Source organism: Crossiella sp. SN42 (genome assembly GCF_023897065.1).
GTDB lineage: Bacteria > Actinomycetota > Actinomycetes > Mycobacteriales > Pseudonocardiaceae > Crossiella.
Window position 1 is genome coordinate 1 of sequence record NZ_JAMHIV010000016.1, and the last position, 57,362, is coordinate 57,362.

Here is a 57,362-nt window from a genome sequence, read left to right on the forward strand (position 1 = left end):
CCACCCGGGGGTCTTTGTCTGTCCACCGGCGATGCGTAATACACTGCGTAAGACACCTGTCTTGCGCGATGTAATACACTGGTCGGGTGGGCATAGATCCTGACGTCATCAACTTCCGCCCGGATGCGGAGACCCGAGAAGCGCTGCGCGTGCTGATGCGGGCCTGCAAGGCCGACCGCAGCACAGTGATCCGCCGGGCGATCGTGCAAGCCGCCCACGAGGTGGAGGCCACACAGGCTGCCGAGGACCTGCGCGCCGAGGCCGCACGGGTCGCGGCCAGCGAGAGCGACCGGGCCGAGGTGGCCGCGGTGCAGGAGGAGTTGGCAGACCTGCGTGCGTGGTGACATCTACCGGCTACGCGCTCCCCGGGACGCTCGTGGCCACGAACAAGCCGGCGGCCGCTTCGGTGTGGTCGTGCAGGCCACCGAACTGGAAGTCCTGTCCACCTGGTTGATCGCCCCGACCTCGACATCGGCCCAGCCCGCGCGCTGGCGGCCGGAGATCGAGGTGCTCGGCCGGGCGACGTTGCTGCTGTGCGAGCAGACAACGGCGTGCGCGCCGGAGCGACTCGGCGAGCGGGTCGGCCGGTGCTCTCTTGAAGAGATGCAGCGAGTCGACTCGGCCCTGAAGCTGGCGCTCGGCCTCACCTGAGCTCAGTGCACGGTGACCACCGCGGCCAGTGGCAGGTCGCGGCTGCTGCGGCCGATCTCGGCCAGGTAGCTGCCGTGTTCGGGCAGCCAGTCCCGGCGCTGCTCGTCGTAGACGCAGAACGCCCTGGGCGCCAACGGGATCTCCACCGCCACCGTCTCCCCCGGTGCCGCGTCCACCACCGCGAAACCGGCCAGCACCCGGGGTGGGCGCGGGTAGCGGCTGGCGTGGCGGCCCAGGTAGACCTGCACGACCTCGCGGCCGGGGCGGGTGCCGGTGTTGGTCAGGGTGACGCGGACCGGGATGGGCTGGCCGGCGTGCAGGGTGGCGGCCGAGACGCCGGTCGGGCACTCCGCGCTCCGGTACTCCCAGGTGGTGTAGCCCAGACCGTGGCCGAAGCAGAAGGCCGGGTCGAGGCGGTGCTGGTCGTAGGCGCGGTAGCCGATCAGGATGCCCTCCTCGTAGCGGAGCACGCCGTCGGCGGGGGTGGTGTCCAGCACCGGGGCCTGCTCGGCGGTGCGCGGGAAGGTGGTGGGCAGGCGGCCGCCGGGTTCGGCGCGGCCGTAGAGCACGTCGGCGAGCGCGTGGCCCGCTTCCTGGCCGGGGAACCAGGCGTAGAGCACCGCGGCCACCTCCTCGGCCCAGGGCATCAGCACGGGTGAACCGGCGTTGACCACGACCACGGTGCGCGGGTTGGCCGCGGCCACCCGGTGGATGAGCTCGTCCTGGCCGGGTGGCAGGGCCAGGGTGGTGCGGTCGTGGGACTCGCTCTCCAGGTCGGCGTTGGTGCCGACCACGACCACCGCGACCTCGGCCGCCTCGGCCTGCCGGACCGCCTCGGCCAGCTCCTCCTCGGCGTCCCGGCCGGGCGCGCGATGGGTGATGCCGCAACGCAGGTAGCCGTGTTTCGCGGCGATCGGGCGGTGCTCCACCACCAGCTCCACCGGAGTGTCCACATCGGACAGAACCACCGCGCCGAGCTGTTCGGTGATGTTGTCGAAGCTGTCCACCAGGCTGTGCCAGCCCGAGGTGACCGGTTCGATGATCCGCTGCCCGTTCACGGTCAGGCTGGTGGGTCCGAGCCCGGTGACGCCGAAGGTGTGCGTGCCCGCGACCCTGGGCCGGTAGCTGGTGCGCATGATCACCCGCAGGTCGTCCCGGCGCCACTGCTCCTCCGGCAGGCCGAGCCAGGCCAGCCGGGCGGTCGCCCGGTGCTCACTGCCCAGCAGGTCGCCGTCGGCGTCGCGGTACTCGACCTGGAAGCCCGACTCGCCGGTCACCGGGTCCACGCAGTCGGCCAGGTCGATCAGCGGCTGCCGTCCGCCCGGCCGGACGCCCTCGGTCGCGGGCAGGCCGAGACCGGCGGCGAAGCTGACCTCGCGGCGCGGGGACAGGTCGGCGCTGCCACCGCCCCTGGTGGCGGTGTTGGCGGCGTTCGGGCCGATCAGCGCGATCCGGGTGTCCGGGGCCAGCGGGAGCAGGTTCTCGTTGCGCAGCAACACCATGCCCCGGGCCGCCGCCTCGCGCAGCAGCTCGGTCTGGGCGGCCGAGCCGACCGGGTACGCGGCTTCCGGTTCGGGCGCCGGGAAGCCGTCCAGCACGCCGGTGGCCGCGGCCAGCCGGAGCAGGCGCAGCACCTTGTCGTCGATCTCCGCCTCGGGCACCTCGCCCGCGCGCACCGCCGCCTCGAGCTTCTCGCCCCACGGGCCGTCCGGGCCCGGCATGACCAGGTCGAGCCCGCCGTTGGCGGTGGGCGCGGTGCTGCGCGCGGCGGTCCAGTCGGACACGATCGGCCCGGTGAAGCCCCATTCCTCCTTGAGCACGCCGACCTGGAGTGCCCGGTGCTCGGTCATGGTGCTGCCGCGCACCGCGTTGTAGGCGGCCATCACCACCTTGACCCCGCCCGCGCGCACCAGCGTCTCGAACGGGGCCAGGTACAGCTCGCGCAGCGCGCGTTCGGCGACCTCCACGCTGAGGGTGAAGCGCTGGTCCTCCGAGTCGTTGGCCACGAAGTGCTTGGCGCAGGCCGCCACCCCGCCCTCCTGCACCCCGCGCACGTAGGCCAGGCCGATCTCGGCGGTGAGCAGCGGGTCCTCGGAGAAGCACTCGAAGTGGCGGCCGCCGAGCGGGCTGCGGTGCAGGTTGATGGTGGGCGCGAGCAGCACCTGCGCGCCCTTGGCCCCGGTCTCCCCGGCCAGCAGCAGGCCGATCCGGCGCACCAGCTCGCGGTCCCAGCTGGCGGCCAGCGCGGTCGGGTTCGGCGTGTGCGCGGAGGGGTCGCGCTCGTCGAAGTGGCTGCCGCGGGCCCCGGCCGGTCCGTCGGTCATCACCAGGCGGCGCAGGCCGATCGCGGGTTCGGCGGGCAGCGCCCAGGCGTCGGCCCCGGTGAGCAGGCGGATCTTGGCCGGTAGGTCGAGGTGGCCGAGCAGGTCCCGCAACCGTGCCTCGAACTCCTCGGCGCTGCTCATCCAGGCTCCTCCAGACATCGGTGTACTGGCTGCGACACCACCGTATCGCCGGAGGACAAGCTTGTCGGCGGCGCGCGGTAGCGTTGCCCGCGTGCCCGAAGCCCTCACCCTCCAGCAAAACCTGACGCAGGTCCCGGACGTCCGCACGCTGCTGGCCGCGGCGGTGGGCGGGGTGGGCGGCACTGAGCGCCCAGGTCAGGTGGACATGGCCGAGGCGGTGGCCAAGGCGATCCGCACCGGCGAGCACCTGGCCGTGCAGGCAGGCACCGGCACCGGCAAGTCGCTGGCCTACCTGGTGCCCTCGGTGCACCACGCGGTCACCGAGTCGGCCACCGTGGTGATCTCCACCGCGACCATCGCGTTGCAGCGGCAGCTGGTGGACCGGGATCTGCCGCGGCTGGCCAAGACGCTGAAGCCGTTGCTGGGCCGCACACCCACCTTCGCCATCCTCAAGGGCCGCCGGAACTACCTGTGCATGCAGCGGGTGCACACCGGCGCGCCGGAGGAGCCGGAGGAGCAGGCGCTGTTCGACCCGTTCCAGGTCTCGGCCATGGGCAGGCACGTCAAACGGCTGCACGAGTGGTCATCGGAGACCGAGACTGGCGACCGGGACGAGCTGGTGCCCGGGGTGCCGGACCAGGCCTGGCGGCAGGTCTCGGTGACCGCGAAGGAGTGCGTCGGCGCGGCCAAGTGCCCGATCGGCCAGGACTGCTTCGCCGAGCGCGCGCGGGCCGAGGCCGGGCGGGCGGACGTGGTGGTGACCAACCACGCGCTGCTGGCCATCGACGCGCTGGAGGGCTACAAGGTCCTGCCCGAGCACGACGTGGTGGTGGTGGACGAGGCGCACGACCTGGTGGACCGGGTCACCTCGGTGGCCACCCAGGAGCTGACCAGCACCGCGATCGCGGTGGCCGCGCGGCGCTGCGGCAGGCTGGTGGAGCAGGACATCGCGGACCGGCTGCTGGAGGCCGCGGACAACCTGGCGCTGACCTTGCAGGAGCTGGAGCCGGGCAGGCTGGACCAGCTGCCGCAGGTGCTGGCCGGGGCGCTGGCCGCGGTGCGCAACGCCGCGCACGCCTGCATCAGCGCGCTCGGGCCTGAGCGCAAGGAGGACATCGAGGGCACCGCGGCGCGCAAGCTGGCGCTGTCCATGCTGGATGAGGTGCACGACACCGCGGTCCGGCTGCTGGCCGCCTTCGAGGCCGAGCCGGAGAAGCGGCACGACGTGGTCTGGCTGGCCGGGGACTTCGGCGACTTCAACCGCACCCCCTCGCTGCGGGTGGCCCCGCTGGGCGTGGGCGGCCTGCTGCGCGAGCGCCTGTTCGCCCAGAAGACGGTGATCCTGACCTCGGCCACGCTGGCCCTCGGCGGCAGCTTCGACACCCTGGCCCGCCAGTGGGGCCTGGCAGGCGCGGGCAAGGCGGCGGGCGATCCGGACGCCGCGGCCGACCGCAAGTCCGGCGGCACCGCCACCGACAAGGCTCCACCGTCCACTTCGGACAGTCCTGAGTGGACCGGCATGGACGTCGGCTCGCCCTTCGAACACCGGTCCAGCGGCATCCTCTACGTGGCGGGCCATCTGCCCTCCCCCGGCCGCGACGGCCTGGCCGAGGCCTACCTGGACGAGCTGACCGGCCTGGTGCAGGCCGCCGGTGGCCGCACCCTCGGCCTGTTCTCCTCGATGCGCGCGGCCAAGCAGGCCACCGAGGCCCTGCGCGAGCGGGTGGAGTTCCCGATCCTGTGCCAGGGCGAGGACGCCACCAGCCAGCTGGTCACCAAGTTCGCCGAGGACGTGCGCACCTGCCTGTTCGGCACCCTGTCGCTGTGGCAGGGCGTGGACGTGCCGGGCCCCTCGCTGCAACTGGTGGTGATGGACCGGATCCCGTTCCCGCGCCCGGACGACCCGCTGGCCTCGGCCCGGCAGCGCGCGGTGCAGGCCCGCGGCGGCAACGGTTTCCTCACCGTGGCGGGCACCCACGCGGCACTGCTGCTGGCGCAGGGCGCGGGCAGGCTGTTGCGCGCCAACGACGACAAGGGCGTGATCGCGGTGCTGGACTCCCGGCTGGTGACCGCGCGCTACGGCGGGTTCCTGCGCGCCTCGCTGCCGCCGTTCTGGATGACCACCGACCCGGACGTGGTGAAGGCCGCCCTCAAGCGCATCGACACCTGAGAGCGGCCCACGGGGACGAAGGTCAGACCTTGACCTTGAGCGAGACGCTGGCGCCACGGCTCAGGTCGTCGAAGGCGCGCTTGCGGTCCACGCCGATGTACCAGGTCTGCTGACCCTCGAAGGTGCCGCCGTGCACGATCTCCTTGACCGCGCCCTCGCCCGGGATGCGCTTGGGGCCGCGGTAGGTGTCCTGGGTCCAGTTGTAGCAGGAGACGACCAGGCGGATGAAGGCGTTGCCCTTGACCGCGATCGGGTCGCCGCTGCCGTCCTGGGCGGGCTTCTCACCGGCGGGCAGGTACTTGGCGCTCTTCTCCGAGACGGTGCCGGAGTAGGTGAACACGACGCCGATGCCGTCACTGTCGGCCGAGGTGAGGACCTTCTTGAGCACCACCGGCGTGCAGGCAGCCGCGGAGGTCGCCGCGGACGCCATCGGCGCGGTCACTCCACCCAGCGCGACCAGGACCGCACCGGCCACGGCGATCCGACGGAAACCGTTGCGGGAGAACACCTTCGACATCGAGTTCCTCTCATACCAGCGGGCGGCCATCCGGACCGCCCGTCACCTGGCAACTAAATCAGAAGATCGACCGAAAATTCTCCACCTGACAGAGATAGTGAGCGAGAACTCTTCGGGTTATCGTCATCACATGGGGGATACACCGCATCGAATAAGGGTCAGCGCACGCATCCTGCTGCTGGACGAAGATGACCGGATCCTGTTGTTCCACAACCGATATGGCCCCGCCAACGAGCGGAACTGCTGGTCCACGCCGGGCGGCGGGGTCAACGAGGGCGAGCCGCTGGCGGTGGCCGCGGCCAGGGAGCTCCGCGAGGAGACCGGGCTGGTGGTCAGTCCGGAGCAGGTCGGGCCGGTGGTGGCGACCACCTCCGGGATGTGGACCTTCAGCCGGACACCGACCTTCGCCACCGAGTACTACTTCCAGCTGCGGGTGCCCGCCTTCACCGTGGACATCACCGCCCAGGAGGAGGGCGAGCTCTCGCACCTGCTCGGGCACCGCTGGTGGCCGGTCGGCGAACTGGAGTCGATCACCGAACAGGTGGCCCCGATCGGGCTGGCTGACCTGTTGCGCACGCTCAAGGCGGGGCCGCCCGCGGAACCGATCACGTTGGCCTGGTTCGGTTAGCCCGTGCCAATCCTGGTCGAACCCGCCCTGCCCGCCGGTCACCTGCGCGAGCGCACCCAGCCCCGCCTCACCGCCGACCAGGAGCTGACCCTGCGCCCCTGGCGGCCCGGGGACGCCGAGGTGGTGCGGGAAGCCTTCAGCTGTCCGGACATCCAGCGCTGGCACGTGCGCAGGCTGGACAGCGCCGAGGAGGCCCTGGACTGGATCGCCGGCTGGGCGACGCGCTGGCGGGAGGAACGGGATGCCAGCTGGGCCGTGGCCGGGGTGGATGACCGGGCGGTGGGGCAGACCGGGTTGCGGACCGTGGACCTGGTGGAGGGCACGGCCGAGGTGTCCTACTGGGTGCTGCCGTCGGCGCGGGGGCGCGGGGTGGCGGCGCGGGTGGCTCGGCGGGTGGTGCGGTGGAGCTTCGAGGAGCTGGGGCTGCACCGGCTGTACCTGCGGCACTCAACGCGGAACCTGGCCTCCTGCCGGGTGGCGGAGCGGGCCGGGTTCGTTGAGGAGGGGGTGCTGCGCAGCTCGGTGCGGCATGCCGACGGGTGGCATGACATGCACCTGCACGCGCTGGTCAGTGCGGCCAGCTGAACAGCACCGTGACCGTGCCGGGGGCGACCTCGGTGAAACCCGCGTCGCGGACCGCGGCCACCCGGCGTTCCCGCCAGGCCAGCGCCGGGTCGGGGCCGGGCAGCAGCTTGGCCCAGTCGGCGGGGGTGGCGGTGCGCACGGCGCAGGCGTAGTCCTGCTCGGCCCAGCGGGTCAGGTCCTCGGCGGGCAGCAGGGCGGCGCCGATCATGGTGGCGTGGCCGACCTGGGCGGCGGCCTTGCCGACGGTCATCTCGATCTTGGGGTTGAGCCACAGCACGGGGCGGTCGCCGGGCGGCGGGCCGGGGTTGTCCTCGGGGAGCTCGCTGCCGGAGATCTGCAGGCGGGACAGCACCCGGGGCGACTCGGCGACCAGGCCGGGGACCAGGGCGCGGACCTCGGCGCCGTCGTGGGACACCGTGATGCCGGGGAGGTCCTGGATGGCGTCCCAGTGCGCGCCGCGGGCCCGGCGGGAGACCTTGCGGATGCGGCCGTCGATCCAGGCGCGGACTTCTTCGTGCCACTCGCCCTCGGGCTGGGCCTCGGGGGCCAAACAGACGGCCAGGGACGCGGTGGCGGCGGCTTCCAGCAGGGCCGTGCGCGGGGCAGGTTCCTGGCGTTCGATGCGCAGGACTATCGGCATGGCGCGGACCGTGGCCGGGTCCTCATCGGTTGTGTCCACTGTGGACTGGGCGGGGAGGCCGAGCCAGGTGGCGTAGCGGGCGGCCAGGGGTTCGAGCACGTCAGCCGACCTCGATGCGTTCTTCGACCAGGCCGTCGGCGGCGTCGGCGGCCTCCACCTCGGCCCTGGTCACGCCCAGCACGAACAGCACCGCGTCCAGGAAGGGCTGGGACAGCGCGGTGTCGGCCACCTCGCGCAGCGCGGGCTTGGCGTTGAAGGCCACGCCGAGGCCCGCGGTGCTGAGCATGTCGATGTCGTTGGCGCCGTCGCCGACCGCCACGCACTGGGCCAGCGGGATGCCGTACTCGGTGGCGAAGCGGCGCAGCGCGACCGCCTTGCCCGCCCGGTCCACCACCTCGCCGGTGACCCGGCCGGTCAGCTTGCCGTCCTCGATCTCCAGCTCGTTCGCGGCCGCGAAGTCCAGCCGCAGCTCCTCGGCCAGGCCCTGGATGACCTGGGTGAAGCCGCCGCTGACCACGCCGCAGCGGAAGCCGAGCCTGCGCAGGGTGCGGATGGTGGTGCGGGCGCCGGGGGTCAGCTCCAGGGTGCGGCCGACCTCGGCCAGGATGCTCGCCGGCAGTCCGGCCAGCAGGGCGACCCGGCGTTCCAGGGACTGGGTGAAGTCCAGCTCGCCGCGCATGGCGGCCTCGGTGATCTCCCTCACCTGCTCCTCGCACCCGGCGTGCGCGGCCAGCATCTCGATCACCTCGCCCTGGATCAGGGTGGAGTCCACGTCGAAGACCACCAGCCGCTTGGCCCGCCGGGTCAGCCCGGCCTGCTCCACCGCGACGTCCACCTGGGCGCGCACCGAGACCTCGGCCATGGCCGCGCGCAGCTCGGCGTCGGCCTCCGGGGTGTGCTCGCTGGCCGAGACCGCCAGTTCGAGGCCGGTGACCGGGTAGTCGGCCACCCGGCGGATCGAGTCGATGTTCGCGCCCAGCGCGGCCAGCCTGCGGGCGACCTCGGTGAAGCCGCGGGCGGTGACCGGGCGGCCCAGCACCACCAGCACGTGGCTGGAGCCGTGCCGGGCCGAGGAGCGCTCGCTGGCGCCGATCTCCACGTCCACGTGCATGCCCACGCTGGCCATGGCCTGCTCGGTCAGCTCCTGCAAGCCCTCCGGGTCGTGCGTGGTGGAGACCAGCACGCCCAGCACCAAGCGGCTGCGGATCACCACCTGCTCGACGTCGAGCACCTCGACCCCGTGCCTGGTCAGCGCGGCGAAGAGCACCGAGGTCACGCCGGGCTTGTCCGGGCCGGTGACGGTGATCAGCACGGTGGTGGCTTTGCGGGTACTCACGGTTGCCGAGTCTCCTCAGTCGAGGGCTAGGGCTCGATGCCGGGCCCGGAAAAGAGACGAGCCCCACAGCCACCCTCGCGGGCGGTTGTGGGGCTCGTCGTCGAGCCGGTGCGCCGCGTCCGGGGGTTACCCCGTTCGGCGCTCAGCTCACTTGGACTTGGGATCCTCGTCGTGCTGTTCCGGCGGCTGGGTGGAGTTGGCGGCCACCTCCGACGGCGCGGCTGGCGCGTCCAGCACGGCGGTCTTGTGCTTGCCGCCCACGTGCGCCTCGGCCCGCATCCGCTCCACCATGTGCGGGTAGTGCAGCTCGAAGGCCGGCCGCTCGGACCGGATCCGCGGCAGCTCGGTGAAGTTGTGCCGCGGCGGCGGGCAGGAGGTCGCCCACTCCAGCGAGTTGCCGTAGCCCCACGGGTCGTCGACCTTGACGACCTCGCCGTAGCGGTAGCTCTTGAACACGTTCCAGATGAACGGCAGCGTGGACGCGCCGAGCAGGTACGCGCCGATCGTGGAGATCGAGTTGAGCGTGGTGAAGCCGTCGCTGGGCAGGTAGTCGGCGTAGCGGCGCGGCATGCCCTCGTTGCCCAGCCAGTGCTGGACCAGGAAGGTCAGGTGGAAACCGATGAAGGTCGTCCAGAAGTGCAGCTTGCCGAGCTTCTCGTCCAGCAGGCGCCCGGTCATCTTCGGGAACCAGAAGTAGATCCCGGCGAAGGTGGCGAAGGCGATGGTGCCGTAGAGCACGTAGTGGAAGTGCGCCACCACGAAGTAGGTGTCCGACACGTGGAAGTCGATCGCCGGGGCGGCGAGCAGCACACCGGTGAGGCCACCGAAGAGGAAGGTGATGATGAACCCGACCGAGAACAGCATCGGCGTCTCGAAGGTCAGCTGACCCCGCCACATGGTGCCGATCCAGTTGAAGAACTTGATGCCGGTCGGGACCGCGATCAGGAACGTGGTGAAGGCGAAGAACGGCAGCAGCACCGCGCCGGTGGCGTACATGTGGTGCGCCCACACCGTCACCGACAGCGCGGCGATGGTGATCGTCGCCCAGATCAGCGCCTTGTAGCCGAAGATCGGCTTGCGGCTGAACACCGGGAAGATCTCCGAGACGATGCCGAAGAACGGCAGCGCGACGATGTAGACCTCCGGGTGCCCGAAGAACCAGAACAGGTGCTGCCAGAGGATCACGCCGCCGTTGGCCGGGTCGAACACGTGCGCGCCGAGGTGCCGGTCGGCCATCAGGCCGAGCAGCGCGGCGGTCAGGATCGGGAAGGCCATCAGCACGAGCAGGCTCGTGATCAGGATGTTCCAGGTGAACACCGGCATCCGCCACATGGTCATGCCGGGCGCGCGCAGGCACAGCACCGTGGTGATCATGTTCACGCCGCCGAGGATGGTGCCCAGACCGGAGACCACCAGGCCGGAGATCCACAGGTCGGCGCCGATGCCGGGCGAGTGGATGGCGTTGGACAGCGGGGTGTAGGCGAACCAGCCGAAGTCGGCCGCGCCGCCAGGGGTGATGAAGCCCGCCATCACGGTGAGGCCGCCGAAGAGGTACAGCCAGTACGAGAAGGCGTTCAGCCTCGGGAACGCCACGTCCGGCGAGCCGATCTGCAGCGGCAGGATGTAGTTCGCGAAGCCGAAGACGATCGGCGTCGCGTACAGCAGCAGCATGATCGTGCCGTGCATGGTGAACATCTGGTTGTACTGCTCTTGGGAGAGCAACTGCATGCCCGGCAGGGCGAGTTCGGTGCGGATCAGCAGTGCCATCACGCCGCCCACCATGAAGAAGGCGATCGAGGTGACGAGGTACAGAATGCCGATCTGCTTGTGGTCCGTGGTGCGGAGCATCCGCAGCAGGAACGAACCCTTGACCGTCTGACGCGTCGGGAACGGACGCGTGGCGATCGGCTGAGGGGCTACGGCCGTCACGGTGCCTCCTGCACTGGCCTGTTGACCTGGTAATCACCTGCACTTGCTGGTTGCGGGCATGCGTAGGCAGACCGCGCATGGGAATCGTAGACCGCGTGCCGGGAGCGGGCACGGTTGGGCTGGCAGGTCGGGGTGTGACGTTAGGCTGGGCTGGTGACCACAGCGCTCCGACCACGCCCGATGCGGGTACTGGGGCTCGCGCTGCTGGTGTTCACGATCAGTTTCAGCGTGCTGGCCATGCACCAGGTCACCCATCCGGGCGAGGGGCGGCAGGCCGCGCCCGGGACGGCCGCGGTGGCCGCCGCCGGACACCACGGCGAGCAGCACGCCGGCTCCCACGGCGACCACGGCTCCGCGCCCGGCGGGCACGACTCCACGCTGCTGCACCTGTGCCTCGGCCTGATCGTCACCGCGATCGGCCTGCTCGCCCTGCACCTGCTCGGCTGGCTGCGCCGGGATCCGGCGGCCGCGCTGACCGGGCTGCGCGCCCACCTGGTGCGGACCGTCCCGCGCGGGCCGCCGGTCAAGCTCTTCGACCTCGACACCCTCTGCGTGCTGCGGCGCTGACGAGACCGGGTTTCCCCGTCTCCGTCATATTCGTCAGTACTTGAGGAGCTTTGTCATGCGCAAGAACAAGCTGGTCCTGGCCGGTCTCGGCGTGCTCGCCGCGATCACGCTGACCGCCTGCGGGGGCGGCGAGCCCGCCGGGCACGGCCACACCTCGGCCCCCACCTCCGCCGCGCACAACGCAGCCGACGTCACCTTCGCCCAGGGCATGATCCCGCACCACGAGCAGGCGCTGGAGATGAGCAAGCTGGCCCCCGGCCGCACCGAGAACGCCAAGGTGCTGGAGCTGGCCAAGTGGATCCAGGACGGGCAGCAGCCGGAGATCGACAAGATGACCGGCTGGCTGAAGTCGTGGAACGCCCCGGCCAAGAGCGAGCACGAGGGCCACGGCGCGCACGGGATGATGTCCGCCGAGCAGATGAACGAGCTGCTCGGGGCGCGCAAGGACGAGTTCGACCGGCGCTGGCTGACCATGATGGTCGAGCACCACCGGGGCGCGGTGGAGATGGCCAGGACCGAGCTGGCGCAGGGTCAGTCGGCCGAGGCCAAGCAGCTGGCGCAGGAGGTCATCGCCGCGCAGGAGAAGGAGATCGCGGAGATGACCGGCCTGCTCAAGGGCTGAGCGAACGCTGCCGTCGTCGGCGCCGCCAGGCCAGCGCGCCGACGACGGTCAGCCACAGCAGCGCGGCCACCGCCAGGGCCACCCCGGAAACGATGGCCCAGAACGCGTACCGGTAGCCGTGGTCGGTCTCGGCCGCCCCGGCCAGCCCGGCGTCGGTGAACGCGCTGCTCGGCGAGACCTGCCGGACGCCGTTGCGGAAGACCGCGACCACCACCGCCTTGATCGCATCGCGCGGCACGGTGCCCTTGAACTCGGTGTCCAGGAAGGCCCGCGAGTCGCGGGAGTTGCCGCGGTAGTCGCCGAGCACCAGCATCCGGTCCTGCGGCACCCGCACGGAGAACCGCGGCGGCTGGTACGGGCCGCCGGTGGCCGGGTCGTCGGTGCGCAGGTAGGGCTCGGTGATGGCGCGGCCGTTGACCTCCAGCCTGCCCTGGGCGTCGCAGCAGGTCACCGTGTCACCGCCGATGCCGACCACCCGCTTGACCAGCTGCTCGCCGCGTTCGGCCCCCGGCCAGCCCGCGCGGCCGGCGTCGAAGAGCACCACGTCGCCGCGCTGCACGGACGCGCCGCCGTCGGTGACCGGCCTGGTGATCGACTTGGTGCCCTGGGCCAGGGTGTTCTCCATCGCGGAGGTCTCCACCCGGAACGGCTCGTAGCGGTTGGCCAGCACGCCGACGCCGACGAAGGCCACCACCAGTCCCAGCGCCACCGTCACCACCGGCACCAGCCAGGCGATCCGGCGGGTGCGGGCCGGCGCCGCCTTGTCCTCGGTGAGCGTCATCCTGGTCCCCTTCCCGGCCTCAGCCGCGGCGACGGAGCAGGCGCGGCACGATCAGCGCCGCCGCGCCGAGCAGGATCAGCCCGGCCGCCAGCGGGATCAGCCAGCCGCCGTCGAAGCCGGTGGTGGCCAGGCCGGGGCCGGTGCTGCTGGTGACCGCGGGCGGCGGTGTCGTGCTGGTGACCGGGGCCTGGCTCGTGGTCGACGAGGTGGTGGCGCCGGTCGGACGCGTGGTCGGCGTGGTGGTGCTCGTGGTCGTCTTCGTGGTCGTCGTGGTGGTCGTCGTCTTCGTGGTGGTGGTCGTGGTCGTTGCCTTGCTCCCGCAGGCGAACCAGTTGGTGGTCAGCGCGGGCTTGTGCGGCTGCGACGGCGACTCCAGTGGCGCGTGCAGCCGTTCCCACGGCAGTCCGGTGAACGCGGACGCCGGATAGATGTTGTATCCGGGCCTGCCCTGGACCACGACCCCCGTGAGGGTGACACCTGGGTCCGCCGCGGTGACGGTGAGGTACCGGGGGTCCTTCGTCACGGTGACCTCGACCAGCTCGCCCGCCAGCCCGGCCGCCGCACAGCCCGCGGCCACCCCGGCGACCGGGGTGGCCCGCTCGTCGCCGGACCAGGGGAGCTGCGGGTCGGCCCCCGCGCTGCCGGCCGCCCCGAGCCAGGTGGTGAGGACCACCGCGGCCAGGGCGAGGGCACGGCGGAAGACGGGTACGAGGGCGTGCATCAGCGGGGGCTCCTGCTCAAGGTGGGGAGGCTTGCATCCAACAGTCACATCGCCGCTGGCACAGCCCCCGCCACTGGCTCGTTAGCCGTTCGTTGTGTGCACGCCGTCGCGCCCCTGCCCGATTCAGCGACCGGTCCGCGGCCGCCGCCTGGCCAGCGCCAGCGCCCCGCCACCGGCCAGCAGGAGCACCGCGCCGAGCCCGAACAGCCAGCCGTTGCCAAAACCGGTGCTGGCCAGCTCGTCGTCGTGGGCCACCGGCATCGGGACCGGGGTGCTGGTGGGCGCGGTGGTGCGCGGGGTGGTGGCGAGGGTGGTGGTCGTGGTGGTGCCGCGGCTGGTGGTGGAGGTGGTGGCACCGCCGGTGGTGGTCGTGGTCGCGGTGGTGCTCTTGGCGTTGCTCTTGGTGGTCGTGGCCTTGGTGGTGGTCTTGGTCGTGGTCTGACCGGTGCCGCAGGCGAACCAGTGGCTGATGTCGGGGATGTTGCCCTTCTTGCCGACCAGCGGGGAGTGCAGGCCGGGCCAGGGCAGCAGGCCGAGCGCGCCCGGCAGGTAGACGTTGTGGTTGTCGCCGCCCTTGAGCACGATGCCGGTCACCGTCACGCCGAGCGGGACCGAGGTGACGGTGAGGTGGCTGCCGCCGCTGATGTTCACCGTCAGCCGGTCGGTGATCAGCTGGCCGGGCAGGCCGGCCTGGGCGCAGGTGGTCGCGTTGCCGGGGTGCGCGGTGGCCCTCGGGTCACCGGCGGAGGTGGCGGTCGGCTGGGCGGCGGCGGTGCCCGCCAGGCCGAGGCAGAGCAGCAGCGTCAGTGCGAGCAGACGCGAGGGGGAGGGAAGACGCATGGCCACTGCTCCAGGTGCGGTTGGATCGGGGGGCCTGATCCTGCGCCCCGCACCAGGCGGTTTGACCCGGTTGACCACCAGCTCTTGGCCAGGTCGTGGCCGTTTCGTGGCAAATCCGGTCAGCGGACCTCTGTCATCGACCGGACCGCGCCCGCGCCCAGGTACAGCGTGTAGTCGGCGATGGCGACCGGGAACTTCTGCCGCTCGGTGTCCTTGGGCGGCGGGTAGTCCTCGCTCTGGCTGAGCAGGGTGAGCGTGGCCGGGTCCAGGACGAGCTGCCGCCGCGAGCCGGGCGAGGTCTCGAAGGCCAGCGCGCGGCCGGGCCTGCCCAGCCGGTCGGCGGCCTCGGTCTCGGCGACCTCGGCGGCGCGCTGGGCCACGGTCCAGGCGGCGGCCCGCTGTTCCCTGGTCGCGCCGGTGGCCAGCAGCAGGTCGACGGCCAGGCGCAGTCGTTCCCAGCGGCTCGGCTCGAACTGGAGGCCCTTGCGGTGGGCGCGCCGGGACAGCTCGTCGAACTGCCCGCTCAGCTCATCCGGGTTCGCGGCCAGCTCGGTGACCGGGCGGCCGCCGACGTTGTTGGCCGGCAGCAGGTTCAGCGTCTGGTGGCTCAGGCCGGTGACGTCGGACTCCGGGTGGCGGCCGAGGTCGGGCAGGGTGCGGTCCTCGGGGGTCAGGCGCAGGCCGAGGCCCTTGCCGGTGGTGTCGGCCAGCCAGTTCGCGCACAGTCCGCGCTGGTCGGCGGGGGCGCACTCCAGGACCTGGTGCGGTTCGAGCTTGGCCCGGACCGTGCGCGGGTCGCTCAGCTCGGCCCACAGCTCGCCGGTGCCGCGGATCTCCGCGGTGATGTCCACGTACCGGTTGTCCAGCAGCCTGGTGCTGACGTACCGGGTGCCGGTGATGACCTTGCGGTAGCCGATGTGGCCGGGCGCGGGCGCCTGCTGCACCGGGGTGTCCGGAATGGACGGTTCGAGCAGGCTGGGCACGGTGGCCGCGGCGCCCAGGCCGAGCACGGTGACCGCGGCCACCGCCAGCCAGGCGAACCTGGACCGCTTGGCGGGTCCACTGTGGACGGACTCTTCCCCGGCCACCCGCAGCAGGCCGTCCAGCATCCGCTGCTCCAGCGGGCTGAGCGGCTCCTGCTCCCGGCTCATGGCGCGCACACCAGCGCGGCCACCGGCTCCGGCAGGGCGGCGCGCAGCTTGCGGCGGGCCCGGCTCAGCCGCATCCGGGCCGCGGCCGGGGCGATGCCGAGCACCGCGCCCGCCTCGGCCGGGGTCAGCCCGTCCAGCGCGACCAGCAGGAACAGCTCGCGTTCGGCCGGGGGGAGGGTGTCGATCGCGGCGTGCAGCAACTCGGCGCTGCGCGCGGCGTCGATCCGCCCGGCCAGCTCGGCGTGGTCCTCGGGGATCAGCTCGCGGCGGCCGTAGACCCGCCGCAGCGCGCGGGCCTCCCGGCTCCTGGACCGGCCGTGCGCGGCCAGCAGGGTGGCCGCGATGCCGAACAGCCAGGCCCTCGGCGTGCCCCTGGCCGGGTCGTAGCGGTCCGCGGTGCGGATGACCTCCAGGAACACCGCGGCCACCAGGTCCGCGGCGTCGTTCGGGTCGCCGAGCCTGCGCCCGGCGTAGCCGAGCAGGGCACGCACGTGCCGACGGTACAGCTCGGCCAGCGCGTCCCGGTCCTCGCCGATGCGCGGCACCAGGTCCTCGTCGTCGGCCGTCACGACCGGAATACGCCGAACCGGCCCGGGTGGTTGCGCTCTCGCGGGCATCGGCCAAGCACTGGGTGAGCGAACCTCTGGGAAAGGCGTGGGGACTGTGGGCGTGCGTGGGCGGTACCTGGTCGGGGCGTTGCTGGCGGCGGCGGTCGGCGGGACGGGCGTGGCCGCCTGCACGGTGCTGACCCCGCTGGGGGTGCGGGCGCAGGCGGTCACCGTGCGACCGCAGGCCGCGCCGGTGCCGGTGGCCGAGGTCAAGCCGGCGCCGCCCTCGGTGCGGCAGGCGCAGCAGGTCCTGCACGAGCACGGCTACCAGGTGCGCGCGGTGACCGGCGAGCTGGACACCGAGACCAGGCACGCGCTGATCGCCTTCCAGAAGGTGCACGGCCTGGCGCGGACCGGGCAGGTGGACGAGGCCACCGCGGCCGCGCTGCGCAACCCGGTGCGGCCGGTGGCCCAGGCCCGCCGGGGGTTCCGGGTGGAGGTGGACCTGGCCCGGCAGGTCACCTACTTCCTGGACGAGGCGGGCCAGGTGGAGCGGATCTACGACTCCTCGACCGGCCGCGACCAGCCCGGCAAGCACACTCCAACGGGCGAGTTCACCGTCACCCGGCAGATCGACGGCTGGCGCTACGCCAGGCTCGGCCCGATGTGGCGGCCCTCCTACATCGGGCAGGGCGGCAGCGACCAGGGCATCGCCTTCCACGGCGGCGAACCGGTGGAGACCTGGCCGGCCAGCAACGGGTGCATCCGGATGACCGACCCGAGTGTGAACGAGACGTTCGCCTTGCTGCGACCGGGAACCAAGGTGCTCGTGCATCCGTGAGTTCAGCCACGACAGGGTGGCCAACCGTGCGGTTGTTCACTTTTCCTGGGTATGGTGTCCGTTTGGCGTTGGCCTGTCCGGCGTTGAGACACCTACTCCCCGGAAGGGCCGGAGTTGACCGCAGTCGGCGAGTCCTTGCTCACCACTCCCACGATTCCTTTGGCGCCAGCGGTTTTCCGCGCGGGCGCCACCCCGGCTGAGCGAACTCTGCTCGACATCCTGACAGCCACCGCACGACGCTTCCCCACCGCCCCCGCGGTGGACGACGGCAGCACCGTGCTGACCTACCGCGCCCTGCTCGGCGAGGTCGAGTCGGTGCGTGAACGCCTTGCCGCGCACGGCATCGGCCGCGGTGACCGGGTCGGCATCCGCATTCCTTCGGGCACGAACGAGCTCTACGTCGGCATCCTGGGCGTGCTGGCCGCGGGCGCGGCCTACGTGCCGGTGGACGCGGAGGATCCGGACGAACGGGCCGAACTGGTCTTCGGCGAGGCCGCGGTGTGCGCGGTGCTGGGCGCGGACGGCGAGCTGACCCCGCACGCCACGCCGGGCGGTTCGGTGGGGTCGCCGACGCTGGACGACGACGCGTGGATCATCTTCACCTCCGGTTCCACCGGCAAGCCCAAGGGCGTCGCGGTCAGCCACCGCAGCGCGGCCGCGTTCGTGGACGCCGAGGCCGGGCTGTTCCTGACCGACGAGCCGATCGGGCCGGGCGACCGGGTGCTGGCCGGGCTGTCGGTGGCCTTCGACGCCTCCTGCGAGGAGATGTGGCTGGCCTGGCGGCACGGGGCCTGCCTGGTCGCCGCGCCGCGCTCGCTGGTGCGCACCGGCATGGACCTCGGGCCGTGGCTGGTGCGGCAGGAGATCACCGTGGTCTCCACCGTGCCCACGCTGGCCGCGTTGTGGCCTGCCGAGTGCCTCGACGACGTGCGGCTGCTCATCTTCGGCGGCGAGGCCTGCCCGCCGGAGCTGGCCGAGCGGGTCGCGGTGGAGGGCAGGGAGGTCTGGAACACCTACGGGCCGACCGAGGCCACCGTGGTCGCCTGCGCCGCGCCGCTGACCGGCACCCCGCCGGTGCGGATCGGCCTGCCGCTGGACGGCTGGGAGCTGGCCGTGGTGGACGCCGCGGGCCAGGTGGTCGCGATGGGCGAGACCGGCGAGCTGGTGATCGGCGGCGTCGGGCTGGCCAGGTACCTGGACCCGGTCAAGGACGCGGAGAAGTACGCGCCGCTGCCCGCGCTGGGCTGGGAGCGCGCCTACCGCAGCGGCGACCTGGTGCAGGCCGAGCCGGAGGGGCTGCTGTTCCTCGGGCGGGCCGACGAGCAGGTGAAGCTGGGCGGCCGGCGGATCGAGCTGGGCGAGGTCGACGCGGCCCTGCAAGCGCTGCCCGGGGTCGCCGGTGCCGCCGCGGCGGTGCGCTCGACCAAGGGCGGCAACCAGATCCTGGTCGGCTACCTCGCGCTTTCGTCCACTGTGGACGAGTTCGACAAGGCGGCAGCGCTGGACCGGTTGCGGGCCGCGCTGCCCTCGGCGCTGGTGCCGCTGCTGGCCGTGGTGGACACCCTGCCCACCCGCACCTCGGGCAAGGTCGACCGCAACGCGCTGCCCTGGCCGCTGAGCACCGACGAGCTGCCCGGTGACGCGCCGCAGCTGTCCGGCACGCAGGCCTGGCTGGCCGAGCAGTGGACCGAGATCCTCGGCCTGCCGCCGGGGTCCGCGGACGCCGACTTCTTCGCCAGCGGCGGTGGCAGCCTGGCCGCCGCGCAGCTGATCTCGCTGGTCCGCCGGACCTACCCGGGCTCCTCGGTGAGCGACCTGTACGCGCACTCCACCCTGGCCGCGCTGGCCGCGCGGCTGGACGAGCTGGGCGCGGCCGAGGCCACCGTGCGCGAGGTCGCGCCCACCCCGCGCCGGGCCGGGCTGGTGCAGCTGCTGGTGCTGCTGCCGATGCTGACCCTGGTCGGGCTGCGCTGGATCGTCGCGCTGGCCGCGCTGAACAACCTGCTCAACCTCTTCGGCTCCTACTCCTGGGCCCCGACCATCTCCTGGTGGTGGGTCGGCGCGGGCGCGGCGCTGCTGTTCAGCCCGCCCGGCCGGATCGCCATCGCGGCCGGTGGCGCGCGGATCCTGTTGCGCGGCCTGCGACCGGGTAGCTACCCACGCGGCGGCAGCGTGCACCTGCGGCTGTGGGCGGCCGAGCGGCTGGCCGTGCTCAGCGGCGCGGCCAAGCTCTCCGGCGGCTGGATCTCCAGCTACGCCAAGGCCCTCGGCGCGCGGATCGGCCCGGACGTGGACCTGCACGCCGCTCCCCCGGTGACCGGGATGCTCAAGCTGGGCAAGGGTTGCGCGATCGAACCCGAGGTCGACCTGGCCGGGCACTGGCTGGACGGCGACGTGGTGCACGTGGGCCGGATCCGGATCGGCGCTGGCGCGGTGGTCGGCTCGCGCAGCACGGTCTTCCCCGGCGCGCGGATCGGCAAGCGGGCCGAGATCGCGGCCGGTTCGGTGGTGCGCGGTTCGGTGCCCGCTGGGCAGGTGTGGTCCGGGGTGCCCGCCGCGCGGATCAGCAAGACCAGCAGCAAGCGGCTGAACAAGACCGCGCCGCGCAGCCGGTTCTGGTCCTTCCTCTACGGCATCAGCTCGCTCGGCCTGGACCTGCTGCCGGTGCTGGCCGCGCTGCCCGCGATCGCGCTGCTGGGCTGGTTCGTCGCCGGGGACACGACGCTGACCGGGGCGGCCAGCAGCGCGCTGCTGGCCGCGCCACTGGCCGCGATCGCCTACCTGGTCACGACCGCGCTGTTCGTGCTCGTCGGCGTGCGGCTGTTCAGCATCGGCCTGCGCGCCGGGTACCACCCGCTGCACGGGCGGATCGGCTGGCAGGCGTGGACCGTGGAGCGGCTGATGAACCACTCCAGGTCGGCGCTGTTCCCGTTGTACGCCAGCCTGTTCACCCCGGTCTGGCTGCGCCTGCTCGGCATGAAGGTGGGCCGCCGGGTGGAGGCCTCCACGGTGCTCGCGCTGCCCTCGCTGACCACGGTGGCCGACGGCGCGTTCCTGGCCGACGACACCATGGTCGGCAGCTACGAGCTGGGCGGCGGCTGGCTGCGCATCGACGAGGTGCGCATCGGCAAGCGCGCCTTCCTGGGCAACTCCGGCATGACCGCGCCCGGCCGCTCGGTGCCCAACCGCGGCCTGGTCGGCGTGCTCTCCGCCGCGCCCAAGCGGGCCAAGGCGGGCAGCTCCTACCTGGGCATGCCGCCGATCAAGCTGCCGCGCAACACCGAGAAGAGCGACGAGGGCCGCACCTTCGCCCCGCCGCGCCGCCTGGTGCTGGCCCGGGGGCTGGTCGAGCTGTGCCGGGTGATCCCGGTGATGTGCACGGTCGTGCTGTCCGTGCTCACCCTGGCCGCCTTCGAGGTCATCGCCGCGCGGGCCGGTTTCGGGATCGCGCTGCTGGTCAGCGGCGGGGTGCTGTTCGGGGCCGGGGTGCTGGCCTGCGTGGTCTCCAGCGCCGCGAAGTGGTTGCTGGTCGGGCGGTTCCGCGCGGTGGAGCACCCGCTGTGGAGCTCCTTCGTCTGGCGCAACGAGCTGGCCGACACCTTCGTCGAGGTGCTCGCGGTGCCCTGGCTCGCGGGCGCGGTCGGCGGCACGCCGCTGATGAACCTGTGGCTGCGCTCGCTGGGCGCCAGCGTGGGCAAGGGCGTGTGGTGCGAGACCTACTGGCTGCCCGAGGCCGACCTGGTCCGGCTGGGCGCCGGCGCCAGCGTGAACCGGGGCTGTGTGGTGCAGACGCACCTGTTCCACGACCGGATCATGCGGATGGACGTGGTCACCCTGGACGCCGGGTCCACCATGGGCCCGCACGGCATCGTGCTGCCGGGGGCCACCGTCGGCGCGGGCGCCACGGTCGGACCGGGTTCGCTGGTGATGCGCGGGGAGACCGTGCCTGCCGACACCCGCTGGCTGGGCAACCCGATCGCCGCCTGGCAGCCGGAAGGGTCCCGCCGAGGGTGAGCGCGCGGTCCTACTTCCCCAGTCACGGCAACGAGGGTTACCGGGTCCGGCACTACGACCTGGATCTGGACTACCGGCCGGGCTCGCACCGGCTGACCGGCCGGGCCAACGTGGTCGCGGTGGCCGAGATCGCGCTGGCCTCGGTGGTGCTGGACTTCGGCCGGTTCCGGGTGGACCGGGTGCTCATCGACGGCAAGCGACCGGCGAAGTGGTCGCACGCCAACGGAAAGCTCCGCCTCCGCCCGGCCAGGCCGCTGGCCCCCGGCGCGGAGTTCACCGTGGAGGTGCGCTACGCCGGGCCGCCGCACCCGGTGCGCAGCCCGTTCGGCGAGATCGGCTGGGACCAGCTCACCGACGGCGCGATCGTGGCCAGCCAGCCCACCGGCGCGCCCAGCTGGTTCCCCTGCGACGACCAGCCGGGCTCGAAGGCGACCTACCGGATCGCGGTGACCGCGCCCAGCGACTACACCGTCTTCGCCAACGGCAGGCTGCGCTCGGTGAAGGAGCACGGCGGCAGCGTCACCTGGGTGCACCACCAGTCCGCGCCGATGCCGAGCTACCTGGCCACAGTCCAAATTGGACGGTACGAGACGCTGGAGCTGCCCGGCCCGGTGCACCAGCCCGCCGGGGTGCCCGCCTCGCTGGAGTCGTTGTTCCGGCACGACTTCGCCCGGCAGCCGGAGATGCTGCGGGTGTTCCAGCAGCTGTTCGGCCCGTACCCGTTCGACGAGTACGCGGTGGTGGTCGCCGACGACGTGCTGGACGTGCCGATCGAGGCCCAGGGCCTGTCCGTGTTCGGCCGCAACCACCTCGACGGCAGGCGCGGGCACGAACGGCTGGTCGCGCACGAGCTGGCGCACCAGTGGTTCGGCAACAGCCTCACCCTGGCCGACTGGCGGGACATCTGGCTGCACGAGGGCTTCGCCTGCTATGCGGAGTGGCTGTGGTTCGAGTTCGCCGACGGCGTGCCCGCTTCCGTTCCGGCGCAACGGTTCCTGCGCAAGCTGGCCGCGCTGCCGCAGGACCTGGTGATCGGCGACCCCGGCCCGGCCCGGATGTTCGACGACCAGGTCTACGACCGGGGCGCGCTGACCCTGCACACTCTGCGCCGGCACATCGGCGATGCCGCGTTCTTCGCCCTGCTCAAGGAATGGACCACCACCTACCGGCACGGCTCGGTGCGCACCGCGGACTTCCTCGCGCTGGCGCAACGGCATTGCGCGCATCCGCTGGACGGGCTGTTCCGGCGGTGGCTGTTCGAACCGGCGCTGCCCACGGCGCTGTGAGCCGGGGCAGCACCCGGCGGCTCAGAACGCGATCCCGGCGGCGAAGGCGAACAGGGCAGCCCAGCTCTGGCGAGTGACTACGTGCCACGCCGCGCGGTGGCGTCCTGGGCCGGGCGCGTGCGGCGGGGCGCCGGGCCGAGGCGCTGTTCCAGCACGAACATCAGCCTCCGCAACAGGTTCTCCAGCTCGGCCAGGTCCGCCTCGCCCAGCGGCGCGATCGCCTCGCGCTCCCGGCGGGCCTGTTCGGTGACCACGGACAGGAAGATCCGCTGCCCTTCCCCGGTCAGCTCGGCCGGGGTGGACCGGCGGTCGCTGCCGCTGACCGAGCGGGTGATCAGGCCGGCCTTCTGCAGGCGTTCCAGGCGGCTGGTGATGGTGGTGGCCGGGCTGAGCGTGCCGGCGGCGAGCTGGGTCGGGGTGAGCTGGTGCGGCGGGCCGGCCCAGTACAGCCTGGCCAGGATCTCGTAGTCGGCCGAGCTGAGGCCCTGCGGCGCGGCGCAGTCCGCGGCCAGCCGGTCCAGGTAGCCGCTGGCCAGGTGCAGCCGGTCGACCACCCCTTCGACGGCGGGGTCCAGACCGGGGATCACCTTGACCCATTCGGGCACCCCGGAGTCGGTCTCGTCAGGGGGCGGCGTGTTCGTCACCCGGCCGACCATAGCCCGCTGCCGCAGAATGCCAGGTATGAACACCAGCAGGCGCGCCTTCCTCGGCCTGGTGGCCGCCACCGCGATCCCGGTCGCGGCGGCCCGGCCCGCATCGGCCGCGGACAAGTACCCGTCCAACACCGCGCTCTACGCCGACCCGGAACTGGTGGAGGGCATCGACTACGCGCGCCGGTACCGCAGGCACGAGCAGTTCGACGACAGCCTGACGCAGAAGTTTCCCTTTCCCGGCACCACGATCCTGGCCCCGCACGGCGGCGCGATCGAGGGCGGCACCTCCGAGCTGTGCCACGCGGTGGCCGGATACCACCCCGGCACCCTGCAACCCGCGCCGGACACCGGGCCGCGCCACGACCTGTGGATGTTCGAGGGCATCCGGCCTGCCGACAACGCCGAGCTGCACGTGACCTCGGCGCACTGCGACGATCCGGTGGCGCTGTCGCTGTGCGCGGGCGCGCGGCGGGCGCTGGGCCTGCACGGCTGCTCCCCCGCGCAGCTGGGTCTGCCCGAGGGCGCGCGGGCGGTGCTGGTCGGCGGGCGGGACGAGCCGTTCCGCCGGGCGCTGCTGAGCAGGCTGGGCGCGGCCGGGTTCCAGGCCGTGGACGGGGCGGAGCACCCCACGCTGTCCGGGCGCGATCCGGCCAACATCGCCAACCGCACGCTGCGCGGCGCGGGCGGGCAGCTGGAGCTGACCACTGGGCTGCGGGACGCGATGTTCACCATCAACACCCGGCCGGAACGCCGCAACACCACCACGCCGGTCTTCTGGAGTTTCGTTGCGGCCGTACGGGTGGCGATCGCGGACGTGGTTGACCTCTAGTTAACTCGAACTTCTAGCTTGGGTTCATGGCAATCGAACTGAACCACACCATCGTCCACTCCACCGACAAGAAGGCCGCCGCGGAGTTCCTCACCGGCTTGTTCGGGCTGCCGGATCCGGTGCCGTTCGGACCTTTCATGGGGGTGGAACTGTCCAACCAGGTCACTCTCGACTACATCGACGTCGACACCACCCCGGTGCCCAACCACTACGCGTTCCTGATCACCGAGGCCGAGTTCGACGAGATCTACGGCCGGATCAAGGAACGTGGGATCGAGCACTGGGCCGACCCGACGCAGACCAAGCCGGGCGAGATCAACACCAACGACGGCGGCCGGGGGGTTTACTTCCTGGGGCCGGACGGGCACTTCCTGGAGGTGCTGACCAGGCCGTACGGCAGCGGCGAGTGACCGGTCGCTGACCCGGCGTAGCCTGCACAGTATCTTCACAAACCCTCCGCCCCCTCTCCATCGCCTCCGCCTAGGGTCGGTGCCATGCATCGAGTGCTGGTGGTGGAGGACGAGCTGACCATCGCCAGCTCCATCGCCGACCGGCTGCGTGCCGAAGGGTTCGGGGTGGAGCTGGCCCACGATGGTCCCGGCGCGGTGGCCAAGGCCGCCGAGCTCGACCCGGACCTGGTGGTGCTGGACATCATGCTGCCCGGCTACGACGGGCTGGAGGTGTGCCGCCGGATCCAGGCGCGGCGGGCGGTGCCGGTGCTGATGCTGACCGCGCGGGACGACGAGACCGACCTGCTGGTCGGGCTGGCCGTCGGGGCGGATGACTACCTGACCAAACCGTTCTCCATCCGGGAGCTGGCGGCCCGGGTGCACGCGTTGCTCCGGCGGGTGGAACGGGCCGCCCAGGCCCGCACCGCCGGAGTGACGCTGCGGGTGGGCGAACTGGAGATCGACCCGGTGGAGCGGCGGGTGCACCGGGCCGGCGCGGAGGTGCACCTCACCCCGACCGAGTTCGAGCTGCTGACCCGGCTGGCCGAACGGCCGCGCGCGGTGCTGCCCCGCGAGCAGCTGCTCGCCGAGGTGTGGGGCTTCGCCGGGCCCGCCGCCACCCGCACCGTGGACAGCCACGTGAAAGCGTTGCGGCGCAAGCTGGGCAGCGATGTGATCCGCACCGTGCACGGCATCGGCTACGCGCTGGAGACGCCGTGAGGAAGCTGCGCGGGTGGGCGGCCGCGGTGTGGGACGTGCTGCCCAGGCCGCTGGACCCGGTGCGCTCGATCAAGCTCAAGCTGGGCCTGCTGGTGCTGGGCGCGGTCACGGTGGCGATGGCCTTCTTCTGGTGGCAGATCGGCTGGATCCCACCGCGCACCACCATCACCGCGCTGCTGGGCGCGCTGATCGCCTCCCAGCTGATCGCGCACGGCATGACCAAACCGTTGCGGGACATGACTTCCGCTGCCCGCTCGATGGCCGCCGGGGACTACCAGCGCCGGGTGCGGGCCACCTCCAAGGACGAGGTCGGCCAGCTCGCCGCCGCGTTCAACCAGATGTCGGCCGACCTGGGCGCGGCCGACGCGCAGCGCCGCGAGCTGATCGCGAACGTCTCGCACGAGCTGCGCACCCCGATCACCGCGCTGCGGGCGGTGCTGGAGAACGTGGTCGACGGCGTCACCCAGCCCGACTCGGCCACCATGCGCACCGCGCTGGCCCAGACCGAACGCCTCGGCGTGCTGATCACCGAGCTGCTGGACCTCTCCCGCATCGACGCCGGCGCGCTCACCCTGGACCGCGAGCACTGGCCGCTGGCGCCGATCCTGGCCCAGGCGGTGGCCGAGACCGAGGTGATGACCGCGGTCGCGGGCCGCGGCGTGCGCTTCACCATGTCGGTGGAGCCGGAGGCGGTGGTGCTGGCCGACCAGGTCCGCCTGCACCAGGTGCTGGTGAACCTGCTGGACAACGCGGCCAGGCACGGCCCGCCGGGCGGCCGGGTGTGGATCAGCGCCACCAGCGAGCCGGACTCGACGGTGATCGAGGTCCGCGACGAGGGACCGGGAATCCCGGTGGCGGAACGGGACCGGGTGTTCGAGCGGTTCACCAGGGGCGAGCGCGCCGGGGGCGGCGGGACCGGGCTGGGCCTGGCCATCGCGCGCTGGGTGGTGGACCTGCACGGCGGCACGATCTCCGCGGTGGGACCGGGTTCCGGGGGCTGCCGGATCCGGGTGATGTTGCCGACTTTGGCTGACTGACTGGGTTTTCGCACGGGCCGGGCCACGGTGGTGGCCGGGCTGATGACTGCTGCCTTGGGGATGATGATGAGCGGGAAAGCACGGGACGGCTGGGACCAGTCCGCCGAGCACGCGAAGGACGAGGTGACCGGGGCCGAAGACGCGGCGGCCGAGACCGCGGAGCAGCCGGAGCCGGCGGCGGCCGGAACCGAGGGGTCGGCGGAGTCAGCGGGCGAGGCCAATAGTGCCGCGGGCGAGGAACCGCCGGATTCGGCGGGCGAGGCCGATGGTGCCACGGGGAAGGCCGAGGAAAGCGCAGCCCCAGCCGAGGAACCGGCCGAGGAGCCGAGTGCCAAGCCGGACCCGGCCGATTCCGCCGACCACAACGGCCACGACCCCGTCCACGTTCGGCCGGCGCACGTGCCCGGGGGTGTGGTGACCGCCGCCGCACCGGTGTTCGCGACGGTGGTGCCCCGGCCGTACGCGCCGGGGTCGGTGGTGGTCGCGTCTGCGGCGGTGGGCGTGGCCGGGGCGTTCGCGTTGCCGTTGGACCGGCCCGCCATCGGGTGGGTGGTGGTCGGCATCGTGGCGGCGCTGGCGGTGTGGCTGGTGGCGCGGCGGGACTCCGAGCTCGAGCTCTCCGGCGGGGAGCGGGCGATGCGGGGCGGGTGGCTGGCGCTGGCGATCGGGTTGCTGGCGGTGGGGGCGGTGCGGGACGCGGAGTGGCTGTTCGTGCTGTGCGTGCTGGGCGCGGGGGTGGCCGGGTCGCTGGCGGCCGGGGGCGGGAGGTCGTTCTTCGGGTTGTTCGCGGGCGCGTTCTCGGTGCCGGTGACCGCGCTGGTGCGGCTGGACTGGGTGATCCGGGGCGCGGCGGCGGTGCGGGTGCGCGGGGCGCGCGGGCGGCTGCTGGTGTCGATCGCGGTGTCGGTGGTGCTGCTGGTGGTCTTCGGCGCCTTGTTCGCGGGGGCGGATGCCGCGTTCGCCTCGCTGGTCTCCGCGGTTCTGCCCACTGTGGACGGTCCGGCGATCGTGCGCGGCGGTTTTGTGTTCTGGCTGCTGGTCTTCGGCACCGCGGGGGCCTGCCTGGTCGCGGTCAAGGGCGCGCCGGAGCGGGCGGCGCGGTCGGCGCGCACGGTCGGGCTGGTGGAGTGGGCGCTGCCGGTGGGCCTGCTGGTGCTGCTGTTCGGCGGGTTCGTCGCGGTGCAGCTGGCCAGCCTGTTCGGCGGCGAGGCCTACGTGCAGCGGACCGCCGGGATGACCTACGCGGTGTACGCGCGCAGCGGGTTCTGGCAGCTCAGCATGGTGAGCGTGCTCGCGCTGGCGGTGATCGGCCTGGCCACCCGGTGGGCTCCTCGGGAACGGGCAGGCGAGCGGCTGTGGCTGCGGGTGCTGCTGGGCGCGCTGGCGGTGCTGACCCTGGTGATCGTGGCCTCCTCGGTCAGCCGGATGCTGGCCTACCAGGAGGCCTACGGGGCCACCGTGCTGCGGCTGCTGGTGCTCACCTGCGAGCTGTGGATCGGCCTGGTGTACCTGGTGGTGCTGGCCGCGGGCATCCGGCTGCGCGGGTCCTGGGTGCCGCGGGTCGTGGTCACCTCCGGCCTGACCGTCCTCTTTGGACTCTCGATGGCCGACCCGGAACGCCTGGTGGCGGAGATCAACGTGGCGCAGCAACGGCACCTGGACCTGAGCTACCTGCGGCAGATGTCCGCCGACGTGGTCCCGGTGCTGGACCGGCTGCCCGAACCGCAGCGCTCCTGCGCGCTGCGGACGATCAACTACACGCTGGCCGGGGCGGAGCCGGGCTGGCGGGAGTGGAACGCCTCCAGGGCCAGGGCCAGGGAGCTGCTCGCCGCCCGCCCGCACGACTCCTCAGCCAGCTGCGGCTACGGGGACCGGTACCCGTACTGACCGCTTCTTCTTGCGCTGCAACCACCATTCGGCGAACAGCAGGGTCAGCGTCCAGCCCAGCCAGGCGGTCAGTCCGGAGATCGCCTGGCCCATGGCGATCTCGCTGCCGCCGAAGGTGGTCTCCAGCTGCGGCGCCAGCCACATGCCGATCGGGATGCCCCACAGGCGGTTGGTGATGATCGACATGGTCAGCGCGAAGCTGCGGATCATCCACTTGCGGTGGTCGCCGAAGCGGCGCTGCCAGGCCGCGCGCACCGCCAGCGCGGTGAAGGCCAGCCACAGCACCGCCAGGATCACGTTGCTCACCTGGTTGATCGGCCCGAACGGGCTGGCCACGCCGATCACGAACCCGCTCACCCCGGCGGGCAGCACGCCGGCGAAGACGTACACCCGGCCCAGGTACCGGTGTGCCAAGGGATACCGCTGCCGGAACCACGGCCACACCTGCAGGCAGCCGGTGATCATCGCGACCGAGGCCAGCAGCACGTGCGCCACCAGCAGCGGGTAGTGCCAGCTCGCGCCCTCGGGCGCGGGCACCCTGGTCTGGGCCGGGTCGAAGGTCAGGTACCTCGGCAGGGAGAACGCCAGGAACACGATCACCAGCACGAACAGCGGGGCCACCCAGGGCCGCCGCCACCACCGCACCGCCACCGGTTCCCGTTGCGCCGTCAGCACGTTCGTCATCTCCGCCCCCAGGCTCGCTCAACTTCTCGGAGATCACGTTAGGCAGCGGGCGAGGCGGATCCGATGGCGTCAGGCCGTGCTTCCGGGGTGGGCAAAGCCCTACCGCCGTTCAGCCGGTCCGGTCGGGCAGGTCCTCCGAGCCGGTGATCAGCATGCCGTCGGAGAACACCTCGTAACGCCCGCGCCCGGCCCGCTTCGCCTGGTACATGGCCACATCCGCGCGCCGCATCAGGTCGGCGGCGTCGGCCGCGCCGCGCGGGCTGTGCGCGATGCCGATGCTGGCGTTGACCCGCAGCTGCCGGCCGGCGATGAGCATCGGCTCGGCCAGCGCGTGCAGGATCCGCTGCGCCACCAGCACCGCGTCCTGCACCGTCTCCACCCCGGTGAGCAGCACCGCGAACTCGTCCCCGCCCAGCCGGGCGGCCACGTCGGAGCTGCGCAGCTGGGCCTTGAGCCGTTCCGCGGTGCAGATCAGCAGGTTGTCCCCGGCGGCGTGGCCCAGGGTGTCGTTGACCGCCTTGAACCGGTCCAGGTCCACGAACAGCACCGCCACCCGGTCCGGGCCCGCGGTCAGCGGGGTGGGCTGGGTGAGCAGCTGGGAGAGCTGGTCCAGGAACAGGCCGCGGCTGGCCAGCCCGGTGAGCGAGTCGTGGAAGGCCCTGCGCATCTGCTCGACCGTGTTGGCGTCGGTCAGCGCCAGGCTGACGTGCTCGGCGAAGGAGCGCAGCATCTGCACGTCGGCGCCGGCGTAGCGGCGGGTGGCCTGGCCGGAGCCGATCAGCAGGCTGCCCGCGACCTCCCCGCTGTCGTAGACCGGCGCGGCCATCGCCGCGCGCAGCCGTCCCGCGGTCAGCCGGTACAGCAGCGCGGACTCCGGCAGCCGCCCGTAGCGCACCACCACGTCCTCCACCAGCACCGCCTCGCCCGCGGCCCCGGTCTCCACCAGCCGCACGCAGGCCCGCTGCTCCAGCAGGTCGGGGCGCAGGCCGACACTGGCCGCCAGCCGCAGCTCCTCCGGCTCGGCCGAGTCGCGCAGCCACAGCCCGACGATGCCCGCGCCCAGCAGGTCGGCCGCGGCGCTGGTGATCATGTCCAGGATCTGTGGCAGCGGGCGGCGGCGGGAGATGGCCCGCTGCACCTCGAACAGGTGCTCCATCAGCCGCTGCCGCTGGCGCAGGGTGGCCACCAGCTCGGCGTTCTCCGCGGCCTGCCGTTCGCTGCGCTCGCGCATCGCGTGCTCGGCCTGCAGGGTGCGCAGCATGGTCAGGGTCAGCTCCAGCAGCCGGGCCATGCCGCGCATCAGGTGCCGTTCCTCCACCGAGAACTCCTCGGCCCAGCGGGCCAGCACCAGGTGGCCGGGATGGCTGCCGCCCCAGCTGGTGGACACCGCGTGCGTGCGGCCGAGGCCGGGCACCTCCAGGTGCGCGCGTTCCTGCCTGGTCACCGCGAGCAGCTCGGCCACCGGTTCGGTGCCTGCCGGGAACCCGATGCAGGCGGCCACCTCGGCGCCGAAGACCACTGCGGCCACCTCGGCCTCCAGCGCCTGCGCGGCCCGTTCCACCGCGCCGTGCACCGCGGAGTCCTCATCCGGGTAGGCCGAGACCACCGCCAGCAGCTCCAGCAGCTGCTGGCCGTGCAGGGCCGCGAGGGAGTCCGCCATCAGCCCAGCGCCAGCACCGCGAGCGTCTGGTTGTGGAAGCCGTCGATGCCGCGCACCCGCGCGATCTCGCCGGAGGTGTGGAAGCCGCCGAAGGGCTTGCCGGCGCTGCGCGCGGCGAAGGTCTCGTTCTCCCTGCGGGTGCCGTCCGGGCCGAGCACCGGCAGCAGCGCGCTACAGCTGAAAGTGACCAGCCCCAACGGTTCCACGCCGCCGAGCCCGTCGATGGCCTCCGCGCAGGCCTGGTCCGCCGCGGCCAGCACCGACTGCTCGTCCCCGCACATCGCCCAGGTCAGGCAGCCGTGGTCGATCGCGCTGCCGCCGCTGATGGACCGGCCGTCCAGGTCGAAGCCGGTGGCCAGGTTGCGCGGCTGCACCCCGCTGCGCCGCTGCACGCCCAGCGGGCGCGGCAACGCGAACCGGGTGAACGCCGCGGCGTCGGTGTAGGCCTCCGGCGGCGCGCCCAGCCGGTCCAGGTAGACGTCCATGGCCGGGCGGTCGTCCAAGGTGTACACCCGGCCCTCGCCGGTGCTGGTGACGATCATCGGCTCGCCGAACTTGCGCCAGCCGTGCCGCACCGACACCGACAGCGGCCCGGCCGAGGCGAGCGTGGCCGCCACCACCGCGTCGGTGTGCACCTTGCCGTCGTGCAGCAGGAAGGTGCTGGCGCAGAGGTGGTTGCCCGCCTCCCGCCGCTCGGCCGCGGCCCCGCCGACCATCGGCACGCCCGCGCCGAGCACGCCGTAGCAGCCGCGCAGGATCGACTCCTGTTCCCGGACCAGGCTGTCGGTGAGCAGCAGCACCACCCGGTGCGGCAGCCCGGAGTCCTCCGCCACCGCGGCGGCCACCTCCGCCCCGGCCAGCCGCTGCCTGCCGGAGACGCCCTCGGCCACCGCCGTGGTCACCGCGAACCCCGGCCCGCCGAAGGCGATCGCCACGATCGAGCTGCCGCGCGACCCGGCCGGACTGATCTCCCCTCGGGAGGAACATCCGATCACCGGCACACCGGGCGCGGCCATCGCCAGCCCCTCGGCCACCGAGGCCGGGTCGTAGTCAACGGAGGCGAACACCAGCAGCAGCCGGGGATCCGCGCCGGTGAGCGCGCCGGTGAGCGCGCCTGCGGCGGCCCGGAAGGCGGCCACCGCGGCGTCCGGTCCCGTGGCCGAGCCGACCCCCAGCCAGCGGCCATCGGCCCCGACGCCGTTCGCGCTCATTCACCCCTCCAGCCGGTGAGTCCGGTACCAAAGTAGTGGCAGCCCGGCGTCACCACCATGAGGCGCGGGCATCCGGCGCCCACTCGCCAACCGGATTGGTGATCAGAGCAGCTCCGCCGTCCACTCCCAGCCGGGGGACCACGCGCGCAGCTCGGCCAGCACCGCCTCGAGGCCCCGGCGCATCGTCTTGTCGTCCGTCCGCACCACGAACCCCGGCTCCTCCTCGCTCAGCAAACAGGTCCACGGCTTGCCGCGCTCCGCCCACCGCTCGTGGTCCAGCTTCAGCAGCACGGTCAGTCCGCGCTCGGCCAGCTCGCTCATCAGCAGCTCAACGTCGATCGATCCGCCCTGCCGCACCGGCACACCGGCGAAGCACTCGGCCAGCGTCGCGCCTTCCCGGTGCTCCCGGGACAACCAGAGCCGCCAGGGCGTGCCGGGTCCGAGCTGGAGCAGGCTGGTCAGGCCCTGCTCGCCCCACCGCTCCATCGCCTCTTCCACGTCGATCACACCGTCCATTGTGTCCACCGGCGGAAATCCGCGTGCCCAGCACGCATGCGCGCCCCCTGCCCCGGCCCGCAGGCTGGACCCAGCCCAGGAGGACGGAGACGGCCCCATGCCCTTGCGGGACCTCGGTTTCAGCGCGGCGGCCGAAGCCGTGTACCGCGCCCTGCTCGACCACCCCGGCACCGACCCCGCGCCACTGGCCGACGGTCCGCTGGCCCCGGTGCTGGCCGAACTGCTGGAGCTCGGCGTGGTCCGGCCCGACCCGGAGCGGCCCAGCGGCGTCGCCCCGCTCAACCCGGCCCTGGCCCTCGCCGAGCTGATCGAGCGGGTCGAGGCCGAGCTCATCCGGCGGCACCGGCGGGCCGGGGACACCCGGCTGGAGCTGGCGGAGCTGGCCGGGCGGTTCCGGCGGGCCGGTGGGCAGGTGCAGGCGGCGGACGGGCTCAGCGAGGTGGACCGGCGGGTGCTGGAGCTGCTGGCCTCCGGGATCACCGACGAGGCGGCGGCCAGGGTGGTCGGGTTCTCGGTGCGGCAGCTGCGGCGGCGGGTGGCGGTGCTGATGGCGCGGCTGGAGGCGGCCAGCCGGTTCGAGGCCGGGGTGGCGGCGGCGCGGCGGGGGTGGGTGCGGGCGGCAGGAAGCTGACCTCGCGCTGGTCAGGAAGCTGACCTACCCAGGCCGCGGAGAATGTGCGTGCTTCCCACCCATGACCGCCATGGGGTAGGGCTGGCAGCGTGTCCGCTGTGCCTGACGCCACCCGCCGCGCCCGCCCCGAGGTCCTGCTGGACCCGAGCTGGTGGGCGCCCGCCCTGGCCCTGCACGAGCGGGCCGAGCACGGCGTCCCCGCGCACTTCGGCAGCCGGCCGCGGCACTGGGAGCAGGACGGACTGGACGCCGCGTTCGCGCTGCGGCTGGCCGAGCTGAACCTCACCGAGGACGGCGCGCTGGCCCTGCGCGCCGAACCCGCGCCCGAGCTGGCCGCCCGGATGCGCAAACCGGGGTGGGCGAGCGTGGCGGAGCGGGCGGTGCGGATCGCGGCCACGCTGCCCGGCACCTCGGCCGAGGGCCTGGACTGGCGGGAGGCGCTGGCCCGGCCGCTGCGGCCGTTCGTGCTGGACGCGGCGGACCGGCTGGCCGAGGGCCTGGCCACGCTGCCCGGCACCGTGCTGGACCTGCCCCGGATCGCGGACAGCTTCAGCGCCGCGCTCAGCCGCCGCCTGTTCGCCCTCGCCGCGCGCACCCTGGTCGGCGAGCTGCACCGCCGCCGCACCGAGGGCAGGCTGCGCGGCGCCGACGGCCAGGCCCGGTTCACCGACTTCGCGCACCAGCTCACCGACGCCACCGGCCTGGCCGAGCTGATCACCGGCTACCCGGTGCTGGCCAGGCTGCTCGCCCAGACCAGCGCCAACGCTGCCGAGGCCACCGTGGAACTGCTCGGCAGGCTGGCCGCCGACCACGCCGAGCTGGTCGCCACCCTGTTCCACGGCATCGACCCCGGCCCGCTGGTCGAGTTGGAGCCCGGCAAGGGCGACCCGCACCGCGGCGGCCGCTCCTGCACCCTGCTGCACTTCGCCGACCAGCGAAAGCTCATCTACAAGCCGCGTGATCCCGGTGCGCACCTGCTGCTCGGCAAGCTGCTCGCCTGGACCGGCAGGCACCTGCCCGGCCTCGGCCTGCGCGCGGTGCCCACGGTGGCCCGCGACGGCTACGGCTGGTCCGCCTACCTCGCAGGCGCGCCGGTGGCCGACGCTGCCGAGGCGGCCGAGTTCTACCGCAAGCAGGGCGCGCTGCTGGCCCTGCTGCACGCGGTGCAGGCCACCGACATCCACTGCGAGAACCTGATCGCCGAGGGCGACACCCCGGTGCTGGTGGACCTGGAGACCCTGTTCCACCCCGACCTCACCGGCGCGCCCAGCACCGGCGACCCGGCCGCGGACGCGCTGGCCGCCTCGGTGCACCGGACCGCGCTGCTGCCGCTGATCGTGATCGGCGAGCAGGGCGCGCTGGACATGTCCGGCCTCGGCGGCGACGGCGGCCGCACCGCCCCGGCCAGCGCGGTCGACTGGGCCGACCCCGGCACCGACGTGATGCGCCTGGTCCGCACCGCCCGCCCGTTCGCCGGGGCGCGCAACCGGCCGGTGCTCGACGGCCACCCGGTGGACCCGGCCGAGCACGAGGGCGCGCTGCTGGAGGGTTTCCGGCTGGTCTACGACCTGATCACGGCCCACCGGGACGAGCTGGTGGTGCTGGCCGCCTCCGCCGCCGACCTGCCGCTGCGCGTGGTCACCCGCCCCACCTGGGTCTACGCCACCCTGCTTGATGAGACCACGCACCCGAGCGTGCTGCGGGACGCGCTGGACCGGGACCGCGCGCTGTCCGTGCTGTGGGCCGGCCGGAGCCATCCGGTGCTGGCCCAGCTGCTGCCGCAGGAGCTGGCCGAGCTGTGGGCCGGGGACGTGCCGCTGTTCACCGGCGCGCCCGGCAGCGCGGAGATCCGCACCGCGCAGGGCAAACCGCTGCCGGTGCCACTGGGCCGGTCCGGGCTGGCCGCCGCGCTGGCCGCGATCGGGCGCTTCGGCGAGGTGGACCGGCAGGACCAGGAATGGGTGATCTGCGCGGCGCTGGCCACCCGGCACCCCGCCGGCGAGCACCAGGACGCCGCGCCGCTGCCGGGTCCGCGCACCGGCACCGCGGCCGAGCCGGACCGGTTGCTGGCCGCGGCCTCCGCGGTGGCCGACCAGATCGTGGCCCGCGGCATCCCCGGCGGCGACCGGGTCAACTGGCTCGGCCTGGAACTGGTCGACGACCGGCAGTGGCTGGTGCTGCCGATGGGCGCGGGACTGGCCACCGGGCACGTCGGGGTGGCGCTGTTCCTGGCCCAGTTGGCCGCGGCCACCGGGGTGCCCCGCTACGCCGACACCGCCCGCCGGGCGCTGCGCGGAATCCCGGATCTGCTTGCCGCGCTGGAGGTTCAGCCCCGGCTGCGCGCCGCGGTCGGCTGCGGCGGGCCGCAGGGACTCGGCGGCATCGCCTACGGCCTGGCCCGGCTGGCCACCCTGCTCGACGCGGACTGGCTGCGCGCCGAGGCCGGGACCGCGGTCCGGCTGGCCGGGGCCGCCGCCACCGAGGGCGCGGACCCGAGCTGGGCCACCGGCACCGCGGGCTGCCTGGCCGCGATGCGCGCGGTGCACGCGGAAACCGGCCTGGCCGCGGCGAAAACCCTCGCCGAGGCCTGCGCCGAGCACCTCGCGCGGTGCCTGCGCCAGGGCGTCGAGCTGCCCGGCGGCTTCGCGCACGGTTTCGCCGGACTCGCCTGGGCGCTGCGCCTGGACGGCCGGCATCCCGACCTCGCGGCCGAGGCCACGCGCCGGTCCTCGGCCGCGGGGCCCGGCTGGTGCGCGGGCGCGGCCGGACTGGCCCTGGCCACCGGCGCGACCGGCGCGCTCGCCGACCAGCCCGTGCTGCGCGATCTCAGCCTCTGCCACGGCGAGCTGGGCGTGCAGGAGGTGCTGACCGTGCTGGAGGGCCCGTCGGCCGCCCGCCGCCGCCGGGCCGGACAGGCGCTGGAGGCGCTGCACCGGCTCGGCCCGGCCTGCGGAGCCCCCGCGGGCGTGGCCACCCCCGGGCTGCTCAACGGCCTGGCCGGCATCGGCTACGGCCTGCTCCGGCTGGCCAGCCCCGACCACGTTCCCTCAGTCCTGTTGCTACAGCGCTGATCCATCCCCGAGCGGACAACCCGATGACAGGAGACAGTCCCGTGTCCAAGCCCATCCAGACCCCCGACCTGCACGACTTCACCGAGCCGGTGGGCGCCCTGCGCCTGCTGCCGGAGCTGGACTTCGGCGCCCGCGCGGTCGCGCTGACCCGGCTCGCGCTGCCGGTGGGCCTGCTCGCCGCCGGGTTCTTCGGCACCGCGGCAGGCGCGCCGGTGGAGGAGAGCACCGCGGTGGCGATCACCACCTGCTGCCCGCCGGTCACCCTGTAATTTCGTCAACCTGTAACGCCGTCGCCCTAAGGGGCAGCCGAAAGGCCAGTGCCAGAACGAGACCTGACTGGCCTTTCGGCAGCGGCTAATGTCCGCTGGGTGCGGCACCGTTCCTCGATCCTGGTCGGTCGGGACCCCGAGCTGGCGGCGGTGACGGCCGTGCTGGACTCGGCCAGAGCCGGACGCGGCGGCGCCGTGTTCCTGGTGGGCGAGAGCGGCATGGGCAAGTCCCGGCTGGCCGCCGCGGTGGCCGAGTCGGCCTACTCCGCGGGCATGAGCCTGATGCGCGGACGGGCCAGCGCGATCGACCCGATGGCCCCGTTCCGGCCGCTCACCGAGGCCCTGCTGTCCCTGCTGCGGTCGGTCGACGTGCAGCCCACCGCACTCGGCCCGTACGGCCCGGTGCTCGGCCGCCTGCTGCCCGGCTGGGGCGACGGCGGTAGCCGGGAGGGCGACTCGCTGGTCATCCTGGCCGAGGCGGTGCTGCGGCTGACCGGGCTGGTGGGCCGGGAACGCGGCTGCCTGATGGTCCTGGACGACCTGCAGCACGCCGATGCGGAGACGCTGGCCGTGCTGGAGTACCTGATCGACAACCTGGACCTGCAACCGACCATGCTGCTCGGCGCGATCCGGGACGAGCCCTGCCCCGCGCTGCGCATCGCGCGCGCCGCCGCCCAGCGCGGGCAGTGCGTGCTGATCGAGCTGAACCGGCTGGACCGGGCCGGGCTGGCCGCGCTGGCCGCCTCCTGCCTGGACGTGGCCGGGGTGCCGCCCGCCGTGGCGGACCTGCTGTGGGCGGGCAGCGGCGGCAACCCGTTCATGATCGAGGAACTGGTCGCGGGCATGGTCGAGGGCGGCCTGCTCAGCACCAGCGGCGGCACCGTGCGCATCGCCGAGCAGCTGCCCGCGACCCTGCCCACCACGGTGTCCAGGGCGCTCGCCCAACGCGTCGAGGCGCTCAGCAGGCAGGCCCGCGAGCTGCTCACCGTGGCCGCCGTGCTCGGCCAGCGCTTCCCGCTGGCGGTGGTGCAGCGGGTCACCGGGCTGCCGGACCGGGAGCTGCTCAGCCTGCTGCACGGCGACCTGGCCGCCCAGCTGGTCGCGCCGGATGAGACCACCGCGGACTGGTACGCCTTCCACCACCAGCTCAGCCGCGAGGCCGTGCTGGCCCAGGTCGACAAGTCCGCCCGCGCCGAGCTGGCCGCGGCGCTGGCGGAGGCGGTCGAGCAGGTGCACCCCGGCCTGCCGGAGGCCTGGTGCCAGGTCGCGGCCACCCTGCGCAAGGCATCGGGCCAGCACGGCGCGGCCGGGCGGCTCTACACCGAGGTGGGCAGGCGGGCCCTCGCCCAGGGCGCGGCGGGCTCCGCGGTCGCGCTGCTGGACCAGGCCTGGGAGCTGTTGCGGCACGAGGACGCGGCCAGCCGGGCCACCGCGCTGGAGCTGCTGGTCAACGCACTCGCCGAGGCCGGTGAGGTGGAGCGCGCGCTGGACTCGGTGGCCATCCTGGACCAGGTCGGCGGCCTGGACCCGCGCCGCCGCGCGCAGCTGCACACCCGGCTGGGCTGGGCCGCCGCGGTGGCCGGGCGCTCCGCGGACGGGATCACCCAGGTCGAGGCGGCCCGCGCGCTGCTCGGCCCGGACCCGGCGGCCGAGGACACCGCGCCGATCGACGTGGTCGCCGCGCACCTGGCCCTGGACATCCCCGGCCCCGGCCAGCTGGCCACCGCGGAACGGCTGGGGCGGCAGGCCGCCGAGGTGGCCGAGTCGGTGCCGCTGCCGGTGGTGGCCTGCCAGGCCTGGCAGCTGCTCGGCGCGATCACCCGGCACCGCGACCCCGAGGAGGGCACCGCCTGCCTGGAACGGGCCCGCGCGGTCGCGGTCCGGCACCAGCTGCCGATCTGGGAGATCCACACCCTGATCCGGCTGGGCAACGACGACGCGCTGCGCACCGGCGCGCTGGACCGGCTGGAGCACGCCAGGGAGCTGGCCTCCGCCGCGGGCGCGATCACCGCCCGGTACCAGGCCGAGGCGAGCATCGCGCTGCACTCCATCCTGCGTGGCGACTTCGACGCCGCGCGCATCCTGATCGACGGCGTGCTGCCGGCCACCACCCGGCTCAAGCTGCTGGAGACCACCCAGTACACGCTGCTGCTGCGCGCGGTGCTGGCCGGGCACCAGGGCCGCCGCAAGGAGCTGGCCGAGGCGCTGGCCGAGTTCCGCGACTGGCACGGCGACCCCGCTCTGCACGCCCCGCGCATCCACGGCCTGGCAGGCAGTTTCTGCGCGCTGCTGGAGGAGGACCGGCCGCGCGCGCTGGCCGAGCTGGCCCGCGCGCTGGACGGCGAGGACACCGAGCGCTCGGTGTTCCACCTCTCCGGCAGGCACGGCCTGCACCTGCTGCTCACCGTGCTGTGCGGCCAGACCGACCGCACCGCCTACGACGAGCTGGCCGCCAACCCGGCAGGCGGCCTGCGCTGGGACCGCCAGTTCGCCTGCTTCGCCAGGGCCGTGCTGCTCGGCCGCGAGGGCAAGGCCACCGAAGCCGCCGAGGCGGTCGCCGAGGCGCTGCGAGTCGGCGAGCCGTACGCGATGAGCAGGCACCTCGGCCTGCGCCTGGTCGGCGAGGAGGCACTGGCCGCGGGCTGGGGCGAGCCGGTGGAATGGCTGCGCACCGCCGAGGCCTACTTCCACCGCCTGGACGGCGCCTCGGTGGCCGGCGCCTGCCGCGCCCTGCTCCGCCGCGCGGGGGTCAGGGTCGCCCAGCACCGCGAAGGCGCAGGCGGCATCCCGCCCGGCCTGCGCTCGGTCGGCGTCACCGTCCGCGAGTTCGAGGTGCTCCGCCTGCTCATCGGCAGGCTGGGCAACCGCGAGATCGCCGAACGCCTGCACCTGTCCCCGCGCACGGTGGAACGCCACGTCTCCAACCTGATCACCAAGACCGGCCTGCCCAACCGCATCGCGCTGAGCGAGTACGCCGCCGACCTGAGTTAGTCCACAGTGGACAGTGTCACCGGCAGCACCGCGCGCACGAAGACCGGACGGTCGCCCGGGACCGCGCCGCGGTAGGCCGGGGCGTGCGCGAGGCGGGTCTCGAACCAGGGACCGTCCTCCGGCGGGCAGGCGCCGAGCACCACCGCCGGGTCCGCGGTCAGCTCGGGCTCGTCCGGGTGGTGCGCGATGCGCAGGCCGAACAGGTTCGGCACGCTCGGGTCGATGGTGTTGGCGCTGCTGGGAAACCGGTCGCCCCACGGGAACAGGGTGCGCGCCCCGCTGGCCGCCGCGTGCTCCCACTCATCCGGCTCGGGTAAGCGCTGCCCCGCCGCGGCCAGCGCGGCCGCCACCTCGGCCGGGCCGCGCTCGCCCACCGGCTCGGCCTGCACCGCGACCAGCAACGAGGGCAGCTCCACCACCCTCGGCCGGGTGGTCCGCCTGGCCAGCCCGGCCCTGATCTCGGTCAGGTCCTCGGCGGCGAAGTCCGGCTCGTACGGAGTGCTGCGCACCGGCTCCGCGGCCGGGGACAGCGCGTCCTCATCACCCAGGAAGGAGGCCATCTCCTCCTCGCTCGGCGTCCAGCCCCGCTCGTCGAAGCCCAGCGGCACCGCCCCGCCCGGCACCAGCGCGAAGTCCCGGCCCGCCACGTCGAAGACCGCCACCGGCGCACCGCGCCCGGCGTAGGTGTAGCGGAAGACCTCCCGCAGGCCAATGCCGTGCCGCCTGGCCAGGCCCTCGGCCACCCGGCGCGCGGCGGGGACATCGAGGGCGGGCCAGTCGGCCGCGGTCAGTTCATGCGGAGCCACGCCGGACAGTGTGCCGTTCCGCGCGCCCGCAGGTGAAGATCCGGGAACCGGAGCGTGATCTCCGCCCGCGCTCGCTGCGGAAAGTGGTCGAGGATTCATCCGGACGGGGGCTTCAGCAGCTCCTCGAACCGCTCCGGCGACCCGGCGGGCGCGAAGTGCCCGCCCCGCGCGGCGTCCGCGCCGATCGAGCGCCACCACTCGGCCTGCTCCGGCGTGTCCACCCCGGCCACCACCACCCGCACCCCGGTCGCCCGCACCAGCCGGGACAGCTCCCGCAGCGCACCGGCGACCAGCGTGTCCTGCCCGGTGCGGTGCGCCTGCCGTTCCACCAGCCAGCCCGCCAGCCGGACCGCGCGCACCGGCAGGTCCTCCAGGCAGGCCAGGTCCGCGGCCGTGGTGCTGAACTCCAGCAGCTCGATCCGCACCCCGGCCGCGGCCAGCAGCCGCAGGTTCTCCGCCGCCTCACCGCCGGGGTTGACCAGCGCGGGCGCGGGCATGCCCAGCCACAGCCGGTCCGCTGGCAGCCCTGTGCTGTCCACAATGGACCGGATGTGGCCGACCAGGTCCGGGTCGGCGGCCTGGTTCGCGGTCAGCGGGACGTGCACCGGCAGGTCGCACTCCAGCCGCTCCCGCCAGTCCCGCAGCTGGGCGCAGGCCTTGCGCAGCAACGCCACTCCCAGCGTCATGATCAGTCCGGTCTGCTCGGCCAGCTCCGCGCACAGCTCGTGCCGTACCGGCCCGCGCCGCGGATGGTCCCAGTGCAGCAGCGCGTCCACACCCAGCAGCCGCTCACCGTCCATTGTGGACAGTGGTTGGTAGGTGACGGTGAGCTGCCCGGTCTCCCAGGCGCCGGGCAGCGCGGCGGCCAGCGAGGCCCACTCCCGGTCCCTGGCGTCCTGGAACGGGTCGTAGAGCGCCCACTGCGCGCAGCCGTTGCGCTTGGCCCGCGCCAGCGCCAGCTCGGCGGCCTCCAGCAGCTCCTCGGCGGTGAGGTCCCGCGCCGGGCGGTCCACCACGCCGATGCAGGCGGTGGCGGCCAGCCCGGAGTCGCCCACGTAGAGCGGTTCGGCCAGCGCGGCGGTGATCCGCTGGATCATCCGGACCACGTCCGGCGTGCCCGGCCCGTTCCGCACCAGCAGCGCGAACTCGTCCGCGCCGAAGCGGGCCACCATCGCCTCCTCCCCGGCCACCACCGCCTTGAGCCGCCTGGCCACCGTGTCCAGCACCAGGTCGCCGACCCCCCGGCCGAGCCCGTGCGTGATCAGCGAGAAGCCGTCCAGGTCCAGGTGGTACAGGGTGATCCCGGTGGACGGGTCGGCCTGCCTGCGCACCCGTTCCAGGTTGCTGCCGAAGTACTGCCGGTTCGGCAGCTGGGTCAGCCGGTCGTGCAGCGCCTGCCGGTTCATCTGGCCCTGCAACAGCTTCAGCTCCGAGCTGTCCTCCACCACCGCGACCAGCTGCGCGCCCGGCTCGCCCGGCCGGACCGCGGCCAGGCTGAGCATGGCCCAGACCCGCTCGCCGTCGGCGCGCACCAGCCGGTGCTCGTTGCGCACCCGCGCCACCCGGCCCGACAGCAGCGAGCGGTAGGCGTTGCGCAGCGCGGCCACGTCCTCCGGATGGCTCACCTCGAACAGCGAACCCGGTGACAGCTCCTCCTTGGGCTGCCCCAGAATCGCCGCCAGCCCGTCGTTGACCAGGGTGAACCGGCCCTCGGCGTCGGTGACCGCGACCCCGCTGGAGGTGCCGGCCAGCAGGTGCTCGAACCGGCCATGGGCCAGCACCAGCTCCCGCCGGGTGTCCTGCAGCGCCACCCGCAGCGCCTTGAGCATGGTGTCCTGCTGGGACAGGGTGTGCAGCCGGACCGCCTCGCTGTACCCGGCGGCCAGCGCGCCCAGCAGCAGCACCACCCGCTCGGCGGCGCGCGGCAGCCCGGCCAGCTCGGGTAGCGCCAGCAGTCCCTTGCCCAGCACGTCCATGGTGTGCTGCAAGGCCGCCGGGCCGGTGCAGCCCGCGGCGACCAGCTCGGCCCCGTGCGCGGTGGCCGGGTGCGCCTGGAACGGCTCGGCGCGCGCCGCGTCGACCAGCGCGTCCACCATGGCGTCCAGGGTGCGCTGGAACTCCTCGGGTTCCAGCGGCACGTACTCGGTGGTGCTGATCTGCCCGGCCCACTTGCGGGCCAGCTTGGCCCGCGCCTTGGCGCGTTCGGCCGGGGAGAGCGGCACGGCCGCTGGGGGCCGCCCGCTCTCCGGGAAGGGCACGGTCACGGTGGACCGCTCAACCTGGGAAGTTCGACTTCAGCCAGTCGCGGATCGCGGTGCGGTGCACCGCCGCGTCCCGGCCGAGCGCGACCGCGTGGCCTGCCCCGCGCACCAGGTGCACGGCCAGCTTCGCCTCCGCGCTGAAGTACGGCTTCTCCCTGGCCAGCAACGTCTGCTCATCCGCGCAGGAGTAGGCGCAGAACAGGTTGTCCTTGTCCCCGTTGGCGATCAGCACCGGGACCTTGATCGCCTTGGACACCGGCAGGATGAAGCCGAACGGCAGCAGGTCGGCCACCACGGTCGCGGCCACCTGGTCCTTGGTCGCGTCATCGGCCCTGACCACCTCGGCCTCCACCGAACCGCCCTCGTGGAAGACGCCCCTGGTGCCGGGCCAGGTGGTGAGGTAGCCCGGGTCCAGGCTCCGGCCGCCGAGCACCGGGTCCAGCAGCGAGGGCGTGATGCCCTTGACGAAGATCCCGGTCAGCGCGAGCAGGTCCATCGAGTGCGTCATGCCGGTGAGCACCACGCCGTCCACGCCGTGGTGCAGCGCCGCGGCCAGCAGCGCGATGCCCGAGCCCATGGAGTGCCCGACCAGCACCACCTTGCGGTACTTCACCCCGTCGACCGCGCCGGCCCGCAGCTTGGCCGCGACCTGGTCCACCACCCCGGCCTGGGCCGTGCCGGTGATCAGCGCGCTCAACGGTTTTGAGCTGTCGCCGCTGCCCAGGGCGTCCATGGCGAAGGTGGCCCGCCCGGCGCGGGCCATGTCGCGCTGGTAGGAGTAGCGGCCCTGGGCGTAGGGCAGGTTCCAGTAGTGCCGGTTGTAGGTGCCGCCGTGCACCAGCAGCTGCACCGTGCCGGACGCGCCGCCGACGGGCGCGCAGTGCGTGCCGTGCACGGTCTGGCGCAGCAGGCCGAGACCGAAGGAGACCGGGAGCTTGGTCTCGGTGCAGCGGACCTGTGGTTCGGCCGCCGCGGTGAGCGGGCAAGCCAGCAGGCTGAGACAAGTGAACAGTGCGGTGCCAAGAACCCGGAGGGGTCGCACGGTGTTCCTCTTCCCGAGGGGGATGGTCAACAGAGCGTGCATACTACAACCCTCTGCGTAACAAACCGCTACCACTTGACCCGATCCGGTTAACCCGGGGCGGCATTCCGGGCGATACCCCTACCGTCCCCCTGCCAGCCAAGCGCACAGTGGCTGGTCGGCCTGGCACCCCGGCCGGGTCGCACCGTCACCACACGATGGGATGTGTGTCTTTCGTGAGCACCCAGACCAGCTGGGTACCGCCCGACATCGACGTGGACCGCGCCAGCCCGGCCAGGGTCTACGACTACCTGCTCGGCGGCGCGTGGAACTTCGACGCCGACCGGCAGATGGCCGAGGCGGCCATCGCGCGGATGCCGTGGGTACGGGACCTGGCCCGGTACAACCGGTCCTTCCTCAGCCGCGCGGTCCGCTACTGCGCCGAACGCGGGATCAGCCAGTTCCTGGACCTCGGCTCGGGCATGCCGACCTCCAAGAGCGTGCACGAGATGGCCATGGAGATCGACCCGGAGTCCAGGGTGGTCTACGTGGAGCAGGAGCAGGTCGCGGTCGCGCACAGCGAGCTGATCCTGGCCTCGGTGCCCGGCGCCGGCGTACTGGGCGCGGACATGCGCGCCGCGCAGGAGGTGCTGGCCAGCCCGGTCACCAGGGAGCTGCTGGACTTCGGCGAGCCGGTCGCGGTGGTCATGGCCTCTTCACTGCACTACGTGCTCGACGCCGAGGAGGCCGCCGAGCTGGCCCGCACCTACCTGGCCGCGGTGCCGGCTGGCAGCTACCTGGTGCTCTCGCACATCACCGACGACGGCGCCGACGGCTCGGCCGAGGTGCGCGAGCTGGTCGAGCTCTCCCGCGCCACCACCAGCGCCGGGGTGGCCCGCTCCCGCGCCTGGATCGCGAGCCTGTTCGACGGTCTGGACCTGGTCGACCCCGGCCTGGTCTACACCTCGCAGTGGCGGCCGAACACCCCGCTGCGACTGGTCACCGACATGCCGGCGCACGCCTCTCTGCTCGCGGCGGTGGCCCGCAAACCCTGAGCCGCACAACAGGTGGAGGCCACCATGAGCGCCGTCCTGCCGTCCGTCCCGGTCGCACCGGGCCGTCTCCCCGTGCTGGGCCACCTGCCCGCCCTGACCAGGGATCCGTTGCAGTTCCTGCAAAGCCTGCGCGGCCACGGCGAGCTGGTGGCCTTCCACCTGGGCCCCCGCGTCATCTACCTGGTGAACTCCCCTGAGCTGATCCGCCAGGTGCTGGTCACCGACGCGGCGAAGTTCCAGCGCGGCAAGGTCTTCCGCAAGGCACGGGAGCTGCTCGGCGACGGCCTGGCCACCGCCGACGACCCGGCACACCGCGAGCAGCGCCGGATCGTGCAGCCCGCCTTCCACCGCAACCGGATCGCGGGCTACGCGCGGATCATGCGCGCGGAGATCGACCGGATCATCACCGCCTGGCCGGAGGGGCGGCGGTTCCGGTTGGACCAGCAGCTGGCCGACCTGACCCTCGGCGTGACCGCGAAAACCTTGTTCCACACCGAGTTCAGCCAGGCCGCGGTGGCCGAGATCCAGCGCTCGCTGGCCCCGGTGCTCAACGGCGTGACCAGCCGCGCGCTGCTGCCGGACTTCCTGGAACATCTGCCCATCCCGGCCAACCGCCGCTTCGACGAGGCGCTGCACCGGCTCACCTCCATTGTGGACGAAGCCATCGCAGCCTACCGGCAGGCCGGGACCGACCACGGCGACCTGCTGTCCACCCTGGTCGCCGGGGAACCCCTGAGCGATGCGGAGATCCGCGCCCAGGTGCTCAACTTGCTGATGGCGGGCACCGAGACCACCGCGACCGCGCTGTCCTGGCTGGCCTACGAGCTCACCGTGCACCCCGAGGTCGCCGAGGCGGTGCGGCACGAGCTCACCACCGTGCTGGGCAACCGGCCGCCCACCGTCGCCGAGCTACCCGAACTGTCCTATGTGGACAGAGTGATCACCGAGACGCTGCGCCTGCACTCCCCGGTCTGGCTGCTGATGCGCACCACCGTGGAGCCGCTCCGCCTTGGCGCCACCGAACTTCCGGCCGCGGCCGAGGTGCTGGTGGTGCCGCCCACCCTGCACCGCGATCCCGCGCTGTACCCCGACCCTTTGCGCTTCCACCCGGACCGCTGGCTGCACCCGGAGGCCAGGACCTGGCGGCGCGAGCGGTTCTTCCCCTTCGGCGGCGGCCCGCACCACTGCGTCGGCGACAACTTCGCCTGGACCGAGATGACGCTGGCGGTGGCCGCGATCTACCGGCGCTGGCACCTGGTGCTGGCCCCTGGCGCCAGGGTTCGCGAGGTGACCCGCGCCTTCCTCAAACCCAGTGCGCTGCCGGTGCTCGCGACAAGGGTGGTAACCCCCCAATCCTGACCGGTTTTCGCAGGTCCCTGAGCTGCCTGGGGGACATGTAGGGGTCACCCCGGGGACATTCCCCGATGATCAGGGCGGACCGGCCGACCACAGTGGGCACTGTGATCGACCTGACCGGACTCGCCGTGCTGCTCGCGGTGGTCGGCGCGTGCTGTTACGCCGCCGCCGCCCGCGTGCAGCACTCGGCCGTGCAAGCCACCGGTGACGGCGCGAACCTCCGGCTGGCCACCCTGTGGCGGCTGGTCCGGGACCCGCGCTGGCTGCTCGGCCTGGCGCTGCTCGGCGGCGGGACCGTGCTGCACGCGATCGCGGTGGCCATCGGACCGCTGATCGTGGTCCAGCCGGTCGGCGTGCTCGCCCTGGTGCTGGCCGCGGTGCTGGACGCGCGGCAGACCGGGCGGCGGATCAACGCCGCGGTGCTCACCCCGGTGCTGACCGCCACCCTCGGCATGGGCGGCTTCGTCGCCTTCGCCGCGGGCAGCGCCACCGGGACGCCACCGGCCGGGGCGCTGACCGACGTGCTGCTGTTCGGCGCACTCGGCGTCGCGGCACTGATGATCATCGGCTCGCTCACCCGCGGCAATTTCCGCTGCCTCGCCCTCGGCGCGGGCGGCGGGGTGGCCTACGGCGTGGTCTCGGTGCTGGTCCGGCTGACCGCGCACCAGTTCCAGGCCGGCGCCGGGATCTCCTGGCTCGCGGTGGCCGGCGTCGCCGCCGCGCTGCTCGGCGGCGGCTGGTGCGTGCAGCAGGCCTACGCCAGCGGACGGCCGCACCACGTGGTCGCCTGCCTGACCGTGCTCGACCCGCTGGTCGCGGTCGCCATGGGCGTCGGCCTGCTCGGCGAGGCCGCCGGCACCACCCCGTGGGTGGCCGTGGCCGAGCTGACCTGCGCCGCCGTCGCGCTGGCCGGGGTCACCCTGCTCGCCCTCGCGCCCGGCACCCCTTCCCTCGAAGTCGACGACCAGCGCGCACCTGCCTGGTCAGCCCAGAACAGGACCGCATCATGACCAGTCAGCGTGCTCTCCGCATCGTCATCGGCGCCGACACCTTCCCGCCGGATGTCAACGGGGCGGCCAACTTCGCCCACCGCCTGGCCTCGGGCCTGGCCGCCCAGGGCCACGACGTGCACGTGCTCTGCCCGGCCCCGGACGTCTCGGCGGAGCTGCTGGCCGGCTCGCACGCGATGGACGGGATCACCGTGCACCACGTGCGCTCGCACCGCTGGCCCTTCTACCAGAAGTTCCGGTTCTCCACCCCGTGGCAGGCGAACCGGACCGCCACCGAGCTGCTGCGCGAGCTGCAGCCGGACGTGGTGCACGTGCAGGCGCACTTCGTGGTCGGCCGCGCGCTGGCCAAGGCCGCGCCCGCGCTGGGCATCCCGCTGGTGGCCACCAACCACTTCATGCCGGAGAACCTGTTCGCGCTGGTCAAGATGCCCGGCTGGCTGCGCGCCACCAGCGCCCGGCTGGCCTGGCGGGACCTGGTGTCGGTGTTCGGCCGCGCCCAGGTGGTCACCGCGCCCACCCCGCGCGCGGTGAAGCTGTTGCAGGACAACAAGCTCGGCCGGGAGGCGCTGGCCATCTCCTGCGGCATCGACATCGAGAAGTACCGCCGCGCCCAGCAGCGGCAGGCCGGTCAGGGCCGGACCGTGCTGTTCGTGGGCAGGCTGGATGAGGAGAAGCGGGTCAACGAGCTGCTGGCGGCGCTGGCCAAGCTGCCCGCGGAGCTGGACGTGCGGGCCGAGATCGTCGGCGACGGCAGCTGCCGCGGCAGCCTGGAGGCGCTGGCCGACCGCCTCGGCGTGCGCGAGCGGGTCACCTTCCACGGCCACCTCAGCGACGCCGAGCTGCTCGCCGCCTACGCCCGCTGCGACCTGTTCTGCATGCCCGGCATCGCCGAGCTGCAGAGCCTGGTCACCATGGAGGCGATGGCCGCTGGCAAGCCGGTGGTGGCCGCGGACGCGATGGCCCTGCCGCACCTGGTGCGCCCCGGCCGCAACGGCTGGCTGTTCCCGCCCGGCAACGTGCTCGCGCTGGCCGCCCGGCTCACCCAGACCCTGAGCGACCCGGAGATGCTGGCCACCATGGGCAAGGCCAGCGAGACCATGATCGCCGAGCACGCCATCGCGAACACCATCGGCCGGTTCGAGCGGATCTACCGCGACCTGGTGACCGCCGCGCCCGCCCAGCTCCGCCCGGCGCCCAAGCGGGCCCCGCGCCGGGAGCGCGAACTCTCCCGCACCGCCTGACACGTAGAATGCCTGGTCGCAGCACCCGGAAGTGATTCGCGGAAGGAAGCACGTGACCAGCCCGACCGAAACGCTCGAGTTCCAGTCCGAGGCCCGTCAGCTCCTGCAGCTGATGATCCATTCGATCTACTCGAACAAGGACACCTTCCTGCGCGAGCTGGTGTCCAACGCCTCGGACGCGCTGGACAAGCTGCGCCTGGCCACCTACCGGGACAAGGACCTGGTGGCCGACGCGGACGATCTGCACATCGAGATCGCCACCGACCCGGAGGCCCGCACGCTGACCGTGCGGGACAACGGGATCGGCATGAGCCGGGAGGAGGTGGTCAGCCTCATCGGCACCATCGCCAAGTCCGGCACCGCGGAGTTCCTGCGCAAGATGAAGGAGACCCAGGACGCGGCCGCCTCCCAGGACCTGATCGGCCAGTTCGGCGTCGGCTTCTACGCCAGCTTCATGGTCGCCGACCGGGTCACCCTGGTCACCAGGAAGGCAGGCGAGTCCGAGGGCGTGCGCTGGGAGTCCGAGGGCGAGGGCACCTACACCATCGGCCCCGCCGAGGACGCGCCCCAGGGCACCTCGGTGACCCTGCACCTCAAGCCGGAGGACGCCGAGGACAACCTCTTCGACTACACCGACCCGGCCAAGATCCGCGAGATCGTCAAGCGCTACTCCGACTTCCTGACCTGGCCGATCCGGATGGCCAAGCCGTCCACCGGCGAGGAGGACGGCGGCCAGGAGCTGGAGACGGTCAACTCGATGAAGGCGCTCTGGGCGCGCAGCCAGAGCGAGGTCACCGAGGAGGAGTACGCCGAGTTCTACAAGCACATCAGCCACGACTGGACCGGCCCGCTGGAGACGGTGCGGCTCAACGCCGAGGGCACCTTCGAGTACCAGGCGCTGCTGTTCATCCCGTCCAGGGCGCCGATGGACCTGTTCATGCGGGACGCCAAGCGCGGCGTGCAGCTCTACGTCAAGCGCGTGTTCATCATGGACGACTGCGAGGAGCTGGTCCCGGAGTACCTGCGCTTCGTCAAGGGCGTGGTGGACGCGGCTGACCTATCCCTCAACGTCAGCCGCGAGATCCTGCAGCAGGACCGCCAGATCCAGCTGATCCGCAAGCGCCTGGTGAAGAAGATCCTGGCCACGGTCAAGACGCTCCAGTCGGACAAGCCGGAGTCCTACCAGACCTTCTGGACCGAGTTCAGCCGCGCGGTCAAGGAAGGCCTGCTCTCCGACCCGGACAACCGCGAGACCATCCTGGAGATCTGCTCCTTCGCCTCCACCCACGACGCGGAGAAGCTGACCACGCTGCGCGAGTACGTCGAGCGGATGAAGGACGGCCAGCAGCACATCTACTTCCTCACCGGCGAGTCCCGGCAGAGCATCGAGAACTCCCCGCACATGGAAGCGCTGGCCGCCAAGGGCTACGAGGTGCTGATCCTGACCGACCCCATCGACGAGATGTGGGTGGACGCGGTCAGCGGCTTCGACGGCAAGCAGTTCCAGTCCATCGCCAAGGGGCAGGTGGACCTGGACTCCGAGGAGGAGAAGAAGGCCACCGAGGTCGCCCGCGAGGCCAAGCAGAAGGAGTACGAGCCCCTGCTGACCTGGCTGGGCACCACCCTGTCCGACACGGTCAAGGAAGTCCGCCTCAGCACCCGCCTCACCACCAGCCCCGCCTGCATCGTCGGCGACACCTACGACCTCACGCCGACCCTGGAGAAGATGTACCGCGCCATGGGCCAGGACCTCCCACCCATCAAGCGCATCCTGGAGCTGAACCCGGACCACGGCCTGGTCACCGCCCTGCGCGCGGCCCACGCGGACCGCCCGGAGGACGAGGCCCTGACCGAAACCGCCGAACTCCTCTACAACATGGCCCTGCTCGCCGAAGGCGGCGACCTGCCCAACCCAGCCCGCTTCACCAAACTCCTGGCCGGCCGCCTGGAGAAGACACTCTGACCAACGCCGAGGGCCGGGCAGTGATATCCAGTCACTGCCCGGCCCTTGCGTTTGTCCCCTGACTTCCGCGGGTTCCGCACTTAGCCTGACGGAATCGTCGCGACCGTCACCTGTCCATCCATCAGGCATTCGATGAGCACCGAACCGCCAAGCGGGTGGATCCAGAAGTGCGGCCCGGCGTCCAGGATGTCCCGCGCGCGCCGCACCGCGACATCCGCGGGCATGGTCACGGCCGGCATCAGGTAGTTGCCCCACATGACGGCGATCCGCTCACCCCGCCGCACATACGGGGAGAGCAGCTCCGCCGCCATCCTCACCCAGTGCTCCTCATCGTCCCACCAGAGGCGTTCTTCGAACTCCTCGGCATCCCAATAGCCGGCGGACATGTGAAATGACTCCCGGAAGTCATCCACAACGATTTCCCCGACCATCTCGTCGGCCGCCCCACCGACCGCACCTTGCCGGCCCACCACACCTTTGGAAAACATCCCACCGCCTTGGCGGCGTCCACCACCGGTCAGTCCGGCCAGCGCGGCGATCGCCCCAGCCACAACAAGATCCGCTCCATCGGCTCCCCCTCAGCCGGCAACGCGGCCCCAAACGCCGCCCCCGCCCGCCGCCGATCCCCATCATCCGGCACCGCGAACGCGATCCGCGACGCCACCTCCACCAGCTCCGGCGCCAGCCGGTACCGATTCCCCAGCGCCCGCGCCACATCCCACCCGTGCACCACGTAGTCGATCAGATGAAACCCGATCGCCCGCACCGCCGGGAACGAAGCACCGAACTCCGCCAACGTGAACTCCCGCTCCCACACCCCCTCCTCCGCGAACGCCGCGAGCACCCGGTCCGCCGCCGCCCGGTACTCGCGCACCGGATCCGGCCCGAGCGGCCGCACCCGCCACACCGCGGTATCCGCCCCGTTCCCCTCGGCCGCGGCGGCGAACCCGTGGTGCTGCACGGTCATGTGCGCCAGCAGCTCCGCCAGCGTCCAGTCCGCGCACGGAGTCGGGCGCTTCAGGTCCGCGGACTCAACCCGTTCAACCGCGGCGACGCTGTCCAGTACCGCGCGGCGGTGCAGCGTCAGCAACTCATTCGTAAGCATGTGCATATGATGTGCATGCGCTTACGATCTGGTCAACCCCAGTACGCTGCTCGGCATGACCGGGCGCCGTCGTGATCTCGCGGCCATGATCGTGCCGTTGGAGCGGGCGTTGATCGCCGCTGAGCTGCCGATCCTGCGGGCGCACGGGCTGTCCATGTGGGCCTACGCGGTGCTGACCGCGGTGGACGAGGGGCCGATCCGCACCCAGGTGGCGCTGGCCCAAGCCATCGGCGCGGACAAGACCCGGATCATCGGGGTACTGGACGAGCTACAGCAGGCCGGGCTGATCGAGCGCCGTCCGGATCCGGCGGACCGGCGGGCGCGGCTGGTCTCGATCACCGAGAAGGGGCGGAAGCTGCGGCGGACGACCCAGGCCGCGATCCAGGCCAACGAGGACCGGGTGCTGGCGCGGTTGCCTGCGGCGGAGCGGGCCGCGTTCCTGCGGGCGCTGGCCGTGCTCTCCGCGCTGCCGCCGGAGGAGATCACCGGCTGAGCCGATTGCCGGGACATTTTCCGAAAAACACCCAGAGGAATTCCGCAATTGCCACTGGAGGATAGCCTCCAGTACATCATCTTTGTTTATCCGGCCTGGGTTTTGGCGGTCTGCCGGGTAATTCTTCTCTAGTACGGGGGAAGCACTCGACGCGCGACGGAGGAAAAGCCATGCCCGGCGAGGCTGGGGTTCCCGAGAAGCACTTCCGGTACCTGCAAGGCACCCGGCCGATCGGTCACTACCGGGCCGAGTACGACGCCCGCAGGGAGGAGCACCCGGCCTTCCGCAGCACCGCCGACGGCGGCTACTGGGTGGTCACCCGGATGGCTCCTCTTCGGGAGCTGTTCAACGACCCGGGAACTTTCTCCAACAGCGGCCTGACCCTGCTGGACCCCGAACCGGCCGAGCCCGCGATCCCGATGCAGCTGGACCCGCCGCTGCACACCGCCTGGCGGAAACCGCTGATGAGCGAGTTCTCCCCGGCCAGGGCCCGCGCGCTGGACCCGGTCATCCGGGCCCGCTGCACCGAGCTGATCGACGCGGTGATCGACCGCGGCTCCTGCGACTTCGTCGCCGACATCGCGCAGCGGCTGCCGGTCTCGGTGTTCCTGACCATGCTCGACCTGCCGCAGACCGAGCTGGACCGCTTCCTGGCCTGGGAGGAGGCGGTGCTGCGCCCGGACGGCGATCCGGAAAGCCTGGACTCGGTGCGCGCCGAGGTGCGCGGCTACTTCGCCGACCTGCTGGCCAGCCGCCAGGCCGAGCCCGGCGACGACCTGGTCAGCCGGATGACCACCTGGCGGGTGGACGGCCGGGTGCCGAGTCGCGCGGAGCTGACCAACCTGCTGTTCGTGCTGTTCATCGCGGGCCTGGACACCATCTCCGCGCAGCTGTCCTACGCGTTCTGGCACCTGGCCACGCATGAGGAGCACCGCGCGCGGCTGGTCCGCGAGCCCGAGGTCATCCCCAGCGCGGTGGAGGAGCTGCTGCGCTACTACGACATCATCCTGGACGGCCGCCGGGTGACCGAGGACGTCGAGCTGGCCGGCTGCCCGATGCGCAAGGGCGACCTGGTGCTGCTGCTCTCCGGCGCGGCCAACCGGGATCCGCGGGAGTTCGAGCGGGCCGACGAGGTGCTGCTGGACCGCACTCCGAACCGGCACCTCACCTTCGGCTGGGGAATTCACCGCTGCGTCGGCGCGCACCTGGCCAGACAGGAGCTGAAGGTGGTGTTCGAGGAATGGCACCGGCGAATTCCGGACTACCGGATTCCGGCCGGATCCGAGGTGCGGGAGCGGGCTTTTGTCCAGCTCAGCGTGGAAAGCCTGCCGCTGCGCTGGGACGGTCCCAGCCGATGACCGGTTCCGCGATCGCCCGCCTGACCGCGCCAGACCGCGAAGTGCTGGTGCGCACCCGTGAGATCGGCGACCCGGCGCCCGCGCTGCTGCTGCCCTCACTCGGCGAGTACCCGGTCTACGACGACCGGCTGTACCACTTCATGCTCGACGACCAGCTGCGCAACGACCGCTACGCCGCGGCCGTCGCCCGGCACGCGCCCGGCCGCACCGTGCTGGACATCGGCACCGGGCAGGAGGCGGTGTGGGCGCTGGCCGCGGCCAGGGCGGGCGCACGGCACGTGTGGGCGGTCGAGGTGCTGCCCGAGGCGGCCCGGCAGGCCCGCGAGACGGTGGCACAGGCCGGGTTCGCCGACCGGGTCACCGTGCTGGAGGGCCTGTCCACCGAGGTCCACCTGCCCGAACGCGCCGACGTGTGCGTCTCGGAGATCATCGGCAACCTGGGCGGCGCGGAGGGCGCCGGCGCGGTGCTGCGCGATGCCAGGGACCGCCTGGTGCGCGCGGACGGGGTGTTCATCCCGCACCGCAGCGCCACCACGGTGGTCGCGCTGGACCTGGACCACGCCGCGCCCGGCGGCCGGCCGGGGTTCGCCGAGCTCGCCCTGCCCTACCTGGAACACGTGTTCAGCTCGGTGGGCAGGCCCTTCGACGTGCGCGCCTGCATCCCCGCCCTGCGCCGCCGCGCGCACCTCTCCGGCGCGGCCGAAGTGGAGCCGCTGGACTTCGGCGGCGAGCTGGTCCCGGAAAGCAGCCAGGACCGGGAGCTGGTCATCACCCGCCGCGGCACCCTGCACGGCTTCGCCCTCGGCGTGCGGCTGTGGGTGAGCGCGGCGGAGAGCCCGATCGACTCGCTGGCCCAGCGCTGCAACTGGTTCCCGGTCTACGCCCCGCTCTCCGCCGGTGGCCTGCCGGTGACCAGGGGCGACCGCCTGACCTTCAGCTTCAGCACGACGCTGAGCAACGACGGCGTGCACCCGGACTACCGGCTGGACGGCCACCTGCACACCGCCGCCGGCTCGGTGCCGCTGTCCTGGACCTCCACCCACCACGACGACGGGTTCCGGGCGAACTCCTTCTACCGGGCTCTTTTCCCCATGGCCGGTTCGCCAGGCCGGTAGAGTCGGACATAACACTCAGTCGATGATCGGAGATACGGCATGCGCGCAGCTCGTCCAGTGGCCACCGCTCTGCTGACCCTGGGCCTGTTCGGCGCCCTTGCCGGCTGCGGCGCCGTCCAGGAGGCGGCCAACACCGCGAACAAGGTGGGCGACGCGGCCAACAAGGCCACGCTGTGCATCGACGCGCTCAAGGTGGCCAGCTTCACGCCGAACGTCGCGGACCCGCAGAAGGCACTCGAGGAGACCCAGAAGAAGGCCAAGGAGATGGAGGCGCTGGCCGCCAAGGCCGGTGACACCACGCTCAAGGGCGCCCTCGACGGCATGGCCAAGACCATGAACGAGGTCACCCTGAAGGACTTCGGCCCGGAGTCCGTGGCCAACTGGATGAAGGAGAAGACCGACCAGGTGGCCAAGCTGACCGCCGCCTGCGGCTGATCCAGCACGCGGGTCCGGTCGCCGTGCGCGCCCGGACCCGCCCAGTTTTACCCTCCACTGTGGACAGTGTCGGCCGATCACGGCCCCATCCCCAGTGGTCTGGACCCTTTTTGCGCTTTGATCGTGACTTGATTAAAGCCATGCAGTAGGCTGAGCCTCGCCCGCTGCCAGGAGGGACGTGTCCTTTGCCGACACAGACACTGGTATGCGCTATGGCCAAAACCGCTCGACTATAACACCCCAGTTTCCCCACTCTGCGGAAACCGGTTTCCGGCATGCCGTCCAGACCGCCCCTGCCGCCGCGGTCTGACGCCCTGCCACACCCGATCAGCCCCTGCACTGAAAGGGAAACTCGTCATGCAATCGATTTCCATTCGTCGGCGTACGTTCCGTTCTCGTTGGGCCACAACGGGAATCGCCCTGGTCACGGCGGCGACCGCGGTCACCATGGGACTCGCCGCGCCGAGTAGCGCCGAACCGGCCGCCGCGCCGTCGGCCGAGGCGGTGGCCGCGGCCGCGCTACCGCCCGGTTTCCGCAGCGTCGGATACATGCCGTCCTGGTCCGGCAACGTCAACAGCATCCAGTACCGCAAGCTCACGCACATCAACTACGCCTTCGTGCTGCCCAACGCCAACGGGACCCTGCAAGCGGTGCCGGATCCGAACAAGCTGCGTTCGCTGGTGACCCAGGGCCACAACAACGGCGTCAAGGTGTCACTGGCCATCGGCGGCTGGAACGACGGCAACGACTCGGCCTTCGAGGCGCTGGCGCGCAGCGCGAACACCCGGACCGCCTTCGTCAACGCGGTGGTCAACGTGATCAACCAGTACAACCTGGACGGGGTCGACATCGACTGGGAGTACCCGGACCCCGGCGCTTCCGGCAACAACTTCACCGCGCTGATGCAGCAGCTCAGCGGCGCGCTCAAGCCCAAGGGCAAGCTGCTCACCGCGGCCGTGGTCTCCGGCGGCAACACCGCCAACGGCGTGCAGCCCGCGGTGTTCGGCGTGGTCGACTTCCTCAACATCATGGCCTACGACGGCGGCAGCCCGCACGCCAACTACCAGTGGTCGATCGACTCGGTTAACGGCTGGAAGGCCCGTGGCCTGCCCGCGAACAAGGCGGTGCTCGGCGTGCCGTTCTACAGCAGGCCGAACTACCTGACCTACGCCCAGATCGTGGCGATGGACCCGGCCAACGCCAACAAGGACTGCGTCCAGGCCAGCGGCGCCCAGCAGTGCTACAACGGCATCCCCACCATCAAGCGCAAGACCCAGTGGGCCAAGGCGAACGCCGGCGGCATCATGAACTGGGAGCTCTCCCAGGACACCAGCAACCACACCTCCCTGCTCAGCGCGATCTTCGACGCGGCAGGCAGCTAGCCGCCTGAGGAGCGCTGCCCGCCGCCTGGTCAGGTGGCGGGCAGCACCGTCGGCAAACCGAAGCGCGGCAACAACATCAGGTCCCCGAACACGGTGATCCGGCTGATCCCGGCCGCCGTCACGGTGAGCACGCCGACCCCGTAACCGTGGTAGCTCCCGTCCTCGCCGCGCAGGTACGCGGCCAGCGCGGGCTGCCCGTTCGCCGCCGTGGCCACGGTCCGCCAGCTGCCGGGTTCGCCGAGCACGTGCCGGGCCAGGAACGGCACGCAGGCGGACCGACCCGCGAACCAGGTCCGCCCCGGCGTCAGCTCCAAACTGGCGTCCCGCAACAACAACCGCTCCACCGCCGCCGCGTCCGCGCGCTCAAACGCCTGCATATAAGCGGAAAACAGCGCCCGCGCCCGCGGATGCTCCGGCGCCAGCACCTCCTCCGCCTTCGGCGCCACCGCGGCCAGCCGGGCCCGCGCCCGCTGCAGCAGGCTCTTCACCGCCCCGACGTTCAGCTCCAGCACCGCGGCCACCTCCGCTGCCGGCCACCCAAGCACATCCCGCAGCACCAGCACCGCGCGCTGTTTGCCGGACAGGTGCTGGAGGCTGGCCACCAGCGCCAGCCGGAGACCCTCCCTGGCCACCGCCACTCCCGCCGGATCCGCGGCCTCGGCCCGCACCAGCATGTCCGGCAGCGGCTGCATCCAGCTGACCCCCTCACCCGGCTCCAGCACCGCGTCCGGATCGCCCGAGGCCGCGCCCAGCCCCGAGGGCAGCACCCGCCGGTCCCGCTTCCGCAACGCGCTCAGGCAGGCGTTGGTGGCGATCCGGTACAGCCAGGTGCGCACCGAGGACCGCCCCTCGAACCCCGCGCTGGCCCGCCAGGCGCGCAGGTAGGTCTCCTGCACCACGTCCTCGGCGTCGTCCACCGACCCCAGCATGCGGTAGCAGTGCGCCAGCAGTTCCCGCCGGTACGCCTCGGCCTGGTCAAGGAACTCCACACCGACTCCCCTCAAGCGGGCACGTACACCAGCGTGACCACCCCAGGCCCCCGCCGCTCGATCGAGGCCAGCGCCAGCGGCCGCCGCTCCCCCGGCTGGAACAACGGCGTGCCGGCGCCCACCATCACCGGGTTCACGTCCACCCGCAACTCCTCCACCAGCCCGTGTGCCAGCAACGTCCGCGCCAGCCGCCCATACCCGTAGATCACCAGGTCCCCGTCGCCCCCGGCCTTGAGCTCCCGCACCGCGGCCACCGGATCCCCGGCCACCAGCGTCGAGTTCCGCCACTCGACCGAGGCCAGCGTCGAAGAGAACACGTACTTCCGGATCGAGTTCACCCGCTCCGCGTACGGCCCGCTCGCCTGCGGCCAGGCCGGCGCGAAGTACTCGTAGGTGTTGCGCCCCATCAACATCGCGTCGGCCCGCGCCAGCGCCGCCAACGACTTCGCCGCCGCCTCGTCGTCGAAGTACTCCGACACCCAGGACCGCGGCTCCCCGTGCACCCCGTCCACCGAGACCAGACAACCCACCACAAGTTTCCGCATCACGTTTCCCTTCCCAGCCGCGACTGACACAGGTACCGACGCAGGTCGGCGGCGAAAGGAATCGGGCCGGAATATCCGGTTGCCGGTCCGCCCGGGTGCGGCGAGGGTTCACCCCGTGCGCGAACTCCCGCGGTCGTTCCGGCGTGTCTGGGCGGGCGAGTCGATCTCCATGCTCGGCGACTACAGCTACGACGTGGCCTTCGTCTGGCTGGTGCAGTCGGTCACCGGCTCCACCGCCGCGACCCTGGCCGCCGTGATGGTCTCGATCGCGGTCCCCCGCGGCGCGTTGCTGCTGGTCGGCGGCGGGGTCACGGACCGGCTCTCGC

At 72.6% G+C, this 57,362-nt stretch carries 52 protein-coding genes (1 of these 52 running past the window's edge); 30 read left to right on the plus strand and 22 right to left on the minus strand.

All coding sequences use genetic code 11. From position 1 onward, the window contains the following. The first annotated feature begins 86 nt into the window (after positions 1–86). Both M8C13_RS19845 and M8C13_RS19850 read left to right on the plus strand, forming a co-directional pair. Entirely contained in the window at positions 87–344 is a 258-nt protein-coding gene (locus M8C13_RS19845; RefSeq protein WP_252482130.1) for a hypothetical protein, read from the plus strand. Next, positions 334–651: a type II toxin-antitoxin system PemK/MazF family toxin gene (locus M8C13_RS19850; RefSeq protein WP_252482131.1), complete on the plus strand. Its 318-nt coding sequence runs from the start codon at positions 334–336 to the stop codon at positions 649–651. Before M8C13_RS19845 ends, M8C13_RS19850 begins: the two co-directional genes overlap by 11 nt. A 2-nt stretch (positions 652–653) precedes the next feature. On the opposite strand, the gene M8C13_RS19855 is transcribed toward M8C13_RS19850, so the two are convergent. Next, positions 654–3,116 (minus strand): glycoside hydrolase family 3 protein, encoded by a 2,463-nt coding sequence (locus M8C13_RS19855; protein ID WP_252482132.1) that lies wholly within the window; start codon positions 3,114–3,116, stop codon positions 654–656. A 91-nt stretch (positions 3,117–3,207) separates the two neighbouring features. Between M8C13_RS19855 and M8C13_RS19860 the strand changes: the two genes are divergently transcribed. Then, a complete protein-coding gene (locus M8C13_RS19860; protein WP_374213104.1) occupies positions 3,208–5,286 on the plus strand; it encodes an ATP-dependent DNA helicase in 2,079 nt (692 codons plus the stop codon). A gap of 22 nt (positions 5,287–5,308) precedes the next feature. Here M8C13_RS19860 and M8C13_RS19865 read toward each other — a convergent pair whose 3' ends face one another. Beyond that, entirely contained in the window at positions 5,309–5,803 is a 495-nt protein-coding gene (locus M8C13_RS19865) for a hypothetical protein (RefSeq protein WP_252482133.1), read from the minus strand. Between the two features lie 130 nt (positions 5,804–5,933). Here M8C13_RS19865 and M8C13_RS19870 point away from each other — a divergent pair, with 130 nt between their 5' ends. Together M8C13_RS19870 and M8C13_RS19875 are read left to right on the plus strand one after the other, a co-directional pair. Next, positions 5,934–6,431: an NUDIX hydrolase gene (locus M8C13_RS19870; RefSeq protein WP_252482134.1), complete on the plus strand. Its 498-nt coding sequence runs from the start codon at positions 5,934–5,936 to the stop codon at positions 6,429–6,431. A gap of 3 nt (positions 6,432–6,434) precedes the next feature. Next, complete coding sequence (locus tag M8C13_RS19875) at positions 6,435–7,016, plus strand: GNAT family N-acetyltransferase (protein WP_252482135.1); 582 nt, start codon at positions 6,435–6,437, stop codon at positions 7,014–7,016. On the opposite strand, the gene M8C13_RS19880 is transcribed toward M8C13_RS19875, so the two are convergent. The 3 genes from M8C13_RS19880 to ctaD form a co-directional block, all read right to left on the minus strand. Beyond that, positions 7,000–7,755: a peptidyl-tRNA hydrolase gene (locus M8C13_RS19880; RefSeq protein WP_252482136.1), complete on the minus strand. Its 756-nt coding sequence runs from the start codon at positions 7,753–7,755 to the stop codon at positions 7,000–7,002. The genes M8C13_RS19875 and M8C13_RS19880 overlap by 17 nt on opposite strands. A 1-nt stretch (position 7,756) precedes the next feature. Then, a complete protein-coding gene (gene serB / locus M8C13_RS19885; protein WP_252482137.1) occupies positions 7,757–8,992 on the minus strand; it encodes a phosphoserine phosphatase SerB in 1,236 nt (411 codons plus the stop codon). 147 nt (positions 8,993–9,139) lie between these two features. Continuing rightward, positions 9,140–10,921, minus strand: coding sequence for a cytochrome c oxidase subunit I (gene ctaD, locus M8C13_RS19890; protein WP_252482138.1), 1,782 nt, complete (start codon positions 10,919–10,921; stop codon positions 9,140–9,142). A 153-nt stretch (positions 10,922–11,074) separates the two neighbouring features. On the opposite strand from ctaD, the gene M8C13_RS19895 reads away from it, so the two are divergent. After that, entirely contained in the window at positions 11,075–11,488 is a 414-nt protein-coding gene (locus M8C13_RS19895) for a DUF6153 family protein (protein ID WP_252482139.1), read from the plus strand. A 55-nt stretch (positions 11,489–11,543) separates the two neighbouring features. Next, positions 11,544–12,110, plus strand: coding sequence for a DUF305 domain-containing protein (locus tag M8C13_RS19900; RefSeq protein ID WP_252482140.1), 567 nt, complete (start codon positions 11,544–11,546; stop codon positions 12,108–12,110). Here the strand turns inward: M8C13_RS19900 and lepB are convergent. The 5 genes from lepB to M8C13_RS19925 all read right to left on the minus strand — a co-directional run bounded on the left by lepB (position 12,100) and on the right by M8C13_RS19925 (position 16,172). After that, entirely contained in the window at positions 12,100–12,891 is a 792-nt protein-coding gene (gene lepB / locus M8C13_RS19905) for a signal peptidase I (protein ID WP_252482141.1), read from the minus strand. The two genes, M8C13_RS19900 and lepB, sit on opposite strands and share 11 nt — an antisense overlap. A gap of 19 nt (positions 12,892–12,910) precedes the next feature. Then, entirely contained in the window at positions 12,911–13,612 is a 702-nt protein-coding gene (locus M8C13_RS19910) for a hypothetical protein (RefSeq protein WP_252482142.1), read from the minus strand. Between the two features lie 123 nt (positions 13,613–13,735). Continuing rightward, positions 13,736–14,452 carry an LPXTG cell wall anchor domain-containing protein gene (locus M8C13_RS19915; RefSeq protein ID WP_252482143.1) on the minus strand — a complete coding sequence of 239 codons (717 nt, stop codon included), beginning with the start codon at positions 14,450–14,452 and terminating at the stop codon, positions 13,736–13,738. Positions 14,453–14,571: 119 nt separating this feature from the next. Then, positions 14,572–15,603 (minus strand): hypothetical protein, encoded by a 1,032-nt coding sequence (locus M8C13_RS19920; RefSeq protein WP_252482144.1) that lies wholly within the window; start codon positions 15,601–15,603, stop codon positions 14,572–14,574. Beyond that, positions 15,600–16,172, minus strand: a complete 573-nt coding sequence (locus M8C13_RS19925) for an RNA polymerase sigma factor (RefSeq protein ID WP_252482145.1) — start codon at positions 16,170–16,172, stop codon at positions 15,600–15,602. The genes M8C13_RS19920 and M8C13_RS19925 overlap by 4 nt, the downstream gene beginning before the upstream one ends. 100 nt (positions 16,173–16,272) lie before the next feature. Here M8C13_RS19925 and M8C13_RS19930 point away from each other — a divergent pair, with 100 nt between their 5' ends. The 3 genes from M8C13_RS19930 (at position 16,273) to M8C13_RS19940 (ending at position 22,292) form a co-directional block, all read left to right on the plus strand. Beyond that, positions 16,273–16,992, plus strand: coding sequence for a L,D-transpeptidase family protein (locus tag M8C13_RS19930; RefSeq protein ID WP_252482146.1), 720 nt, complete (start codon positions 16,273–16,275; stop codon positions 16,990–16,992). A gap of 114 nt (positions 16,993–17,106) precedes the next feature. Further along, a complete protein-coding gene (locus M8C13_RS19935; RefSeq protein ID WP_252482147.1) occupies positions 17,107–21,006 on the plus strand; it encodes a Pls/PosA family non-ribosomal peptide synthetase in 3,900 nt (1,299 codons plus the stop codon). Beyond that, positions 21,003–22,292, plus strand: coding sequence for a M1 family metallopeptidase (locus M8C13_RS19940; RefSeq protein WP_252482148.1), 1,290 nt, complete (start codon positions 21,003–21,005; stop codon positions 22,290–22,292). Before M8C13_RS19935 ends, M8C13_RS19940 begins: the two co-directional genes overlap by 4 nt. Positions 22,293–22,369: 77 nt before the next feature. On the opposite strand, the gene M8C13_RS19945 is transcribed toward M8C13_RS19940, so the two are convergent. After that, positions 22,370–22,936 carry a MarR family winged helix-turn-helix transcriptional regulator gene (locus tag M8C13_RS19945; protein ID WP_252482149.1) on the minus strand — a complete coding sequence of 189 codons (567 nt, stop codon included), beginning with the start codon at positions 22,934–22,936 and terminating at the stop codon, positions 22,370–22,372. Between the two features lie 37 nt (positions 22,937–22,973). On the opposite strand from M8C13_RS19945, the gene M8C13_RS19950 reads away from it, so the two are divergent. The 5 genes from M8C13_RS19950 (at position 22,974) to M8C13_RS19970 (ending at position 27,867) form a co-directional block, all read left to right on the plus strand. Beyond that, the gene (locus M8C13_RS19950) at positions 22,974–23,774 is read left to right on the plus strand and encodes a poly-gamma-glutamate hydrolase family protein (RefSeq protein ID WP_252482150.1); all 801 of its coding nucleotides are present in this window, start codon (positions 22,974–22,976) and stop codon (positions 23,772–23,774) included. A 26-nt stretch (positions 23,775–23,800) separates the two neighbouring features. Further along, positions 23,801–24,184 carry a VOC family protein gene (locus tag M8C13_RS19955; RefSeq protein ID WP_252482151.1) on the plus strand — a complete coding sequence of 128 codons (384 nt, stop codon included), beginning with the start codon at positions 23,801–23,803 and terminating at the stop codon, positions 24,182–24,184. Positions 24,185–24,268: 84 nt separating this feature from the next. Beyond that, positions 24,269–24,943: a response regulator transcription factor gene (locus M8C13_RS19960; protein ID WP_252482152.1), complete on the plus strand. Its 675-nt coding sequence runs from the start codon at positions 24,269–24,271 to the stop codon at positions 24,941–24,943. Between the two features lie 5 nt (positions 24,944–24,948). Continuing rightward, the gene (locus M8C13_RS19965; RefSeq protein WP_256509375.1) at positions 24,949–25,980 is read left to right on the plus strand and encodes an ATP-binding protein; all 1,032 of its coding nucleotides are present in this window, start codon (positions 24,949–24,951) and stop codon (positions 25,978–25,980) included. A 42-nt stretch (positions 25,981–26,022) separates the two neighbouring features. Further along, complete coding sequence (locus M8C13_RS19970) at positions 26,023–27,867, plus strand: DUF4153 domain-containing protein (RefSeq protein ID WP_252482154.1); 1,845 nt, start codon at positions 26,023–26,025, stop codon at positions 27,865–27,867. Here M8C13_RS19970 and M8C13_RS19975 read toward each other — a convergent pair. From M8C13_RS19975 to M8C13_RS19990, 4 genes are all read right to left on the minus strand, one after another. After that, a complete protein-coding gene (locus M8C13_RS19975; RefSeq protein ID WP_252482155.1) occupies positions 27,829–28,551 on the minus strand; it encodes a DUF2306 domain-containing protein in 723 nt (240 codons plus the stop codon). The two genes, M8C13_RS19970 and M8C13_RS19975, sit on opposite strands and share 39 nt — an antisense overlap. A gap of 109 nt (positions 28,552–28,660) precedes the next feature. Beyond that, positions 28,661–30,211 carry a sensor domain-containing diguanylate cyclase gene (locus tag M8C13_RS19980; protein ID WP_252482156.1) on the minus strand — a complete coding sequence of 517 codons (1,551 nt, stop codon included), beginning with the start codon at positions 30,209–30,211 and terminating at the stop codon, positions 28,661–28,663. Then, positions 30,211–31,422 carry an FIST signal transduction protein gene (locus M8C13_RS19985; RefSeq protein WP_252482157.1) on the minus strand — a complete coding sequence of 404 codons (1,212 nt, stop codon included), beginning with the start codon at positions 31,420–31,422 and terminating at the stop codon, positions 30,211–30,213. The genes M8C13_RS19980 and M8C13_RS19985 overlap by 1 nt, the downstream gene beginning before the upstream one ends. A 102-nt stretch (positions 31,423–31,524) precedes the next feature. After that, complete coding sequence (locus M8C13_RS19990; RefSeq protein WP_252482158.1) at positions 31,525–31,929, minus strand: hypothetical protein; 405 nt, start codon at positions 31,927–31,929, stop codon at positions 31,525–31,527. A 106-nt stretch (positions 31,930–32,035) separates the two neighbouring features. On the opposite strand from M8C13_RS19990, the gene M8C13_RS19995 reads away from it, so the two are divergent. From M8C13_RS19995 to M8C13_RS20010, 4 genes are all read left to right on the plus strand, one after another. Continuing rightward, complete coding sequence (locus M8C13_RS19995; protein ID WP_252482159.1) at positions 32,036–32,569, plus strand: hypothetical protein; 534 nt, start codon at positions 32,036–32,038, stop codon at positions 32,567–32,569. A gap of 89 nt (positions 32,570–32,658) precedes the next feature. Further along, positions 32,659–35,640, plus strand: a complete 2,982-nt coding sequence (locus tag M8C13_RS20000; RefSeq protein ID WP_252482160.1) for a type 2 lanthipeptide synthetase LanM family protein — start codon at positions 32,659–32,661, stop codon at positions 35,638–35,640. A 41-nt stretch (positions 35,641–35,681) separates the two neighbouring features. After that, entirely contained in the window at positions 35,682–35,909 is a 228-nt protein-coding gene (locus tag M8C13_RS20005) for a hypothetical protein (protein WP_252482161.1), read from the plus strand. A 99-nt stretch (positions 35,910–36,008) separates the two neighbouring features. Next, positions 36,009–38,900 (plus strand): AAA family ATPase, encoded by a 2,892-nt coding sequence (locus tag M8C13_RS20010; protein ID WP_252482162.1) that lies wholly within the window; start codon positions 36,009–36,011, stop codon positions 38,898–38,900. Here M8C13_RS20010 and M8C13_RS20015 read toward each other — a convergent pair. From M8C13_RS20015 to M8C13_RS20025, 3 genes are all read right to left on the minus strand, one after another. Continuing rightward, positions 38,897–39,706: a hypothetical protein gene (locus M8C13_RS20015; RefSeq protein ID WP_252482163.1), complete on the minus strand. Its 810-nt coding sequence runs from the start codon at positions 39,704–39,706 to the stop codon at positions 38,897–38,899. The genes M8C13_RS20010 and M8C13_RS20015 overlap by 4 nt on opposite strands. Positions 39,707–39,801: 95 nt before the next feature. Next, entirely contained in the window at positions 39,802–41,970 is a 2,169-nt protein-coding gene (locus M8C13_RS20020) for an EAL domain-containing protein (RefSeq protein ID WP_252482164.1), read from the minus strand. Between the two features lie 10 nt (positions 41,971–41,980). After that, the gene (locus M8C13_RS20025; RefSeq protein ID WP_252482165.1) at positions 41,981–43,009 is read right to left on the minus strand and encodes an alpha/beta hydrolase; all 1,029 of its coding nucleotides are present in this window, start codon (positions 43,007–43,009) and stop codon (positions 41,981–41,983) included. A 215-nt stretch (positions 43,010–43,224) separates the two neighbouring features. On the opposite strand from M8C13_RS20025, the gene M8C13_RS20030 reads away from it, so the two are divergent. The 5 genes from M8C13_RS20030 (at position 43,225) to htpG (ending at position 49,613) form a co-directional block, all read left to right on the plus strand. Beyond that, entirely contained in the window at positions 43,225–44,043 is an 819-nt protein-coding gene (locus M8C13_RS20030; RefSeq protein WP_252482166.1) for an SAM-dependent methyltransferase, read from the plus strand. 24 nt (positions 44,044–44,067) lie between these two features. Continuing rightward, a complete protein-coding gene (locus tag M8C13_RS20035) occupies positions 44,068–45,402 on the plus strand; it encodes a cytochrome P450 (protein ID WP_252482167.1) in 1,335 nt (444 codons plus the stop codon). A gap of 65 nt (positions 45,403–45,467) precedes the next feature. After that, on the plus strand, positions 45,468–46,409 hold the full coding sequence (locus tag M8C13_RS20040; RefSeq protein ID WP_252482168.1) for a hypothetical protein: 942 nt from the start codon (positions 45,468–45,470) through the stop codon (positions 46,407–46,409). After that, positions 46,406–47,650 carry a glycosyltransferase gene (locus M8C13_RS20045; RefSeq protein WP_252482169.1) on the plus strand — a complete coding sequence of 415 codons (1,245 nt, stop codon included), beginning with the start codon at positions 46,406–46,408 and terminating at the stop codon, positions 47,648–47,650. Before M8C13_RS20040 ends, M8C13_RS20045 begins: the two co-directional genes overlap by 4 nt. Before the next feature lie 52 nt (positions 47,651–47,702). Beyond that, the gene (htpG, locus tag M8C13_RS20050) at positions 47,703–49,613 is read left to right on the plus strand and encodes a molecular chaperone HtpG (RefSeq protein ID WP_252482170.1); all 1,911 of its coding nucleotides are present in this window, start codon (positions 47,703–47,705) and stop codon (positions 49,611–49,613) included. Between the two features lie 80 nt (positions 49,614–49,693). Here htpG and M8C13_RS20055 read toward each other — a convergent pair whose 3' ends face one another. Then, a complete protein-coding gene (locus M8C13_RS20055) occupies positions 49,694–50,164 on the minus strand; it encodes a hypothetical protein (RefSeq protein WP_252482171.1) in 471 nt (156 codons plus the stop codon). Continuing rightward, entirely contained in the window at positions 50,131–50,718 is a 588-nt protein-coding gene (locus M8C13_RS20060; protein WP_252482172.1) for a TIGR03086 family metal-binding protein, read from the minus strand. Before M8C13_RS20060 ends, M8C13_RS20055 begins: the two co-directional genes overlap by 34 nt. Positions 50,719–50,773: 55 nt before the next feature. On the opposite strand from M8C13_RS20060, the gene M8C13_RS20065 reads away from it, so the two are divergent. The 5 genes from M8C13_RS20065 (at position 50,774) to M8C13_RS20085 (ending at position 55,502) form a co-directional block, all read left to right on the plus strand. Continuing rightward, complete coding sequence (locus tag M8C13_RS20065; protein ID WP_252482173.1) at positions 50,774–51,211, plus strand: MarR family winged helix-turn-helix transcriptional regulator; 438 nt, start codon at positions 50,774–50,776, stop codon at positions 51,209–51,211. Positions 51,212–51,381: 170 nt separating this feature from the next. Next, on the plus strand, positions 51,382–52,569 hold the full coding sequence (locus M8C13_RS20070) for a cytochrome P450 (protein WP_252482174.1): 1,188 nt from the start codon (positions 51,382–51,384) through the stop codon (positions 52,567–52,569). After that, positions 52,566–53,684 carry a 50S ribosomal protein L11 methyltransferase gene (locus M8C13_RS20075; protein ID WP_252482175.1) on the plus strand — a complete coding sequence of 373 codons (1,119 nt, stop codon included), beginning with the start codon at positions 52,566–52,568 and terminating at the stop codon, positions 53,682–53,684. The genes M8C13_RS20070 and M8C13_RS20075 overlap by 4 nt, the downstream gene beginning before the upstream one ends. Positions 53,685–53,723: 39 nt before the next feature. Then, the gene (locus tag M8C13_RS20080) at positions 53,724–54,119 is read left to right on the plus strand and encodes a bacteriophage spanin2 family protein (RefSeq protein WP_252482176.1); all 396 of its coding nucleotides are present in this window, start codon (positions 53,724–53,726) and stop codon (positions 54,117–54,119) included. Positions 54,120–54,566: 447 nt separating this feature from the next. Next, positions 54,567–55,502 (plus strand): glycosyl hydrolase family 18 protein, encoded by a 936-nt coding sequence (locus tag M8C13_RS20085; protein ID WP_252482177.1) that lies wholly within the window; start codon positions 54,567–54,569, stop codon positions 55,500–55,502. Between the two features lie 29 nt (positions 55,503–55,531). On the opposite strand, the gene M8C13_RS20090 is transcribed toward M8C13_RS20085, so the two are convergent. Beyond that, positions 55,532–56,491, minus strand: coding sequence for an RNA polymerase subunit sigma-70 (locus M8C13_RS20090; protein WP_252482178.1), 960 nt, complete (start codon positions 56,489–56,491; stop codon positions 55,532–55,534). An 11-nt stretch (positions 56,492–56,502) separates the two neighbouring features. Then, a complete protein-coding gene (locus M8C13_RS20095) occupies positions 56,503–57,036 on the minus strand; it encodes a dihydrofolate reductase family protein (protein WP_252482179.1) in 534 nt (177 codons plus the stop codon). A 115-nt stretch (positions 57,037–57,151) separates the two neighbouring features. Between M8C13_RS20095 and M8C13_RS20100 the strand changes: the two genes are divergently transcribed. Continuing rightward, positions 57,152–57,362 carry the beginning of an MFS transporter gene (locus M8C13_RS20100; RefSeq protein ID WP_252482180.1) on the plus strand. 995 nt of this gene lie beyond the right edge of the window, so 211 of the gene's 1,206 nt are visible here — the first part of the coding sequence; its start codon is at positions 57,152–57,154; its stop codon lies off the right edge, out of view.

Bases quoted from the DNA above. Each gene is read 5' to 3' on its own strand.
- M8C13_RS19855 (WP_252482132.1), bottom strand. From the start codon at position 3,116: ATGAGCAGCGCCGAGGAGTTCGAGGCACGGTTGCGGGACCTGCTCGGC.
- M8C13_RS19865 (WP_252482133.1), bottom strand. From the start codon at position 5,803: ATGTCGAAGGTGTTCTCCCGCAACGGTTTCCGTCGGATCGCCGTGGCC.
- M8C13_RS19870 (WP_252482134.1), top strand. From the start codon at position 5,934: ATGGGGGATACACCGCATCGAATAAGGGTCAGCGCACGCATCCTGCTG.
- M8C13_RS19900 (WP_252482140.1), top strand. From the start codon at position 11,544: ATGCGCAAGAACAAGCTGGTCCTGGCCGGTCTCGGCGTGCTCGCCGCG.
- lepB (WP_252482141.1), bottom strand. From the start codon at position 12,891: ATGACGCTCACCGAGGACAAGGCGGCGCCGGCCCGCACCCGCCGGATC.
- M8C13_RS19910 (WP_252482142.1), bottom strand. From the start codon at position 13,612: ATGCACGCCCTCGTACCCGTCTTCCGCCGTGCCCTCGCCCTGGCCGCG.
- M8C13_RS19915 (WP_252482143.1), bottom strand. From the start codon at position 14,452: ATGCGTCTTCCCTCCCCCTCGCGTCTGCTCGCACTGACGCTGCTGCTC.
- M8C13_RS19920 (WP_252482144.1), bottom strand. From the start codon at position 15,603: ATGAGCCGGGAGCAGGAGCCGCTCAGCCCGCTGGAGCAGCGGATGCTG.
- M8C13_RS19950 (WP_252482150.1), top strand. From the start codon at position 22,974: ATGAACACCAGCAGGCGCGCCTTCCTCGGCCTGGTGGCCGCCACCGCG.
- M8C13_RS19955 (WP_252482151.1), top strand. From the start codon at position 23,801: ATGGCAATCGAACTGAACCACACCATCGTCCACTCCACCGACAAGAAG.
- M8C13_RS19960 (WP_252482152.1), top strand. From the start codon at position 24,269: ATGCATCGAGTGCTGGTGGTGGAGGACGAGCTGACCATCGCCAGCTCC.
- M8C13_RS19970 (WP_252482154.1), top strand. From the start codon at position 26,023: ATGACTGCTGCCTTGGGGATGATGATGAGCGGGAAAGCACGGGACGGC.
- M8C13_RS19975 (WP_252482155.1), bottom strand. From the start codon at position 28,551: ATGACGAACGTGCTGACGGCGCAACGGGAACCGGTGGCGGTGCGGTGG.
- M8C13_RS19980 (WP_252482156.1), bottom strand. From the start codon at position 30,211: ATGGCGGACTCCCTCGCGGCCCTGCACGGCCAGCAGCTGCTGGAGCTG.
- M8C13_RS19985 (WP_252482157.1), bottom strand. From the start codon at position 31,422: ATGAGCGCGAACGGCGTCGGGGCCGATGGCCGCTGGCTGGGGGTCGGC.
- M8C13_RS19995 (WP_252482159.1), top strand. From the start codon at position 32,036: ATGCCCTTGCGGGACCTCGGTTTCAGCGCGGCGGCCGAAGCCGTGTAC.
- M8C13_RS20035 (WP_252482167.1), top strand. From the start codon at position 44,068: ATGAGCGCCGTCCTGCCGTCCGTCCCGGTCGCACCGGGCCGTCTCCCC.
- M8C13_RS20040 (WP_252482168.1), top strand. From the start codon at position 45,468: ATGATCAGGGCGGACCGGCCGACCACAGTGGGCACTGTGATCGACCTG.
- M8C13_RS20045 (WP_252482169.1), top strand. From the start codon at position 46,406: ATGACCAGTCAGCGTGCTCTCCGCATCGTCATCGGCGCCGACACCTTC.
- M8C13_RS20060 (WP_252482172.1), bottom strand. From the start codon at position 50,718: ATGCTTACGAATGAGTTGCTGACGCTGCACCGCCGCGCGGTACTGGAC.
- M8C13_RS20065 (WP_252482173.1), top strand. From the start codon at position 50,774: ATGACCGGGCGCCGTCGTGATCTCGCGGCCATGATCGTGCCGTTGGAG.
- M8C13_RS20070 (WP_252482174.1), top strand. From the start codon at position 51,382: ATGCCCGGCGAGGCTGGGGTTCCCGAGAAGCACTTCCGGTACCTGCAA.
- M8C13_RS20075 (WP_252482175.1), top strand. From the start codon at position 52,566: ATGACCGGTTCCGCGATCGCCCGCCTGACCGCGCCAGACCGCGAAGTG.
- M8C13_RS20080 (WP_252482176.1), top strand. From the start codon at position 53,724: ATGCGCGCAGCTCGTCCAGTGGCCACCGCTCTGCTGACCCTGGGCCTG.
- M8C13_RS20085 (WP_252482177.1), top strand. From the start codon at position 54,567: ATGGGACTCGCCGCGCCGAGTAGCGCCGAACCGGCCGCCGCGCCGTCG.
- M8C13_RS20095 (WP_252482179.1), bottom strand. From the start codon at position 57,036: ATGCGGAAACTTGTGGTGGGTTGTCTGGTCTCGGTGGACGGGGTGCAC.